43 protein-coding genes, 1 tRNA gene and 1 pseudogene (2 of these 45 cut by a window edge) are annotated in these 57,671 nt (G+C 41.4%); 28 read left to right on the top strand and 17 right to left on the bottom strand.

The features are described from left to right. The 10 genes from AACU32_RS04800 to AACU32_RS04755 all read right to left on the bottom strand — a co-directional run. A protein-coding gene (locus AACU32_RS04800; protein WP_096598332.1) for a Uma2 family endonuclease crosses the window boundary here: on the bottom strand, nt 1–216 show its 5' end (the start). It extends 489 nt beyond the left edge of the window; the window shows 216 of its 705 coding nt (coding positions 1–216); the start codon lies at nt 214–216; the stop codon falls past the left edge of the window. A gap of 121 nt (nt 217–337) precedes the next feature. Then, nucleotides 338–478: a hypothetical protein gene (locus AACU32_RS04795; protein WP_339377516.1), complete on the bottom strand. Its 141-nt coding sequence runs from the start codon at nt 476–478 to the stop codon at nt 338–340. Nucleotides 479–488: 10 nt separating this feature from the next. Then, a complete protein-coding gene (locus tag AACU32_RS04790) occupies nt 489–2,987 on the bottom strand; it encodes a CPBP family glutamic-type intramembrane protease (protein WP_096598330.1) in 2,499 nt (832 codons plus the stop codon). 256 nt (nt 2,988–3,243) lie between these two features. After that, nucleotides 3,244–3,891: a hypothetical protein gene (locus tag AACU32_RS04785; RefSeq protein WP_339377515.1), complete on the bottom strand. Its 648-nt coding sequence runs from the start codon at nt 3,889–3,891 to the stop codon at nt 3,244–3,246. 4 nt (nt 3,892–3,895) lie between these two features. Next, nucleotides 3,896–5,188: an AAA family ATPase gene (locus tag AACU32_RS04780; protein WP_096598326.1), complete on the bottom strand. Its 1,293-nt coding sequence runs from the start codon at nt 5,186–5,188 to the stop codon at nt 3,896–3,898. 281 nt (nt 5,189–5,469) lie between these two features. Continuing rightward, on the bottom strand, nt 5,470–6,411 hold the full coding sequence (locus tag AACU32_RS04775; protein WP_096598324.1) for a geranylgeranylglycerol-phosphate geranylgeranyltransferase: 942 nt from the start codon (nt 6,409–6,411) through the stop codon (nt 5,470–5,472). A gap of 273 nt (nt 6,412–6,684) precedes the next feature. Beyond that, complete coding sequence (locus tag AACU32_RS04770; protein ID WP_339377514.1) at nt 6,685–7,995, bottom strand: glycosyltransferase; 1,311 nt, start codon at nt 7,993–7,995, stop codon at nt 6,685–6,687. Nucleotides 7,996–8,003: 8 nt separating this feature from the next. Then, nucleotides 8,004–8,639: a YybH family protein gene (locus AACU32_RS04765; protein WP_096598322.1), complete on the bottom strand. Its 636-nt coding sequence runs from the start codon at nt 8,637–8,639 to the stop codon at nt 8,004–8,006. Nucleotides 8,640–9,754: 1,115 nt separating this feature from the next. Then, complete coding sequence (locus tag AACU32_RS04760; protein ID WP_096598318.1) at nt 9,755–12,796, bottom strand: SUMF1/EgtB/PvdO family nonheme iron enzyme; 3,042 nt, start codon at nt 12,794–12,796, stop codon at nt 9,755–9,757. Further along, nucleotides 12,778–13,122, bottom strand: coding sequence for a hypothetical protein (locus AACU32_RS04755; protein WP_096598316.1), 345 nt, complete (start codon nt 13,120–13,122; stop codon nt 12,778–12,780). Before AACU32_RS04755 ends, AACU32_RS04760 begins: the two co-directional genes overlap by 19 nt. Before the next feature lie 328 nt (nt 13,123–13,450). On the opposite strand from AACU32_RS04755, the gene AACU32_RS04750 reads away from it, so the two are divergent. The 3 genes from AACU32_RS04750 to msrA all read left to right on the top strand — a co-directional run bounded on the left by AACU32_RS04750 (nt 13,451) and on the right by msrA (nt 15,793). Further along, entirely contained in the window at nt 13,451–14,467 is a 1,017-nt protein-coding gene (locus AACU32_RS04750; RefSeq protein ID WP_096598314.1) for an alpha/beta hydrolase, read from the top strand. Nucleotides 14,468–14,580: 113 nt separating this feature from the next. Continuing rightward, entirely contained in the window at nt 14,581–15,081 is a 501-nt protein-coding gene (msrB, locus tag AACU32_RS04745; RefSeq protein ID WP_096598312.1) for a peptide-methionine (R)-S-oxide reductase MsrB, read from the top strand. 34 nt (nt 15,082–15,115) lie between these two features. Further along, nucleotides 15,116–15,793: a peptide-methionine (S)-S-oxide reductase MsrA gene (gene msrA / locus AACU32_RS04740; protein WP_096598310.1), complete on the top strand. Its 678-nt coding sequence runs from the start codon at nt 15,116–15,118 to the stop codon at nt 15,791–15,793. 59 nt (nt 15,794–15,852) lie between these two features. Here the strand turns inward: msrA and AACU32_RS04735 are convergent, their stop codons facing one another. Next, entirely contained in the window at nt 15,853–17,100 is a 1,248-nt protein-coding gene (locus AACU32_RS04735; protein ID WP_096598308.1) for a tetratricopeptide repeat protein, read from the bottom strand. Between the two features lie 194 nt (nt 17,101–17,294). Between AACU32_RS04735 and AACU32_RS04730 the strand changes: the two genes are divergently transcribed. Together AACU32_RS04730 and AACU32_RS04725 are read left to right on the top strand one after the other, a co-directional pair. Next, nucleotides 17,295–17,885 (top strand): CpcT/CpeT family chromophore lyase, encoded by a 591-nt coding sequence (locus AACU32_RS04730; protein ID WP_096607858.1) that lies wholly within the window; start codon nt 17,295–17,297, stop codon nt 17,883–17,885. Nucleotides 17,886–18,083: 198 nt separating this feature from the next. Beyond that, nucleotides 18,084–18,155, top strand: a tRNA-Cys gene (locus tag AACU32_RS04725). Nucleotides 18,156–19,337: 1,182 nt separating this feature from the next. Here the strand turns inward: AACU32_RS04725 and cas12k are convergent. Beyond that, a complete protein-coding gene (gene cas12k / locus AACU32_RS04720; protein ID WP_096598305.1) occupies nt 19,338–21,275 on the bottom strand; it encodes a type V CRISPR-associated protein Cas12k in 1,938 nt (645 codons plus the stop codon). Between the two features lie 69 nt (nt 21,276–21,344). Here cas12k and AACU32_RS04715 point away from each other — a divergent pair, with 69 nt between their 5' ends. The 5 genes from AACU32_RS04715 to AACU32_RS04695 all read left to right on the top strand — a co-directional run bounded on the left by AACU32_RS04715 (nt 21,345) and on the right by AACU32_RS04695 (nt 27,226). After that, the gene (locus tag AACU32_RS04715; protein WP_096598303.1) at nt 21,345–21,773 is read left to right on the top strand and encodes a MerR family transcriptional regulator; all 429 of its coding nucleotides are present in this window, start codon (nt 21,345–21,347) and stop codon (nt 21,771–21,773) included. A 191-nt stretch (nt 21,774–21,964) separates the two neighbouring features. Continuing rightward, nucleotides 21,965–22,207 (top strand): hypothetical protein, encoded by a 243-nt coding sequence (locus tag AACU32_RS04710; RefSeq protein WP_339377513.1) that lies wholly within the window; start codon nt 21,965–21,967, stop codon nt 22,205–22,207. A gap of 229 nt (nt 22,208–22,436) precedes the next feature. Beyond that, on the top strand, nt 22,437–24,944 hold the full coding sequence (locus AACU32_RS04705; RefSeq protein ID WP_096598300.1) for a dynamin family protein: 2,508 nt from the start codon (nt 22,437–22,439) through the stop codon (nt 24,942–24,944). A 72-nt stretch (nt 24,945–25,016) separates the two neighbouring features. Next, on the top strand, nt 25,017–25,922 hold the full coding sequence (locus AACU32_RS04700) for a hypothetical protein (RefSeq protein WP_096598298.1): 906 nt from the start codon (nt 25,017–25,019) through the stop codon (nt 25,920–25,922). 14 nt (nt 25,923–25,936) lie between these two features. After that, nucleotides 25,937–27,226: a hypothetical protein gene (locus tag AACU32_RS04695; RefSeq protein WP_096598296.1), complete on the top strand. Its 1,290-nt coding sequence runs from the start codon at nt 25,937–25,939 to the stop codon at nt 27,224–27,226. A gap of 180 nt (nt 27,227–27,406) precedes the next feature. Here the strand turns inward: AACU32_RS04695 and AACU32_RS04690 are convergent. Next, nucleotides 27,407–31,897: pseudogene (locus tag AACU32_RS04690) on the bottom strand (NACHT domain-containing protein). Nucleotides 31,898–32,197: 300 nt separating this feature from the next. Between AACU32_RS04690 and AACU32_RS04685 the strand changes: the two are divergent. From AACU32_RS04685 to AACU32_RS04670, 4 genes are all read left to right on the top strand, one after another. After that, nucleotides 32,198–33,676 carry a type I restriction-modification system subunit M gene (locus AACU32_RS04685; RefSeq protein ID WP_096598294.1) on the top strand — a complete coding sequence of 493 codons (1,479 nt, stop codon included), beginning with the start codon at nt 32,198–32,200 and terminating at the stop codon, nt 33,674–33,676. A 20-nt stretch (nt 33,677–33,696) separates the two neighbouring features. Continuing rightward, complete coding sequence (locus tag AACU32_RS04680; protein ID WP_339377512.1) at nt 33,697–33,819, top strand: hypothetical protein; 123 nt, start codon at nt 33,697–33,699, stop codon at nt 33,817–33,819. A 208-nt stretch (nt 33,820–34,027) separates the two neighbouring features. After that, nucleotides 34,028–37,210 (top strand): HsdM family class I SAM-dependent methyltransferase, encoded by a 3,183-nt coding sequence (locus AACU32_RS04675; protein ID WP_096598292.1) that lies wholly within the window; start codon nt 34,028–34,030, stop codon nt 37,208–37,210. After that, on the top strand, nt 37,203–37,898 hold the full coding sequence (locus tag AACU32_RS04670; RefSeq protein ID WP_096598290.1) for a hypothetical protein: 696 nt from the start codon (nt 37,203–37,205) through the stop codon (nt 37,896–37,898). The genes AACU32_RS04675 and AACU32_RS04670 overlap by 8 nt, the downstream gene beginning before the upstream one ends. Nucleotides 37,899–38,079: 181 nt before the next feature. On the opposite strand, the gene AACU32_RS04665 is transcribed toward AACU32_RS04670, so the two are convergent. After that, nucleotides 38,080–38,253 (bottom strand): ribbon-helix-helix domain-containing protein, encoded by a 174-nt coding sequence (locus tag AACU32_RS04665; RefSeq protein ID WP_071989489.1) that lies wholly within the window; start codon nt 38,251–38,253, stop codon nt 38,080–38,082. Nucleotides 38,254–38,424: 171 nt separating this feature from the next. Between AACU32_RS04665 and AACU32_RS04660 the strand changes: the two genes are divergently transcribed. From AACU32_RS04660 to AACU32_RS04650, 3 genes are all read left to right on the top strand, one after another. Continuing rightward, nucleotides 38,425–38,943, top strand: coding sequence for a hypothetical protein (locus AACU32_RS04660; protein ID WP_096598288.1), 519 nt, complete (start codon nt 38,425–38,427; stop codon nt 38,941–38,943). After that, nucleotides 38,940–39,245 carry a hypothetical protein gene (locus AACU32_RS04655; RefSeq protein WP_096598286.1) on the top strand — a complete coding sequence of 102 codons (306 nt, stop codon included), beginning with the start codon at nt 38,940–38,942 and terminating at the stop codon, nt 39,243–39,245. The genes AACU32_RS04660 and AACU32_RS04655 overlap by 4 nt, the downstream gene beginning before the upstream one ends. Nucleotides 39,246–39,403: 158 nt before the next feature. Beyond that, nucleotides 39,404–39,601 (top strand): hypothetical protein, encoded by a 198-nt coding sequence (locus tag AACU32_RS04650; RefSeq protein WP_096598284.1) that lies wholly within the window; start codon nt 39,404–39,406, stop codon nt 39,599–39,601. Between the two features lie 141 nt (nt 39,602–39,742). On the opposite strand, the gene AACU32_RS04645 is transcribed toward AACU32_RS04650, so the two are convergent. The 3 genes from AACU32_RS04645 to AACU32_RS04635 are packed head-to-tail and all read right to left on the bottom strand — an operon-like array spanning nt 39,743 to nt 42,774. After that, nucleotides 39,743–40,252, bottom strand: coding sequence for a TniQ family protein (locus tag AACU32_RS04645; RefSeq protein WP_096598282.1), 510 nt, complete (start codon nt 40,250–40,252; stop codon nt 39,743–39,745). Further along, entirely contained in the window at nt 40,252–41,088 is an 837-nt protein-coding gene (locus AACU32_RS04640; RefSeq protein ID WP_096598280.1) for a TniB family NTP-binding protein, read from the bottom strand. The genes AACU32_RS04645 and AACU32_RS04640 overlap by 1 nt, the downstream gene beginning before the upstream one ends. A 3-nt stretch (nt 41,089–41,091) precedes the next feature. Further along, complete coding sequence (locus tag AACU32_RS04635) at nt 41,092–42,774, bottom strand: Mu transposase C-terminal domain-containing protein (RefSeq protein ID WP_096598278.1); 1,683 nt, start codon at nt 42,772–42,774, stop codon at nt 41,092–41,094. Between the two features lie 275 nt (nt 42,775–43,049). On the opposite strand from AACU32_RS04635, the gene AACU32_RS04630 reads away from it, so the two are divergent. From AACU32_RS04630 to AACU32_RS04580, 11 genes are all read left to right on the top strand, one after another. Next, nucleotides 43,050–43,469, top strand: a complete 420-nt coding sequence (locus tag AACU32_RS04630; RefSeq protein WP_096598274.1) for a hypothetical protein — start codon at nt 43,050–43,052, stop codon at nt 43,467–43,469. 720 nt (nt 43,470–44,189) lie between these two features. Then, on the top strand, nt 44,190–50,168 hold the full coding sequence (locus AACU32_RS04625) for an AAA family ATPase (protein WP_096607857.1): 5,979 nt from the start codon (nt 44,190–44,192) through the stop codon (nt 50,166–50,168). Between the two features lie 7 nt (nt 50,169–50,175). Next, entirely contained in the window at nt 50,176–50,805 is a 630-nt protein-coding gene (locus AACU32_RS04620) for a response regulator (RefSeq protein ID WP_096598272.1), read from the top strand. Between the two features lie 206 nt (nt 50,806–51,011). After that, complete coding sequence (locus AACU32_RS04615) at nt 51,012–51,572, top strand: DsbA family protein (RefSeq protein WP_096598270.1); 561 nt, start codon at nt 51,012–51,014, stop codon at nt 51,570–51,572. Between the two features lie 143 nt (nt 51,573–51,715). After that, nucleotides 51,716–52,318, top strand: coding sequence for a cupin domain-containing protein (locus AACU32_RS04610; RefSeq protein ID WP_339377509.1), 603 nt, complete (start codon nt 51,716–51,718; stop codon nt 52,316–52,318). Nucleotides 52,319–52,475: 157 nt separating this feature from the next. Then, entirely contained in the window at nt 52,476–52,919 is a 444-nt protein-coding gene (locus AACU32_RS04605) for an alpha/beta fold hydrolase (protein ID WP_096598268.1), read from the top strand. Nucleotides 52,920–52,996: 77 nt separating this feature from the next. Continuing rightward, nucleotides 52,997–53,584 (top strand): Dps family protein, encoded by a 588-nt coding sequence (locus tag AACU32_RS04600; protein WP_096598266.1) that lies wholly within the window; start codon nt 52,997–52,999, stop codon nt 53,582–53,584. Nucleotides 53,585–53,660: 76 nt separating this feature from the next. Further along, a complete protein-coding gene (locus tag AACU32_RS04595; RefSeq protein WP_096598264.1) occupies nt 53,661–55,238 on the top strand; it encodes a GMC family oxidoreductase in 1,578 nt (525 codons plus the stop codon). 105 nt (nt 55,239–55,343) lie between these two features. After that, the gene (locus AACU32_RS04590) at nt 55,344–56,255 is read left to right on the top strand and encodes an SDR family NAD(P)-dependent oxidoreductase (protein WP_096598262.1); all 912 of its coding nucleotides are present in this window, start codon (nt 55,344–55,346) and stop codon (nt 56,253–56,255) included. A gap of 13 nt (nt 56,256–56,268) precedes the next feature. Next, nucleotides 56,269–56,691, top strand: a complete 423-nt coding sequence (locus tag AACU32_RS04585; protein ID WP_339377506.1) for an SDR family oxidoreductase — start codon at nt 56,269–56,271, stop codon at nt 56,689–56,691. 234 nt (nt 56,692–56,925) lie between these two features. Next, nucleotides 56,926–57,671, top strand: partial view of an alpha/beta fold hydrolase gene (locus AACU32_RS04580; protein WP_096598260.1) — the 5' portion only. 124 nt of this gene lie beyond the right edge of the window; only the first 746 of its 870 coding nucleotides appear in the window; it begins with the start codon at nt 56,926–56,928; the stop codon falls past the right edge of the window.

Raw genomic sequence — 57,671 nt, 5'->3', positions numbered from 1 at the left:
AAACCCATCGGGGACTATGGCAGGTTTTAATGGTGTATAGTAAATTCCCATGTTGATACCGAAAAACCAGTCATCACGGGTTTGCCAAATCGAGGCTAAGATGGCTAACAATAAATTAGGAATTAATATTTGTAGTTCGTTATCCACAGGGGTATCATCAGAATCTGGTAATTCCGCCGATGAAGGTAGGCAGTCTAAGGGATTGTAATTATACATAATACGTTGACGGTTGACGGTTGATGGTTGACAGTAGGCGGTTAACACTCATCAGTTAACCATCATCAAAACAAGCTCATTTGTACCCATTGATTTAAGGGTAACTTAATTTGCAGATAATTCACCTTCTCAAACCTCGGTGCGGTTGTGGTGACGGCTGCTGAGAAATAGACAACTTAGCTTGACGTTGTTGTTCTTTCAGTTCTATCTCATCAAAAATACTCGTTAATCGTAACTGAGGAGAGTTTAGTATTTCAGCCATAGTTTTCATTTCAATTCGGAATTTTTTGCTTATTATCTAATTTAGCCATTCCGCCAAAAACCATGAGCCAAATTACTACTACAACCCAGTGAATGCAGACTATGACTAACAAAGAGCCTGTGAGGTTATAAGCAACAGTACAGATAATTCCTAACAATGCGGTTAAAGCCAGATAATCACGATTAGTAAATGTGGGATATCCAGCTTTAAAAAAGGTTTTAGCATTGAATGGATGATACAAAATAAATAACGCTAAACTGACTATTGACCACAAACTCCATGCTAACCAATAGCTATTTTCGCTGGGATGTGGCAGCAAAAACACGCGAAAAAATATTTCTTCAAGCAATGCAGGTGCAAATAAACAACGTAATATTAACAAGCTTTTGTTAATTCTATTTGCTGACCAAACTTGTATTTGTAAAAATTCAGATTTCCAGCCATAAGGTAGAGCAATCAGGCTATAAATGATTAACATTAAAATAATCACTACCCAATCTTGGATTGTCGGCACTGATAATGATGCTAAAAAGCGAGTTAAAAGAATTGACAACGGTGCAATATCAGTAAAGGGAATCTTAATTTGTCCTAAAAATATTGTTGGTGCAATTGGTGTAATATCAGCTTGCCAACCACCGACTTGATTGGTGCGCAATACTTGCATTATCGCACCATGTTTTAAAAATATTGCGGCGAGGTCATCATGAGCAAATCTAGGCATTATTGTGCGCCATGTTGTTAAACCAGCCCAAATACTACTATCTTGAAATGGTTTCGTTGCCTTGCTTCTTCCCGTACCCGCTAGTATACCTGCTTGACTCTGCCAATCAGCACGAACTATCCCCAAGGGTGCTAATTGTTGATTCAAAGATTCGCCTAATTCAACTAGTTGCTGAAAACGGATTGCTTGGGGGTGATTGGAGTTTGCTTTTATCCAAGTTTGAATTGAATTATTTTGCGCAACTTGATTTTTAATTGCTAGTATCGCTGCAAACAGTGCTTGGCTGGAGTCTTGGATGCATGAAGTTGCAGGTGATACCATTGCGCCACCAGTACCATCACCTACCCGATAACGCGCCATTGTGACTTGTAATTGTCGCTGGAATTCCTCTAAAGGCGAAACTTTAATGCCATCAAAATTATAATCTTGGGTGACAGGATCGAATTTGATGAGAATATCTGATACTGGGCGTGTCGCTAACCAACCACGTTGTAAATTACCCATATAATCAGCCCATGTATGCTGTGCAGCAATAATTCCATCTGGGTTATGGGCATAAATTTGATAGTATTTAATGTCGAAGCGTAATTCTTTTGTAAATTCGTCGCGAATAACTTCTGCGATGCCAAAAGCAAAATGTCCGGTGATAGTATAAGGTATTGCTGATGTTTCCGCTTTACGTCCGCCAATTCCCCCAAATAGGTGCAGTGCGATCGCTTTATCGCCTGCTTGCCAGTTTAATCTAGATTGATTGGCTGAATCTCCAGGTTTTAAGAATACAGTATTAAATTTACCTTTCTTTTCTTCAGTATCTCCCCAATTTGCCGCTTTGATATAATTTATTGCTGATTGCTCATTAGTAATGATTTGCCGGGGTTTAATTTGCAACAGAGAACGAGGTGCGATCGCACTTACTGTAAATATACCTTTTGCATCTTTAGCGCCGTAAATATACCACCCATCTTTACCCGCTGGTGATTTTTCAATTTCCTGTACACTTGAAGGAGCAAAATCGCGCGAGTCAATTACTTGTTGGGGAATGCGAATAGTTTCTTGCAGTCCATCAAATTTATTAGAATTAGGGTTATAGTGTTGTACCAAAAAATAATCGTTTTTCTGGTTTTGTTGAGCAGCTATCGGGTTAATTATTTTTACTAACCCGTAAAACCTCCCAGTTACCACAACAGGTTCATGCTCAATTTGCAAAATATTTGTTTTACCACTTGTAGCAATATTTGTAGTTGCATCTAAAGCCACAATTGTCTGATCATCAGGATTTGCACCAGCTAAAGAACGTAAAACCCCTACCTTACCAACTCCATTTAGCCGAACAGGATGAACGATCCCTTTTTGTTGACTTTTGATTACTTCTGGAGTGAAATTTATCTCTTGCGTTACAGCTTGAACGTAATCCTGTAAATTTTTATTATTTTTCCACTGCAAACGCACAATATTTCCTAGCAAATTTTGTGCTGTGGGTGGTGCATATTGCACTTCCATCCATACCCAATCCACGCCATCTTGTAATTGTTGTTTTGTGGGTAAAATTAATCTTCCTACCCAATCAGCAATCGGTTTATAAACGTTGGTAGATGGAATTTGGGTAACAGGATAAAAACTAGATTGATTAAAATCTTGGCGAAGATGTACGGCGTAATGGCTTTCTTGTTTGACGATCTGAGGCTGTTTTGGTGAAAGTTGCGACAGAGCAATGACTACGATGAATACTAGCAGTACCAATATGGTAAATCTTACCCTAGTTTTTCGACTCAATCCACGCCAAATCATAGATTATCATCAATTTTGATTTACTGATAATCTTACTGTAAATCTGGCGTGAAATTAACTCGCTCAACAGGGTAATTACGGAGTCATTGATTCCAAATATAATCATCAGTCAATGATTTATTAGTTTTTCTTATTATTCAGGCACAACCGAATTGTTAAAAAACCTTATTGTGAATGCATCGGCTTGGTGGTGATTTAGAATAGCGATCGCTATCAGCAAATGCAGCATGATTCTTTAGTTTCTCTCTGAATCGCTCTACTGTCCACTCAAAAGTCGAAGTTTATCTCGAAAATAGCAGAAGCTTGGTGACTGATTCTTGTCAATGTCCATCAGGGGAGAGATTCTTTCTGCCCAAGTTGACTTTTCTTTACCAATTGCCTGATGACCAAGTTTAGACAACTTTTGGCAACCACCGGAATATACTGCGTCAGCTAACTTCTCCCATGTGCCACAGATATCATCATTGGTGTAGGAATTTAGGATTGCTTCTTTTGCACTCGGATAAGCTGCTTTCACTGCTGCTAAATCACCTAAGTACCATGCTTCTCCTTCTTCAATAGCGATACAAAATTGCGTTTTTGGTTTAGGATTACAAGAATTTACAATGTCAAGTAGTTCTTTGCGAAAACTACTCAAGCATCGCTCGTCAAGATCGCAAATGACAATGAGTACAGCAGGGAAATAAGACAATGTTTTACCATAACCTTGAATAAGTCGCGGCAACTGATCAAGCAGAATTCGTTTTTTGGGGTCAGAAGTAGATGTTAAATTTTTAGGAATATGCCCTATTCCTTTGTAAGCATGAATATTAAATGTGTGTTGTTCGGTGTTAATAATTTTTGGGACAAGAATTTCCAGAGATTTTTTGCCGGAAATATCTTCAACTAGGATCTCAAAGTGCATATAATCACCTTGCATCCAAGTAGTCACTATACCAAAGTCCGCCAAGGGGCAAGCCTTCAGCAACAAGGTTATTAATCAGCGGATCTTCACTAGCTCGCTTAATTTTAGCAAACCCATCCTCACCCTTTTCCAGAACCCAAACTTCTTCTGGTTCAAGGGCATCTACAAAATATGGTTGATGAGTTGTGACAAATACTTGCGATCCACCTTTCTGATTTGTAGCGTGTTCGCGGAATTCTCGTGCTAGGGTTTCTAAAAGTTTATGGTAAAGTCCATTTTCTGGTTCTTCAATGCACAAAAATGGTGGAGGTGAAGGGTCTTCTAACAACAGGAGATAGGCAAATAATTTAAGTGTTCCATCTGACATTTGTTGAGCATAAAATGGGTCTTGAAAACCCTTGTCATTAAATTGAAGCAGGAGTCTGCCATCTGGGCTTTTTTCGGTGCTAATCTTGTTTATACCGGGAATTTTACTAGATATTTTTTCCAAGATAGATTGAAACTTTTTGGGATGTTCTCTCTCCATAAACTGAACTACATTACCCAAATTATCTCCATGAATATTTAGATGCTTTTGCGGCCCAGCCAGCGGCAAACTTCGTGCAGCATCTGGAGTAAAATAGCTTAAATACCATCCTTCAATAAATCTCCTAAACATAGAAATTCTTGGGTGTTGTTTAAGTGACCCCAAAGTGGCGATTCCTAGTTTTCGCTTGTCGTCAAGTTCAACTATCTCAGTTCCTTTACTCTCCTCTTGGGCTTCACCTTTTTGGATTTTTTCGATGAATATTGACAAATTTAAATCACTTTCTTCTTCCTCAAATTGTTTGCCTTCTTGTTCACCTTTCCAGACAATTCCTCTACCTTCATTGAGAATGAGAAAAGAAAAAGGTTTTCCTTTATCTTGTCCTTTTCTTCGTTGTCTGAGTCTCTCTCTTTTTACATAAGGTCTTCCAGATGAGTCAATATCTATTGCTAACTCATAGGTAATTGGTCGAGCATTATGATTTTCTTTATAATAGATATCAAATTCAATACTTCCTTGTTGTCCTTGGGAACGAATTCTCTCAAATCCACCACGACCACGAGAATCACACGCTTCCTCTACGCCATTCTTTAAGCAATCTGCAAGAAAGCCAAAAGTGTCAAAAATTGTACTTTTACCCACGCCATTTTTACCGATGACAGCTGTCATTGGTGCTAGTGGCTTGGCATTCTGTGTGTTCCACAACTTCCCTAATGTAATATCACGAAGAACTCTGTAATTTCTCACCCTAAAGCCTTCTATTTGAGACATTTAATATCCCCTGCTCAACTAAGAATAATCTTATCGTGCCTTTACAGTTGTCTATTCAAATGCAAATTACTATATACGGCAGATGACTACTTGGTGATATCAATTCTATGTTAGGCTGCATATTAAAGCTGCAAGGCTAGAAGCCTGGGGCTACACAAACAAAGCCTGCCTTTGCAGGCTAATTATATGCATCTTCATATTAAATTGGTATGAGATCAAATTATCACAAGGGCACAACAATGTTGTGCCCCTACCTATGTAGGAAATATCATCCCAATAGTTTATAACAATGCTGGGGCTGTGCCTAACAAGCCTACTACTCCCAGTAACATCGCAATCCGTTCCCAGAAGACAAATCCTTCGTAAGCAGTCACACTACCTTGCTGTTGATAGCGTAGCAGTGCGATCGCCACACTCACCAACATGGCTGTGGAAAATACGAAAAACATGAGGGTATGTGCCATCGGTAATAATAGCAGGGCGATCGCAATTGAGATAATCAATGTGCCCATTAATCCCCAAGCAATCCCAAAAGCCGTTTCCTTTCCCCAGCTATTGGCAATTGTGACTATTCCCTGACTGCGATCGCCTGCTGTATCATGTAAATCCCAGATAATTTCCTTAGCTAAGGTATATAAAAATACGAAGCCAATTGGGTAAAGCATCGCAAAAGGTCGATCTCCAACCAAACTACCCAGCAAAATCACCGCAGATGCGATCGTGGCGACAATAAAATTAGCCAAAATCCCGCTTCGCAGTAGTATATGGGAGTAATTCCACAGCAAGATGGAACTGACAGTTACTAAAATCAAGCAAGAAATTCCTAGAGGAATAGCCGCTACCACCGCGCCGATAAACAAAATCAAAGCTGTCCACCAAACTTGTTGAGGTGAAATCCGACCAGATGGGAGTGGTCTTTGGGGGTGATCTATGCGGTCTTTATCCACATCCCAATAGTCATTAATTGCACAGGCCGCAGCGTGTGTCAAGATTAATATAATTGCTGTTAAGAGATATTGCTGTAATGAAGCTGCTGAATTGATTGCATAGATGGTAGCACAGCCTGTTAAAGCCGCAACAATAGCAACTGGTAATCGGAAAAGTTGGGCAAAATCACGAATCAATCTGATTGTGTGATTCTCTTGGGGAGAAGGAGAAGCATTTTGTCCTGATGCAGAAGTGAACGCATCAGCTTTTTTGTTAATATGCAATTGTTCTCTCATCACTCACCTCACATATTTTCATGTGGGTAATTAGAAATATCTTTGTATCTAGAAAGACGCGCAGCGTGTCACCTACTTACTTCAGTCTATCTCAGTTATATTTATCTAGGAATTTTGTCAAGGTGTTTGTTAAAAAAATCTACAATTGGCGCTCGCACTTGTTAGTTGAGAGATATAAAAGAACCCCACCCCCAACCCCCTCCCCGCAAGCGAGGAGGGGGCTATGATGTACCTTATTGATGATGCGTCGATAATTATCTAAGGTATCCATGCTCATTTACTGCCTGAATCACTGTAAATATTTTTACCGCGATGGGTGGTTTTAATCCAGCGCGATCGCTGTTTTTGCACACACATTCTTAATGTGACTACCATCATCACCGGCACCCAATGTACCATGTAGAGAGAACCTTGGATGGTTGCCCACAGCAAAGGCCAGCCGCGTAAATTTTGATATTGGTAAAGTCCGGCGATAAAAGCTACTGTTAAAATGATACTCAATATTGTCTGTAATGGCCACAGCACCGGGCGATCGCTATAAAATATTGTCCATAGTAAATCGGGAATCAGGGCAATTGGCAGGATAAATTGTAATAAAAAAAACAATAATAAATCCAGTTCTTTCTGCCAACCCAGAGTCAGGATTTGGGGAAAATAGTCGAGATAACGCTGATAGCCACCTTCGGCCCAGCGACAATGTTGATACCATAGTTGTTTCCAGGTTGTCACTGCTTCTTCTTGAATGGCTGGAAATGTGACAAACTCAATTTCCTTACCTAGCAAATAAAGTTTGAAGCACAGATCCAAATCATCGGTAACTGTGTCCTCATTCCAACCCTTGCACTTTTCTAGCAAATCCCGCCGCAGTAACATTCCATTCCCCCGCAACTCAGACATTCCGCCAATAGCAAGGCGATGGGTTTGCAGAAAACTATCACACATCATTTCCATCTGTTGACAACGGGTGAAGAAATTCGTGTCTGCATTGGCGATCGCTTTTCGGACTTGCACTGCACCAATACCTGGCTTTTCAAACAGCGGTACTGTTTGCTGGAGAATATTAGCAGGTAATTGAGCATCAGCATCGCAGATTAAGAGAATCTCGCCTTGGGTGAAGGGGAAAACTGCATTCAGCGCCCCAGATTTACCACCTTTTGATTCTCGGCGATGAACTTGTAACAGCGGAAATTGAGTTTGTAATTGGCTCAAAATTTCTGGGGTGTCATCGGTACTGCCGTCATCAACGATCCAAATATCTAGGCGATCGCTGTTATAATTCACCTGGAATATGCTGTGAACTAAATCTGCTAGGACTGCACTTTCATTTTTAGCGGGAACTATAATCGAGACTGGCGGTAAATCAGCATTGTTCTCAATTACCAATGTGGCTGGTTTTGCCATCAGCATTCGTAACATTTGCACAGTCAGCACCAAGGTTAACCCGACGATCATCCACTGGGTTTTGGGTTGCAAATGCCACAAACTTACAAGACACCATATCAGTATAACTACTAAAGTTGCCCGCAGACGGCGATCGCGATGAACGCTGATATTATTACTTGGCTGATTAATGTTTCTTGCCACTTTAGTTGCTACGCCCTCTCGGTTGTTTGCTGAGGCTGGCGAGGTAATAACAACATTGTCAATGCACCCAACAGAAAACCGCCCACCCCTGCGGCTATTCCCACAATCCACCTCAGTTTTTTGGCTGCATTTAATACGGGGTTATCGAGAAGATTAGAGGAGAAATGCAGCGATTGAATTGTCCATTTTTCCTGAAGTTTTTGCAGCACTGCTGTCCATCGCATCGCCATATCTGCGGTTTTACCATCTTTAAAAGAGAAAGATGCGATCGCATCTCCAGCGGAAACCACTGTCTCCGGCGAGAGAAAAGTTCTCACAGGCTCTCCCTGAATATTCATGTTGATATCTTTGATTGTATTATTAAACTGCTGATTCCAGTATTTCTCAAACTCAGGGACTTTGTGAAAAACCTGATTATCAACCGTTGTAATGGTGAAAGTTGGGTGTAAGTAAGGTGCGATTTGAGAAAAATTGCGATCGTTCAAAGCTTGTAAAGCAATTTCTCGCGTGCGAATAATCGCGCTAATCTCCTGGTTATTATCTGCTAGAGCCGATTGTGGTATATTCCAAATTACCAGCAGTAACAAAATACAGCAAAGTAGCTGCGTGTATTTATATCCGTTTGTCCATCTCTGTTTCAACATATAAAAAAGTCTATACATTTGGTTACAATTACGGATGCTATTTTTAATGCTATTAAACAGAATGAACTTTAACTGCTATCAAGTCAACTGAAGGCTGAAGTATGAAGTACAGGACTTACGCAACTAGCACATATATAGCGGTTCTCAGTTGGATGCAATACAAAATTATATCGTTGTGGGTAGGGGCACGGCACTGCCGTGCCCTCAAGAGTGTATTGGACTCAACCGAAAACCGTTATATATTCTGGTCTTGAGTCAATGGTCTTGAGTCAATGGTCAAGGTTTTTTGGACATTTGATATGATGTCCGGCAAATTACCCCTCGCTTATCCAACAGACCGCCGTCACCCTAGAAGGGTGCGGCTAATCGTACAAAGCCCACCTTCGTGGGCTAAGAAAATTTAGCCCACGAAGGTGGGCTTTGTAGCGTTAGCCCCAGGCTTCCAGCCTGCGGGCGGTATGTCGGGTAAGCGAGAGAACGGGGTCAAACCAACCATTCGCCAGCAGCATCCCTTAGGGAGAAGAGGTTAGGGGATGAGGGCGTGAGGTATTTATACAACGCCTGCCCTATATAGCTTTTAGCTTAAGTTGACACCAATGTGCTGCCCCCAACCCCCCTTGAAAAGCAACGCTGTTTCATTCCTTCCAAGACTCAAAAAAGACTTGTCTTGTTAAAGAAAGTTGTAACCTTGTTAAAGAAAGTTCTAACCTTGTTAAAGAAAGTTCTAACCTTGTTAAAGAAAGTTCTAACCTTGTTAAACAAAGTTCTAACTTTGTTAAAGAAAGTTCTAACCTTGTTAAAGAAAGTTCTAACCTTGTTAAACAAAGTTCTAACCTTGTTAAACAAAGTTCTAACCTTGTTAAACAAAGTCGTCACCTTGTTAAACAAAGGACTTGTGTTTACCGAAAAACTGGGTTGGCGACACATCAATATATTCTAGAGGGCACGGCAGTGCCGTGCCCCTACCGCGTGGTCTATTTACGTGAAAAGCGCTGTAATATTTCTGTTGACACTGAGCGTAGCCGAAGCGTCAACAAATTCGAGTCTCCTTAAGGCGACAAAGAAAGAGAAAAAAAGAACAAGTGTAAAGGGTAAAAAGACTAAAGTATAAAGGGCTACCGGATAATCCTCCCGAACGCGCAGACAACACGAAAACCAACATCAATGTTGAAGTAGTCGCGCTCCGCCCTATTGATGAGGTTGCGGGACGCGGAACGGCAGTTACTAGGAATGTTGCCCCAGGAACCGCCCCGCAGTACGGCTCTTCCTCGTTTTTTGTCAAAATTATTATCATCATCCAACCACGCACTACCATCTGTTGGCGCACCTTCATAGCTATGATGCCAATCGTCAAGACACCATTCCCATACATTCCCGTGCATATCGTATAACCCAAAAGCATTAGCTACTTTAAAGCTGCCTACTTCTGTTGTTTCTTGTCGATATCTTCCTTTTACCCCAGCAGCGTAACTTTCGGTAGCACGATAATTGGCTAACTCTGAAGTAATTGTCTCACCAAAATGGAATGGTGTTTTTGTCCCGGCTCTACAGGCATATTCCCATTCTGCTTCACTAGGAAGGCGGTAGCTTTTGCCTGTATATTGAGATAGGCGATCGCAAAACTCAACCGCTTCATACCAAGAGACATTCTCAACTGGTAGGTTATCACCTTTGAAATACGATGGGTGAGGTTTAAGTTGTCGGTTTACCTGCGGTAGAGAAGCTACTGCTTGCCATTGTCCCTGAGTTACGGGGTACTTACCAATGAAGAAGGGTGGAACAATTACTTCGTGCTGAGGGCTTTCACTTTTGTAACGTTGGGCTTCATCTTCCGGTGAACCCATGATAAAACTGCCTTCGGGGATGGATACCATTTCTAGGGTGACGTTGTTACCAAGTTTTTCGCTGTAGTGTTGAGCGAGTTTGGTGTCTTGCTTGATTATTTCGCCAATAAAGTTGACGGTAACAGTTTTAAACTCAAAGAATTTTAGCTCATCACTTTCTTGTCCCAAAGATTGAACATCTTTAAATACTTCTTGAGAAGAAAAAGCAGCTATAGCATTTTTAACTAAATCTTCTCCCACTCGATCCTGATTTCTTTGGGCTGCTGCTAAAGCCAAATCCAATCTCGCCAAAGGGTCTTGATTTGGTTCAATCCAACGCCAATAAGGACTTAATGAAGCTGTTATTCTGGCACTGCAACAGATTTGTTCTGAACTGAATTCCTGCTCATAACCCCATTCTAGAAACAAGATTAAATTTGAATTTTCTTGCAGAAGCAATTGCCGTCCTTTATTATCATCTCTATTGCTAAAAAGCTTGATAACTGTGTCACAGAAATTTTTATAATAAAAATCTAAAACTTGCGGAGCAATATCGTCAAGTCTTCTTCCTTTCTGCAATTTACTTTCTGCGTAAGTACGGGCAGGTTCGGGTAAAGTTACTCTCCAATCAGATGCAGTAGGAGACTTTTCTGCCATTGAAAACTTAAACAATTCCATCAAAGCTTGCTGACCACTTCTACCCTTAATCGCCCTAACTAAATCACGACTTAACCCACTCGGAAAAAAAGCCAATAAAGGAAATAAATCTTGAGCTTCTACCGATAACATCTCAAAGGAACGCTCTAAAGTTATCCGCAGACTTCTTTCTTTTCTTTCTTCAGGAGAATAAGAATCAAGAATTTCCAGTGGTTCAATTTGCAATTCTTCACAGAGCATCTTGATAGTAAATTGATTTTCTGCCATGTAAGATGCTGCTAGTTTAATGGGTAAAGGATAGCCATCCAGAAACTTTACTAAAAGATGAAAATTTTCTGCCAAATCATGATCATTTCCCCATTGTGCTTGTGATGGAGCATATTTTTTAAATATCTCTCTTGTTTCTGATGCTCCCATACTGCAAACTTCTTCTTGATGGCAATAAAGGATATCCCTGACTAGAGAATCACGGGAGGTTAACAAAATTCTTAAATTAGGACACTGTTCTAAAAGCGAGTTCAAAAGGTGAATGAGTTCATCGGCTTCTTTGGCAATTAATTTATCCAAATCATCGAGAATCAAAAACACTCGGCTATTTTTTAATTCTTTTTCTAAGGCAAAACTCTTTAATTCAAGACTCTGCTTGATTTTGGTAATTAGGGTTCCGACAGAATCAGTATCGCGCAAACTAATAAACCAAACTCCATCATGATAGCGATTACGCTCATGTAACCACTGACCAATGGCATAAGCTAAAGCAGTTTTACCTATTCCTCCCATACCATGAAGAGCAATACAACGCTTATCCGACTCTACCAGTGCTTGAATTACATGATGTATTTCTTGTCTGCGTCCGATAAAGTTGGGATCGTCGCGGGGAATATTAGTATTTGACCACTGGGGATAGATAACTTGGTGAGAATCGGCTGGTTCTATAATCAGCGATTGATTATGGGAAGTTTGGGGTAGTAATCGAAATTTGAAGGCTTCATCAAAATTAACTCCTTGCTGACCAGTCTGAGAGTTAAAGAGTTTTCTTAATTTATCATCAAGTTTAACTGCATTGCGACTGACTAAAAAAGCATCAGCGATCGCATCTTGATTGAATAATGCTTGATAAAGTCGTCGAGAAAAACATCTAGCTGCCACATCTAAAATTTTATCCTCAGCGTTAACCGCAATCACATGAGGCACTTTTGCCTTTACAAAAGCTTGAGCTAACTTTTCTGAATGACAGGCATTTAACAATGCTAATTGACAAGGTGCTTGCTGCTGATTTGATAAGGCGATCGCCAATTCTTCTTCACTAAAATAACGAGCAATTCCTACTTCATCTTCTAATACCAAGGCTGTAGTCTCAGTATCCCTCATTCCATGACCAATAAAATGAATAATCAGTGGTTTGACACGATGAGACAACACATCTTGTAGAGTCTGTGAAGTGGCTACTTTCACCACTATTTCCACTGCTATCGGATGAGATATAGCCTTTAATACTAAAGCGATCGCATTAATTTCTTCTTGGAGCGATAAATTCTCTATCGGTGATAAATTTTCATTGAGTAGAGGGGCTGAAAACAAAATCAGAATTTGATTACTAAACGAATTTTCTTGTTCAGTAACTTTTTCTATCCCTGGACTAAGGGGAACGTTTACATCTACTTTTGAGACAGCCATTCTTCTATTTCTTCATCAGTAGCGGTACTTAAGTCAAGAGGAGGGCGTTTTGGCTGTTCTAACTTGCCTTTTGGTTCTATCCCTTTTTCTCGCAATTTTCGCCGCCAATTATTAATTGCTTTAGCAGTTTTGATACTGTAATCCACTAATTGGGCTGTTGCTGCTACCCCGGAAATGACCAAAACAATATCATCTACTCCTATTACCCGATTTAGTGGCTTTTGTAACTTGATTGAACTCATTCCCAACAATGTTTCTAAATACTCTATTTCATCTGGTGGCAGTTGGGATGAAATAACTATTGAACAAAGTAGAATTTCACTCATGTATACCTCTAAAATTTTGATTTTTTTATCTGATTTAGGTAGGAATTTATTGCAGCTACTATCATATCGAGTTAAGAATATAATCAGCCCACACAAAGTCGAAGCTGCATGAAACTGCTTTTTGATTTTATTGACTCATGTACATAAAGCCTAGTCTACATAGTGTGTACAAATCTACTAATGCACAGAACTGCGTTGACACGCATAATAGCATTAATAGTGAATTTACGGTATATTCCCGTAAATTACGACATCAGTTAGATGTGGCTACTTCTGTTTTGGAGATACATTCCTCAAAGACATAGGCAGAAGTAAGGCAGGTGATGCAATGACAGTTAGCACTCAAACTACAGCACAAATTCTGGAGCAAGTTCAGCAATCGGAGTCTACACTAGGACTGAGGAACCAAGCCTGTCGTTCCAAATTCTTTGTTCATCCTCACACCACTTCAAAAGTTTGTCTGTTCTTGCATGGTTTTACAGCAGCACCTTACCAATTTGAACCGCTTGGCAAAGCTTTATTTAATAAAGGATACAATGTTTTAATTCCCTTACAACCCGATCATGGACTTGCAGGTAATTGGAATCGGCAAAATCCGCCACCACTGTCAACAGAAATTGAAACTTATCAACAATTTGTACTGGATTGGTTGCAGATTGCCAAAACTCTAGGTGAACAAGTGGTAGTTGGTGGATTATCTACAGGGGGAACCTTAGCCGGCTGGTTAGCTTTAGAATATCCCCAGGAGATTGATCGGGCGTTATTGTTTGCACCTTATTTAAGCAGTTATAATTTATTATTTGATGGACTGATAAAAATCTTGCCAATTTACTTTGAATGGTTTAACAAAGACGCATCTGGAAATTTTGGCTATAAAGGTTTTCGGATTCCCGCATTACGCATATTTCTGGAGTTAGGAGAAAAGCTATTAAAACAGGCGCAAAAAACTGAAGCTGCACCGATATTAATGGTTTCTAGTGAGAGCGATCGCGCTGTAAGCTTATCTAAACAGCAAGACTTTTTTAACATGGTACTCCAGCACCAACCAAAATCCTGGTATTACTGCTTCGATGATTCGCTGCACATTGAACACCGGATGATGACGAAAATCGAAGATAATGATTATGAGGAATTGGTGATTACCCTGGCTAAAGCATTTGTTGACAGTGATTTAACCTGGACACAGTTTCAGCAACTCGCAAAGCGGATAGTGCAGGGAGCAAGTTACGAGCAAATTAAGCAAGAGTTGAATTTGGATACTCAAGCTTCGCAACAGATGTCTGCAATGATGACTCAAAGTTTAGGTTGCGATCGCCTGAAGTGTATTAATCCATCTGAGATGTAAAAGAAAACAGGGAACCGCCATCATTCTTAGGAAATTTTAATGCTTTTATCAGGGCTAATTCAGGGCGAAGGCTCATACTAGTAATTCAGCTAGTGGTGAGTGGCAAATAAATTATGAAAAAACGATATTTTTTACAGGCTGGTGCGGCAATAGTCGGCACAGTCTGGTTATCGCGTTATTTAACAGGTCGGTCACCAGTAATGGCGATCGCCAAAAATCAATTTGAAATCACCAAAACTGACGAAGAATGGCGCAAGATTTTAACACCAGAACAGTTTAGTGTGCTGCGGAAACATGGAACTGAAAGTGCTGGTACTAGCCCACTCGATCACCAATATGCCAAAGGTACTTATGTCTGTGCTGCTTGCAGCTTACCATTGTTTACATCGGAAACCAAATTCAACAGTGGCACAGGCTGGCCTAGTTTTTACGCACCTATTGATAACGCAATCGGCATATCTGTCGATAACTCGTTTTTGATGACCAGAGTTGAAGTGCATTGCCGGCGCTGTGGTGGGCATTTGGGTCATGTATTTGATGATGGCCCTGCACCTACGGGCAAACGTTACTGTATGAATGGGGTGGCAATGAAGTTTATTGCCAGTCGAGGTTAGGTTAATTTTTACTAATTATGCGGTTTACAATCTCATGTCAATTCATAACTTTACTCTCTCGCGCCATTTAATACGCAACTTGTCTATTATTTCACTCACAGTTGTACTGTTATGCGGTGCATCTCTTGTGATACTTCGTACTCCCGCCACTGATATCTCAACTGTTGCACCCCAAGGAAAACAAGTAGCAGTGTTCGCTGGCGGGTGCTACTGGGGGATGGAAGCAGTTTTTGAGCATGTCAAAGGTGTTTCTGATGTCGTTTCTGGTTTTTCTGGAGGTAGTGCAAAAACCGCAAACTATGGGCTGGTCAGTGCGGGATTAACTAATCACGCAGAATCAGTGAAAATTACTTATGATCCTTCACTCATATCATATAGCCAGCTTCTCCATGTCTACTTTTTGGTGGCACATGACCCAACACAGTTGAATCGACAGGGACCTGACTCAGGTCAGCAATATCGTTCGGCGATCTTCTTTGCTAACGATCAGCAAAAACAGGTTGCACAAGAATATATCGCTCAACTCAACAAATCGCAAATCTTCCCTCAGCAGATTGTCACCCAATTAGCTCCCTTGCAAGGTTTTTATCAGGCTGCGGCATACCATCAGAATTACATAGCACGCCATCCAGGCAATCCCTATGTAGTAGTGAATGACTTGCCGAAGCTGGTTAAACTTCAAGCTCAGTTCCCTAACCTGTATAAAAATTGACCGAAAATAATGGAATACAAGCCCCGTCCTTCTATTGGGACTACCTTGTGTCTTGTGAATTACAAATTTCCTTTTGATATCTTTTCAATTTGTTGAGTAAAGTAAGTCTCATCATACTTGAGTTGTTGTGCCAATTCTAAACCCTTTTGAAAAGCAGCTAGTGCTTGGGGATATTGTTTTTGTTCTAGATAAATTTTCCCCATTTGGTCGTAGGCTTGCATCACTCCATAATAGTTAGCAGCTTGGGTTTGCGCTGCAATTAAAATTTGACTAGTTTGCAAAGCATCGTCTATTTGTCCTTGCCCACGGTACAGTGCAATTATCTGCTGTAAAGCTTCACCAGCATCAACATATTGCTGCAATTCCCAAGCGGTAGTATAAGCTGCTTGATAATTTTTAAATGCTGATGCTAGTAAACTAGGATTTTCCTTGGCTAATGCTTGATAATTTGCCGCGATCGCTAGTTTTAATTTTGGTAATTGAGTTGTATTATTTTCACTGGTGTAAATTTCTGCCAGCTTGCTCAATATATTTATCGATTGTTGCGGGTCTTTAGCCTGTTCGTAAATATAAGCTAGCTGTTGCAAGTATGCTACCTGGTTTAATTTATCACCACCGGCAGTAGCCAAACCCAACAATTCTTGATAAGTGGCTGCGGCTTGGGGATAATCAAACCAACCTAGATGTACTTCCCCAATGGTTTTGAGGGTATCAACAATAGCGGCGGTATTTTTTTGCTGTCGCACTGTTGCCAAAAGGCGATCGTAAACTTGTAGCGCCAGTTGCGGCGATCGCACTTTTTCATAACCTGCACCAAGCGATCGCAATAATTGTAAATCCAGGAGTGGTTGAGATAGTGCTTGCTGTTGAATAGCTTGCAAGCGTTGGGTAATATATTGTACCTCTTCGCGATTATTGCGAGTAAATGCGATCGCCCCCACCCGTGACAATGCTTGGACTTCAGTTAATGAACCATATAAGCGGCGTAAACGTAATTCTCGGTTCCAAATCTCAAACGCCGCTACCGAATCTCCAGCTGACAGCTTAGCCGCAGCTTCCTGATTTAACTGATCGATTTGCGGTTCTAGCTGTTGCAGTTGTGCAGGCGTTAACTTTTTCGGATCGCCCAAAGGTGATAGTAATGGATCGGGAATAATATTCTCTAGTGGGCTTGGCGGAAATTTATCGGGCGGTTTCGGCTTTTGGCTCTGTGCCAGCGTCAACGAGCTGCTAAACTGCCAGATTATAGCCGCAGTCATAATTACACTTAACAGACGTAATTGCTTGCTCTCGTTACATTCGCTCATTTGCTAATCTCCCTACCCCATAACCTAAGTTACCAATTTAAAGGACGCATAAAGCGATCGTTATTCTCCCCGATTACTGGAGATGAGGGAGTGTGGGGAATTTTCTTCCCAATGCCCAATGCCCAATGCCCAATACCCATCGCGAAGCATTAAAATACTTCAAGGATGATCCAGCAATTATTAAATTATTTGTAATGACTCACTCTACGGACATTGCTACCTTAGCTCGCTGGATGGCAGCTGACTTTAGCAATCAAGAACAAGCTTTTGAAAACCCGCCTTTTTATGCTCATATTCGCGTGTGTATGCGTCCCCTACCCCTAGAACTCTTATCAGGGGTGAGTTTGTTTTTAGAGCAAGCTTATGACTATGCACTCAATCAACCTTATCGGTTGCGAGTATTGAAGTTTGAGACTGTAGGCGATCGCATTAACCTGGAAAATTACACCGTTAAAGAAGAAGAAAAATTTTACGGTGCTTCTCGCAATCTAGAAAAACTCGCCACCTTAACTACTGATGACGTAGAAAAGATGTCAGGATGTGACATGATTGTAGAATGGACTGGCAACAGCTTTAAAGGTAGGATAGAACCTGGAAAAGGCTGTATCGTTGTTCGCAACGGGCAAAAAACCTATCTCGATAATGAATTTGAAATTAACGAAGACAGACTTCTCAGCCTTGACAGAGGACGAGATCTAGAAACTGATGAGCATCTGTGGGGATCTGTAGCTGGGCCATTTCACTTTGTCCGCTGGAATAGTTTCGCTGATGAAGTGAAAATCTAAAAAATCTGGGTAATGAGTTTTCACCCCTTACCCACTCTCCCAGATAAATGGCGGGGGATTGGGGGTGGAAACAGTAAGATGCGATCGCCTAAGTACAAAAACTTAATTTTCCCCTGATTTTGTAAAAACTCAGAAATTTCTCCCAACAGAGGATGTATTTTTGGCTATAATCTTGCTAATATAGTTAAGCGCGAGTGCGGCGGCATAGCCAAGTGGTAAGGCAGAGGTCTGCAAAACCTCCATCCCCCGGTTCAAATCCGGGTGCCGCCTTTAACAAATGTCGATTGTCAAATTATTTGTCCGCGTTGACAAATTAATGTCACTTTTGACTAATTACTGTCCGCGTTGACAGATTGATGTCCTTGATGTGCGTTTTAGACAACTTAATGTCGGTGTTGAAAAATTAATTTTCCCGTTGACAGGGAATAAATATCACCGCTAACACATTAAGCGTCATGACCAAGGACTAAACCCTTTATGTAAGGATTGCAGACCTCTGCCTTACCTTTCAACCCACCATTAAATCTACCAAGGTTTGAGCGTAATTGCTCAAACCTAATTATAAATATTCAATTTTTAACCTGTCCATTGCTACAAGCGCAGTTGAAATTAAGGTAATAGGCGAAGACGCGATCACCGCCCAAATTCTTGCACCATAAGCATCCTTTCAACCCGCCTCAAGCTGTGAAGGGTATTGAAACCATAACAACTAGCGAGTCGCGATTCCCTTCTGTAATCTTTCAACCCGCCTCAAGCTGTGAGGGGTATTGAAACTGAACGGCAGGGAATTGTTAAACACTGGCAATGGCGCTTTCAACCCGCCTCAAGCTGTGAGGGGTATTGAAACTTTGCGGCAAACTAGCGATCGCATTGGCTGAAATAGCCGCTTTCAACCCGCCTCAAGCTGTGAGGGGTATTGAAACTCTGGCTGCATGTGGATTTAAAGTTTCCCCTCTCTTTCAACCCGCCTCAAGCTGTGAGGGGTATTGAAACTCCAGCGCCTCAAATCCTTCACCAATAAAGACTTCTAGAAGCATTTTTGTCAGATCTGCCAAAATCGCCTGTCACTTAACACTTAAAAAAGTAAATTAACTGACACCATAAAAGCTACAAGCCTTAATCAATAAGCGATTTGAAGTTTTGGCAGATCCCCAGGGAAATTGACCCGCTTCGATTCGCCAAAAAATAATTAAGGTGGGTTCCTCCTTGGTCGGAGGTGATTCAGTAGCCACCACTGCGGTAAACCCGCACCTCTATTACTGGGGGCGCACCTTATTCCTATCCACAAGGGATAGCAGCATCAAGGTGGGCAGCTACCAGGGTCAGAAAGCAAGACTGTTTAACAGCAGTCAAACTAACCCACATTTACACAGCACAGCGGCTTTATACAAGCATGAACTGCGACGCTATTAATGATACTTATTCTATTTTCAAGGTTCGGTGTTTTGTCAATCAGGTTTTTTGGCGGGAATGGTAAGCGGCGATCGCTAATTCTTTCGCCTTCTCTTGCGGACTACCTCTAATCGGCTGTTTTGACTCCTCTATCACAATTCCAGTTTTAGCAGCTGAAGAGCGAATATTTTCAATCAATCTACCGTAGCTCCATTGATGGGTACTAACTCGGTATTGTTTGGCATATTTTTGTTGGACTTCTATTAAGTCTGATTTCTGTTCAGCTTTGGCTTGAATCTCGCTTTGAACTTGTTCTCGCATATCGCCCAATTTAGGGAGAACAATACTACCAGCTTTATATGTTTGGGCGATCGCAATAATCTCTTTTGCCAGTAATCTTTCTATATATTCCCCTAACTCCGATTCTCCCAACTCATTTGGTGCAGCAAGCATTTGAGCTATTTGGCGTTGGTGGGATAAAGTGTGCTTTTGCTGTCGCTGTCGATTTAGCAGTTTGTAGTTATCACCAAGTAGTTGTCTGATGCTGCGATAGGTAAGGACTTTACCTATAGTCCCGTCTACTACTGCTACTGTTGCAGGCTTCTCTAAACCAAGGCTAACTGCAACAAGAATATGAGATTGACCTTGATATAGGGGCTTGCTAGGACGGGGAAAGGAGTTATTAATTCTGGCTAGAGATGAGTTTTTCCGTTTTATATGAGCAAGTTGTTGATCGTTGAGTTCACCTTTAGCTTTTGTCTGGGTGATAGTTTTAGCAATTTCTTCTGCTTTCTCAACTCTTACAAGGTTTGTTCCTTCAGCAGTCCATAGGCGAGTATCTACAGAACAGTAAAAAATTAAGTGGTTAACTTTCCACTCTTCACCTTTACCTTCCCCTTCTTGCCAAGCAATACGCCCACTACGGAGAGTGAATAGGCTACTAGAGTGTTGGTTTTTGCTGTTCTGCTTAATTTGTTGGTCTTCTAAAAAGCGTTGAAACCAGTGGAGTTGGCGAGAATCGCAGTAGACTTGAAAGCTATGCTCACTCAAACCATTGAATTTTACACATATACGTCCACGCTCGTTCTTAAACCAAGTCATGTCTTCGTTAGTTTCATAAGCAATTGGGAAAGGTACTTTGCTAGATTTTTTTAAAAGGCTGTCTTGCCAAGATTTAGCCTCTGTTTCACTTTCAGGAACGTTATGAGTGGCAAGCAAAAGAGTTTCTAACCATTTGCCATTTGTTAAATCTCGACCTTTGGGAATTCGTGCCTCTAGCTGTTCTCTCAGGCGTTCAATCTGAATCTCAAGCTTACGGCGGCGTTTAGCAAACTTTTGAGTGTCTTCCTCTTTATCATTGATTTTGCAACCATTTTTGAGAAGATAGCTAATTGCACAATGAGTCAAAATATCTTCTGTGTCGCGGTAAGCCTCAAACAAAGTTTTAGAGATACTACGTTCGCGTAGCGTGCGCTCGGCGCAATCGCCTTCTGCAACTTTTGATTTTTTAGTCTTTTTACGTTTGTTTCCTTTCCCTGGTTGTGCTTCAACTGTATCGGACTGGGGAGTAAAATGAGCCAGGATTTCATCAGCTTTGCTACGAAGGCTTTCTAGGGTCACACCACTGACTTCTACTAATTCAGCATCGCTTTTAAGCATTTCCCACCAGCGAATTTTGCCTTCTAGTTGGGACTGCGATCGCTTCATTAACTTGAACCAAGATTTGTAGATGTAATTAACTGTGGCGATCGCACTCGTGTAAAACCGTCCAGGCTGACCGATGAAGGAAGGGTCAGTTTTCAAAGGTTGGCAGAGTTCTTTGACAATACTAGTGGGGTGTTTGCCCTTTTGTCGCCAAGTCTCAAACTCTGGGTGTTGATGTACCTGACGTAGTAGTTCATTAATCAGTGGCGTATTTAGCTCTGCCATCAACTTCCATAGCTGTTGGCGGGTAGATTCACTTGCTACTAAACGACACTGAATAGTAATTTGGCTCATACGTTTACCAACACATATGTCTAATAATACCACAAATGTTTAATTAACCGCTGCGCCTACAATGATTTCATGCAAGAAATGTTTTTTACGAGTAAACAAGCGGCTGACATCACAGGCTGCACCCTGCGTCAACTCCAGTACTGGCGGGAAAAGGGTGTGGTTGTTCCTGTTATTGGTGAGACGGGAACAGGACGTAGTATTTATTACTCAAAGCCAAATTTGATGGAACTGGCAGCAATGTTATATTTTTTGTCGATGGGATTGAGTTTTGATATTGCCAGTACTACGCTGAACACCCTCAAAGACAAAGAACCGGAGTTATTTGACTCTGGTAAAGGTAGTCGGTGGATGCTTCTTTGGCAGGGGCATAAGCGATCGCTAAATCTTGTAGTGTATGACCGAGAACAAGCGATCGCATCTCTAGATGAAGGTAAACCTGTGATTCCGGTGTGGTTAGATGTGATTTATCAGCAGTTGATAAATAAATTGGCGCAGTAGAACAAAACTGCTATTGCTGTACGTTAGATAAAAAGATAGTAATTTTACTTATATGAGTGTTACTTGCGCTTCTCCAAGAAAGGCATGAGAATTTGTGTAAGTGCATAGTAACCCAGTAATGAAACCGGAAGAACAGGCAAGGCAAAAGATAGACCAATTACTCACCACCGTTCTATGGGTTATCCAAGACTATGAGCAAGTTAACTTGGGTGCGGGTTTGGGAATATCCCTTGAAATCTGGTTTTGCTGATTACTTGCTCTTCATCAATCGCAAAGCTGTTGGAGTCATTGAAGCGAAACCTGCTGGATTTGCTTTAAGCGGTGTTGAAATACAATCCGACAAATATTCTTTTAACTTGCCCAAAAGTGTTCCCTGTCAACAAAAGCGCATTCAAATAAATTACACAAAATTCGACAACAGCAAAAATACTTAATTTATATATAAAGTGATTTCTGTATTTTTCCGAAATCTCACTCATTTAAATTAGATGGATCTGCGTCTAATTTGAAATAGAGTATCGTATTTTAGGGAAAATTTTTGAAAATTAAGCTACTAAGTGGTGTTGCAACTGCCGCTTCATTAGCATCATCATACTTGGTGCCATTTTCAAATTTATTAGTACAGCTATATTACTTAAAATTAGACATTAGAGAGAAACATAAATGGAAATTAATATCGTCTCTAAATTAGAAAATACCCGTAAACTACTACAAGAACTAGGTAACTCAGTCTCTATTTTAGTTAACTCATCTCCTGACATTTTTGATGATCCTGGTATTAAATCTTGTTTAGAGGGATTCTTGACTGTTTATAAAGAAGCAGTCCAACGATTAGAAAATCCTAGTTTTCGCATTGCAACTATTGGGACAACTTCTTCTGGAAAATCAACTATTGTTAATGCGCTAATTGGTCATAAAATTGCACCAATTGAAGCAGGTGAGATGAGTGGTGGAGTCCTCTCCCTTAAACATTCTCAGGAACGAAAATTATTCATTGCAGAAACAGAGGATGCTGCTTGGGAGACTGGTGAATGGACAAAGTTAAGCGATGAAGATTTATATCAACGTATTCGCACAGTAATGCACTCATATCACGATGCACGTAAAAAGCGAGAATATGTTGCACCACAAGTAACAGCTTATGTTCCTCTTTTACCTGCTTGTGATTCCTCCTTACTAGGCTTACCTGAAGAGATAGGGGTAGAACTGATTGATTTACCTGGGCTTAAATCAGTACAAGATAGAACTAATTTGGCAACTATTCAACAGCAAGTTAATAAAGCTTTCAGCCTAGTTGCTTTAGACTATATGCAAGTGGATGATGACCACAGAAAACGACTATTAGAAGAATTAAAAAAAGTTGTTGAATATTTGCAGGGACGCACAGATTCAATGATTTTTATCTTAAATCGAGTTGATCAACGAGGAGCAGATGATTTACCTCTAGAAGTGCGAATTAATAAGTTAAGAGAAGAAATTAAAGACGTTTTATCGCTTCCAGAACTTCCTGATGTTTTGCCTTTTAATGCTCGTCTTCTATATTACGCTCAGTGTGCTTGGGGGTCAGGAGCTTTTAACGAAGCATCAAAAGTTCCTCAACAGACACGGTTAAAATTTATCCAAGCAATGTTTCAAGATTGTGCTGGGGTAATTAAATTAAATACCAAAGAAAACAGAAATTTAAAAAATTGGTTTCGTGATATTGAAGATGATATAGAAGATAATAAGCCTATTGATGATGAGATCATGCGGCAAATTCTCCGCTATTGTCTAGAATGGAGCGGTGGTAGAGAACTTTGGAACCGCTTCCGTGTCCGAGTTCAAGAATCATTTGCAGAACTGGTTATACTTCCAGCTTTAGTGGATGTATTTGATAACTACTCGACTTTATCGCAATTTCTAGATGTTGTGATTCAAACAAGACAAATTTATAACCAAAAGCAAGTTGAAGAAGAAAGAGAAAGATTAGATAAAATTAAGCATATTTTACATAAAAATATTAATAAAATTGGCAGAGAATTTAAATCTGAGATTGAAGATTTCATAGGAGGATTAAAAACTGATAATCCTCAAACTAGGCTTAAGATTAAGAAAAATGCTGAAAAAAAAGGGCGTAATGGGTTTTCTTTAATTTTTGATGCTGTCAGCGAGGTAGAAGGAGACTTAACGGATGTTTTAATTGTTCCAGTTCGTGATGCTCTTAAAAATAATCAAGGCGCTTTTGAATTAAGAGATAAGCTACGGGAAGTTATATCACCTTCCTTAGCTGATGACATCGCTAAAACCTATGATAATGTTAGCCGAAGAATCAGCCAATTTTCTCACGAGTCAGAGTATTTAGTTAAGCGTGTACGTGCTGATAATGAGAAAGGTCAGAAAGAACTTGAGCATGATGAACGTCATGTTCGTCTCTTGTACCACACTATGAGGACAGCTATATCAACTAGAGCAGAGTTCTTCCTCCAAGGAAAAGCAAAACAATTTGAACAAGCTTTAGAATCATTAGTTGATGAACAAATCGAGAGATTGAAAATTTGTTTATCTGAGGATAGCTTTAATTCTTCAATTGATTTTGAAAAAGCAGCAATAAGTGATTTACGCACCAAGTTAGCTCAAAATCTGCCAACTTTACCTGATAAATTTTTTGAAATTTCAGATAATATTAAGCAAAATCGTTCTAAAAAGACAGAAGTAGTTGGGCAGAAAACCGAAAACGTAACACGTACAAAAACAGAACAAGAAAGCTATACAGAATATTATCAAAGTGGTTCGTGTTTTCAAAATACAAAAAGTAGAACTAAAACAAGACCTGTAACACGTAGTTATACCGAGTCAGTAACTCGTGATATTAAGGCAGATGTAGAGTATATTGAACTTTTCCTTCCATCCCCAGATTTAATGGCAAAACAATGGTTAAGTGGAATTGAGAAAGGAAAAGGAAGTTTATGGGATATTTTACTAGACTGGATTCTCAAACGCTTAGATTATGTCAGTTCTATCTTTGAAGATTCTGTTAATGACCTCACTAATATAGCTGAACGTGCTTTAGAAAAGCAATTAAGCATCATAGAGGATAATTTTGAACAGGAAAAACAGTTTTGGAAGGATTTTGAATCCAACAAAACTAATACTACAGCTATTTGCTACATGTTGGAAGAAGAATTCCGCTAAACCTAAATTTACTTAAATTATGGTTATTATACCTAATTTGAAATAAAAAAATTATTAAATGATCAAAATATCATGAGTTTTGTTGAAATTGTAGAAAGAATTTCTAACCAAGTTGGCTATGAACTGGAAAGGAGATATGCTCGTCCATCTGTAAAAATTCCTTTTCCTATCAAGCTAAGTTACGCTATCGAATTGTGGTGTAATGAACTGGAGATTTCTAACCATATAAGCAGCTATATCCTTCAAGGATGTCAACTACCTGCTGTAAAAGAATGGACAGAATTTATCTGGCAAGAGGCTATACAAGACAAAAAAACTTGGAAGATACCAATACTAGGTGCTGAATTACCAACATTAATTCAAACTGAAAATCAATTTTATTGTCAGATAAATTTATTTTTACAACGAATGAATATAAGGATTGGACATATGAAAGTTATAGCATTGATTGCCTTTGGTATGACAGCAGTTGGTTATTGGCTCTATAAAACTAATTACCAAAAACAAGTTCAACAAATAAAACAACCTACTTTTAGACAAGAATCTAGACAAAATGAATACGTTTCCAGTTATCCACAGCCTATAGCCCACACAATTACTAAACAGTTTTTAGTTTTAGTAATTTCTGCCTCACAAGCAGATTTTCTTGAATCATTGGAAGCTAAGAGAGCCATTGATATTAATGATGCAGAAAGACTTTATAAATTTACAAAATATTTATGGATAGGTTCTGAAAGTGAATTTAATCAAAAACAAGCTAATCTCAAAAATTATTCAGTGACAGCAGAAAAATCGGAATACGACATTAACTTAGTCTGTCTTGATCTAAAACAAAGTGAAGAAGGGTTTAAACCTAGTATTAATCAACTGGATAGATATGATGCTTTCCGAAAATTACCGGATTTAGTTGTTAATTTCACTATATCCGATAGGCTACAAATGGAAGCATACGAAAATTTTGAAGTTTATAATCGCTAGAAGTAAGAATAAAAATGTTAATAGATACCACTCTTTTAGTTAATAATTCCTGGATTATTAAAGGTTTATTAGATGGCTCGATGAAACGCTATGGTAGCGTTATTCGCTGGGCTGCTGGTACAGAAAATGCAGGTCAAATTATCCGCCATCTAGTAGAAGCACCAGGAGTGACTGATAAAGTAATTAGCGGAGCTAAAGTTATTGGAGAAGGTGTTAATTATTATAAATTGCTAGGTATTGAACAAAGTTTATCCTCAGTAATGGGTTTAAGTCAAATAGCTGCTGGAGCAAGTGTTTTAAATCTTGGTGTTAGTATTCTTGGTTTCGCCTACATGGGCTATAAATTACACCAAATTCAAAAGCAATTAGGTCATCTTCAACAATCTATGGAAGAAGGTTTTGACCGAATTGAAGCAAGCTTATATCGTATTGAGGGTGGTATACAAGAAGGTTTTAGGCAAGTTGGAGCTAGTTTAAATCGTGTTGAGCAACGTTTAGATATTATCTCTGGGCAACTTGGATATCTTTTTTTATTAGTAGAAGATAACCGAAAACAACAACAAAGCCTTGCTAAAGCTATCTCTCATCTTCATCAAGCAATGTTAATTAAAGAGATTGCTGCTTTAAATGCCGAACTTGATGATCGCAAGCGTTTTCCGAATGAATCATCTAGAGAATCTTTAAAAGTCGCCTCTAGAGTACGTTTATTTTTAGCTAACCAAGCTCTACAAGCTACTCCAGAATTAGATGCTGAATTAATGCTCAACACTGATATATCTATTCAAGGATGTGCTGTAGCCACAGCAACGGAAGCGCAGCTTCTTTTAGAAATTGGTCAACATCAAGAAGCTAGAGAATTACTAGCTGTAGAAGTACCAAAATTTCAACAAGTAGCCCAAAGATGGGGTAATGAATTAATTAGTGATGAAAACCCTTATTTATCTACAACTTATCGCTTTAATCATCCTCGGTTTCAAGAGTATATTACTCCTCAAAGAGTTGAAAGAATTATAGAAATTTCTCCCAGCGATCGCATACTATCTCCTGAGGATATTCGCAGTAAAAAGATTCATATTGATGTAGAGTTTGAAATGTCCCATAGCTCGCAGTGGGATGAAGCATGGTTACATCGTCAAATTGCAATAGCTGAATATTTAGATACTCTTAGCGAACTTTCAGCAAGATTAGACGGTTTACAATCTTTTGCTGCCTTATGTGAAAGTAGAAATGTTAGCAGTAGCCGAGATCTCCTACCAGGCTCTAATGCTGCAACAGGGTTGTATGTCTTACCACCTAATGATTAAGCAATTGCAGTTATATCAGTCGGAGTGATATCGGCGATCGCCTCACGAGTTGGCAGTATTTGCTTTTATCGCACATTCAAGACCTGTCAGAATTGGGGAAGCGATCGCTCTTACTGTATGAGTGTAAATGGATGGGTGGTGCGATCGCTCCTCAACATCACTTGCATATATTTTCCTGATTTATTCTGCATCTTCAACTGCACCTAATGCTTTAAGGGTAGCTTTTTCAGCTTCGGTTAAGCCTTTAATACCCGTGATGTTCATGCGTTCATAGGGGCGATCTCTAAGGGTTTTGACACAATCGCCTGTCTTGATATCCCAAAACTTGATTGTGCCATCTCCACTGTTACTAGCAAGAGTTTTACGATCTGGACTAAAAGTAACTGAAGTGATCCAGTTTGTATGCCCCTATAAAATTTTCAGACATTTACCAGTGGGGATATTCCACAGTCTTATAGTGTGGTCAAAGCTACCGCTAGCAAGAGTCTCACCATTATAACTCAACGCAATTGAGTGTACCCCTATACTCTCATGTTGCAAAGTTTTTAAGCATTTCCCACTATTAATATCCCATAACCTTATCATAGGCTCATCACCACTACTGGCGAGAAACTGACCATCTGCGCTGAAGGCAACTGAACGTACCAAATTTGTATGTCCTTTGAAGGTTATTTGGCATGAGCCAGTGTGAATATGCCATAACTTTACTAATTGATCGAAGCCACAACTGGCAAGGAATTGACCGTTTGGACTAAAGGCAATTGATAAGCTCCCACCGTTATTTGCTTGAAAGGTTTTTAAACACTCACCCGTGAAAGTGTTCCAGAGCTTCACAGTGCTGTCACCACTACAACTGGCAAGAAGTTGACCATCTGGACTGAAAGCTACTGAACGTACCCAGTCACTATGCCCCTGCATGATTTTTAGACATTCACCCCTACTAGCGTTCCATAACCTTATTGTTCTATCATTGCCAGCACTAGCAATAGTTTTTCCATCTGAACTAAAAGCTACTGAACGTATCAAGTCAGTTTTTTCTTGCATCACTTTCAAGCATTTACTGGTCTTGATATCCCACAGTTTTACTACTCGATCATTGCCACCGCTAACAAGACTCTGACCATCTGGACTAAAAGCTATTGAACGTACAGCATTGTTATATCCCTGAAAGATTCTAAAACATTCTCCAGTGTTCACATTCCAAAACCTAAGTGTTTGGTCTCTACTACCGCTAGCAAGAGTCTTGCCATCTGAACTAAAAGCTACTGACCAAACCGAACTTGTATGTCCTAGCAATGTTTTAAGGCATTCTCCTGTGTTGATATTCCATAACTTCACCTTTTGATCTCCACCACAACTAGCAAGAGTCTGACCATCTGGACTAAAAGCTACTGAGTTTATCCAAATATTATGCGCGTGTAAAGTTTTAAGGCATTCTCCTGTGTTGATATTCCATAATCTGATTGTTTGATCGCCGCTACCACTAGCAAGTATCTGATTGTCTAGGCTAAAAGCCACTGACTCTACATAACTATTATGCTGAGATAAAATTTTCAGACATTCCCCTGTATGAATATTCCATAATCTGATGGTGTGATCGCCACTGCCACTGGCAAGGGTCTGATTATCTGGACTAAAGGCAACAGAAAGAACAACTTTTGTATGTCCTGTCAGAGTTCTCAAACATTCTCCTGTATGTATATCCCATAGTCTTACTGTTGTGTCAGCACTGCCACTAGCAAGAATTTTGCCATTTGGGCTAAAAGCAACTGAACGTAACCAACTGTTATTTCCCGTGAGAGTCTTTGAGCATTCACCTTTGTGAAAATTCCACAGCTTTATAGTTTGATCGTAACTACCACTAGCAAGAAGTTTGCCATCTGGGCTAAAAGCAACTGACCACACTGCCGTTTGATGTCCTTTAAGAGTTAAAACCTCTTTTCCTGTTGAAACATCCCATAAGTGAACTGTGCCATCTGATTCATGGCCTGTAGCTAGAAGGTTTGAATTTGGGTTAAATGTAACAGATAAAATAGAATCAAATGTTTCAGCAAATACGGAATCTCTTAAACTAGCCTGTGCGAAATTAACATCATGTAGGCTAGCGTAAGTAAAATCAGCACCTTTAATTACCACACGGTTGAAATCTCCCCCTTCTAACGCTACTTTATCAACCTTAATCACTAAAGTCACCGCATTTCCCCCTACATAACCAACTTCATCCTCAGTTTTATTTCGCGTCGCCTCTATAACACCAATAAGAGACTTCTTGTCACCTAACATCGGTAAAAGCAGATCCATCACAGCTTTTGTAAGTGGTGCTTTGCCAAAAGTCTCTCTCAACTTATCCAAAGGCTCACTTCTAAATTCTCTAAGGGGTGCATTCCGCAAAGAGGTTGCCGCAGGCGGTATCGCCCCACTACTTCCATAACGAGAAAAATAACCAGACCAAGTATAATCAATAGCAACTGTACTGCTATCCAAATCTGACTGTGCTTGAGCTAATTCCGTAAAGTCGCTAGCTAATGCCCCCAACTCTGCGGCAAATTTATACGCTACAAAAAATTCTAACAGCGACCTATGCGCGGGAGTATAATCACCATCAGCATTGCGGACAAGCATTGTCTGCGCCATCATGTCATAATGCCAATGGTCTAAATCCTTCTCTTCTTGAACACTAGAACCAAATAAGCGGCGGATACGTTCTGGGAAAAGGCGATAATTCAGGCTCATTTGGTCAGTAGACAGCATTTCCCAGGAGAGTTCGCATAAAAAGTACAGTTTATCTGCCAAGGAAGTAAAAGTACGTTCTGCTTTGATGTCCCGTTCCATCTTGCGCCGTACTGCGTAGAGATAAACCCGTGACATATCCACAGGTTTACCCGCCTCAATATCTGGCAATGCTTCCAAGATTAAATCTGTCATCACTGGACGACGGGCTAAGTCTAATAATTGCGGATTACTCAAGACTTGTTCAACTGTCGGAGCTTCAGCTTGGTATGACAACACCTGCCGAATTTGCTCATCGTTGAATTTCTCCAATTCCAAGACTTCAAATTGTGGTGTTTCGCCAGTTAATTTTTTAGTAGATGCTTGCAATTCTGCATTGAGTAAAGCGCGTCCTTCCTTCGCCTCTGGGAAATGCTCAGTCCGACAAGTAAGGATAACTTTAGCACCGGGAACTACCACCTTTGCCAGTTCCCAAAAGTTATTAATCATTTGTTGACGGTCAACTTTTGCTGCCATTTCGTCAAAGCCATCGAAAATTAGCAGCAACTTACCCATGCGGTTGAGTTGGTCAAAAACTTCGCTGTTGATGCGGATATTATGTTGGGTAAAAAAGAATCCTGCCAAAACATTTTCTACATTTAAGGCTTTGGCAAAGTCACGCAAGGTAATTACTAAAGGCAGACGGGGACGTTCAACGCCTCGTTTTTGAGCATCGCGGTAACGTTGCAGTGCAGTCCAAGCATAGTGAAAGACAAACCAAGTTTTACCTGTGCCAAATTCTCCCAAAATGGAAATATGCTCTTTTGCAGGGTCATCAAGCCACAAGTCAATATATCCATCAATCCAGCCGTCTTCTTCTTCATATCGACTCACCCCAATTTGCCGCTTGGTCACCGGGTCAATTTCTTCTTTTGTACAAGCAAGGGGTACATACTTGGTATCAATTTTTCGGCGTTTGATTTCCGCTTCTAGCCAGTCGAGATAGGCATTAAAGTCAGCATCCAAGTCAATTAGTTCGTCAAAAGTGAAACAATCAAGATGACGATTTGCTTCCTTTTTGACTTCATCCCTGGCGGCGCGGGAAATGCGGCGGGTTGTTACTAACCATCCTTCATCAGTTTTTTGCGCCTCAACTGAAGAACGCAATGCCATGACATCACTCAGTCCAATTTCCCCAGCAACACCACGGATAAGAATGCGGTCATAACTGCGACGTACTGGGATGTGAATTATCCATTCAAAATATTCTTCCGCCCAGATTTCATATTTTTCAAAGTCATAGCCCAAGGTTTCAAACCATCCTCGCATCTGCTGGGCAAGTGCGTAGATGCGAAGCAGCTTGTCGTTAGACATCGCTCTACATTGGTTTTCGGTTACACTTGGGGGTAGTGCAGGATAATTATCTACTGCCAACCTTGCTATTTCTGTGCGAATTCCCTCCAGCGTCGGCAATCTTTCCAGTTGTTCTTGGATACTTGCAATCCTTTTATGTAGAGAACCTATTTTCTGGTTCAGCAACACATCCGCAGGTGTGCGAGTGCGTTTAGCAACTTCGATAAATACTGTCGCAAATTCAGCTACTTCTCGCCTGATATCAAGTTCCAAACTTCTGATGTCATCACCCAAGGTATAGGTATCTAGAAAAACATCAACTTCAGAAAGGAGAATTGAGGGATTATTGTGGTTTAACGCTGTGCGAAAGGCTTGTTTAATTGCTTCTTGTCGGAATAATTCCAGCAGTGGTTTTGGTTTGCCTACGCCGTATTCTACTAACGCATAGGCGTAAACACCACTAAAATCAGCAGGTGGATGCTCTGGGTCAAGATTAAATTGCTGGAGTAACTTAATTACTGTCTCACTACGCAGAATTTTTTCTTTAATTAAAGGATTGGCGATGCTAGTAATGGCGTTAAAGACCAGATCCAGATTAATCAAATTCATTAGGATACTCCGAAAGCACAGAGCTATCTTGCTAACTAAGGGTTACTTACTATTAGAAATGATATACCGCCAAAAAAAGTTTTATTTTATACTTTCTCAATCATTCTCGAAAAAATACACCTAATCACTGTAATATACTCAAGCTTTGGGATTTTTTGCAGCCATGCATTCATCAGGTAGACAATCGGTGAGGCTGGAAGTGAGCAACCGAATATTAATTTGAGCCTGTCTTCACTGCGATCGCTATCTCAAAAATATATAATGCTTCGTTACTAGTAAAACTCCCTGTAGCATCAGTCAATGGCTAACGAATCCTCAACCATCGTTCAAAAACTCTGGAATTACTGCAACGTCCTCCGCGATGACGGCGTTAGCTACAGTGACTATGTGGAACAGCTTACCTATCTGCTGTTCCTGAAGATGGTCGAAGAACAAAACCAACTTCCCCCACCTTTGGGCAAACGTTCCACCATTCCTACAGAATACAGTTGGGAGGCACTGCGATCGCAAGATGGTGATGCTTTAGAAACCCAGTACCGCCACACCTTAGAAAATCTGGGTAAAGAAAAAGGACTATTGGGCGTTATCTTCCGCAAATCGCAAAACAAAATTCAAGACCCAGCCAAACTCAAGCGACTGGTAGAACTCATCAACTCAGAAACTTGGATTGGTTTAGATATCGATGTCAAAGGGGAAATTTACGAAGGATTGCTGCAAAAGAACGCCGAAGATGTCAAAGGCGGTGCAGGACAGTATTTTACACCGAGGGCATTAATTAAAGCTATTGTCGAAGTCATGCAACCCCAACCAGGACAGCGCATCTGCGATCCTGCTTGCGGTACAGGTGGTTTTTTCTTAGTTGCTAATGACACCATCACCAAAAATTACAAACTCGATAAAGCCCAAAAGCAATTCCTGAAAAATCAAACCTTTAAAGGATTTGATGTTGCTGATGGGGTAGTGCGCCTCTGTGCGATGAATCTGTATTTACACGGCATTGCAGGTGATGAAAGTCCAGTGGAAGCCAAAGATAGCTTGATGGCAGATCCAGGCGATCGCTTTGAATTAGTATTAACAAATCCACCCTTTGGCAAAAAAAGCAGCATCACCGTTTTCAACGACGATGGCAAAGCAGACAAAGAAAAGGTCGTTTATCGCCGTGATGACTTTTGGGCTACCACATCTAACAAACAGCTAAACTTCCTCCAGCACGTCAAAACCCTACTGCAAATCAACGGAAAAGCTGCGGTTGTTGTTCCTGATAACGTCCTGTTTGAAGGTGGTGCTGGTGAAACCATCCGCAAGAAATTACTGCACGAATGCGACGTACATACCTTGCTAAGACTACCAACAGGTATATTCTACGCTCAAGGTGTCAAAGCTAACGTGTTATTCTTTGACCGCAAACCCGCCAGCGCCGATCCCTGGACTAAGAAACTCTGGATTTACGATTTTAGAACCAACCAGCACTTTACTTTGAAGACCAATTCTCTGCGCTACGAAAATTTGCAAGACTTTGTCCAATGCTTTAATGCTCAAAATCGCCAGGAACGCCAGGAAACAGAAAGGTTTCGAGCCTTTAGCTATGAAGAACTGATGCAAAGGGATAAAGTCAGTCTGGATATTTTCTGGCTGAGGGATGAAAGTTTAGAAGACTCTGATAACCTCCCTGCACCGGATGTTTTAGCTTTAGAGATTGCTGAAGATTTAGAAGCAGCCCTGGAACTCTTCCAAAGTATCACCGAGAACTTAGAAGCGAAAACTGTCAGTGAAGTGTAAGTGGATTGGGTGCGGGGGTGATGCTTGAATTTGTAGAGTTTGAGTTAGGAGGTGCGATCGCATCTTTAAATGAAGGTAAACCTGTGATTTCGCGCTGCTTGGACGTGATTTATCAGCAGTTGACTATTAAATTGGCTGATTAAAACTTAAGTCACAAGATATTATGTTGTATGTTATCAGCATCGCTTGCGTCTAATGAAATTGGGTTCGCATTCAAAAAGATTTTGTCAACTCCAGTTAAGTATTATTGCCGGATGCAATAATACTAATGTACTGTTGAATAATGTCAATCAATTCATGACAATGTGATGGTTGAAATGTGAAATCATATAATGCAGCTTAAAGAACTACATGCCACAGTCTGGACTACTTGAACTAGCACATGAAAAGCTTCACTGGCCGACTCCACAACAGATTTTGGAGCCATCGGGTGCTGGGCCTAGTGTTTATGCACAAATCGCTAGGGAAAAATTAGGCAGGACTATCAGCAAGCTTTCAGATGGTCATGGTGTGCAAATAGGAGTGCTGGCTGCAAATCCTCAAGGTGACTCAACAGAAGCACCTATTGCTCTGGTGTGCGACTTTCAAAACGAAGTATCAGAAGACACATTAAGAAAAACCTATAGACTTGCTTGGAGTTTTTCTCGTACACCATCATTAATTACAGCAGAACCTAACCGATTAAGAATTTGGACGTGCTACGAAGAACCACCAACAGCAGAAGATATTATCCATCCAGTAATTGAAGTTTCTAGACAAGAACTTCAATTATTCAATCAGCCTTCTCTTTCAGTACAAGCCGCTGAAACGCTGCGCCTACACTGGGCTGATTTGGTATCAGGTCAATTTTTCCAAGAACATAGCCAGCGATTTCAACGAAGCCAAGCCGCTGACCAGATGCTATTGAGAAACCTGAAAAGTGTTCGGCAGAAACTTCAACAAAATGAACTTGATGATAATACAATTCATGATTTATTAGCAAGAATTATTTTTATTCAATTCCTTTTTGATCGCCAAGATTCTGAAGGAAATCCTGGTCTAAATACAAACTTACTTGATCATTTATATAGGATTGGAGAATTATCAGCTAGATACTCTAATTTGCCTGAGATATTAAGAAATAATAGAGATATTTATAAATTTTTCCGTTGGCTCAATGGTAAGTTCAATGGTGATTTATTCCCAGGTAAAGGAGCTACCGAAGAAGAACGTGAAGCGGAATGGCAAACAGAAGAAGACAAAGTAAAAGATAATCATCTCAATATACTTGCTGATTTCGTCAGTGGTGATGTAGATATGGAAAGTGGACAAATAAGCCTTTGGCCATATTACCACTTTGACGTTATACCTTTAGATTTTATTAGCAGTATATATGAAGAATTTGTAAGTAAGGAATCTGGTACAGGAATTCATTACACACCAGAACACATAGTTGATTTTGTACTAGATGGTGTTTTACCTTGGGATAGTCAGGAATGGGATATCAAGATTCTTGATCCTGCTTGTGGTTCAGGAATTTTTCTCGTAAAAGCATTCCAGCGGTTAATTTATAGATGGGAACAAGCTCATGCAAAAACAATTAAGCCGAGCGATTTAAAATATTTACTAGAAAATAATTTATTTGGTGTTGATGTAGATACTCAAGCAGTAAGAGTAGCTTCTTTTAGTCTCTATCTAACTATGCTTGATAAAGTTCAGCCTCAAGATTATTGGGAGAATGAGTTTCGCTTTCCCCGATTGCGTGAACGTCAATTAGTAGCTGCTGATTTTTTTCATGAAGATAAAGAAGGTTTTCGTTCGATTCAAGATGCAAATAAATATGATTTAGTTGTTGGTAATGCACCTTGGGGTGAAAAAAGTATGACCCCATTAGCGAAGTTATGGGCTGAAAAAAATAAGTGGAAAAGTTCTTATACAAATATTGGCCCATTATTTTTACCAAAAGCCGCTGCTTTAACCAAAGCAGGTGGACAAGTAGCAATGATTCAGCCTGCACTTGCTTTAATCTTTAATCAGGTTAGCACTGCTCAAGAATTCCGAGCTAGGCTTTTTTCAGAGTTCAAAATTAATGAGATTGTTAACCTATCTACATTGCGTTTTGGACTTTTCAAAGATGCTATTTCTCCAGCTTGTATCATTACCATTTCAGTAATACCTCCTGATGGTGAGCCTTTGACATACATTTGTCCTAAGCCAGTTATGACTAATGAGGATGACTATCATATAGTCATAGAGCCACATGATATTAATTATATTTACCCACAAGAAGCATTAGCAGATCCTTTAGTTTGGACAGCATTAATGTGGGGAAGCAGACGTGATTTATCTTTAGTTCGTAGATTAAGTAACTACCAAAGCCTTGCAAAACTTGAAGGGCTAAATATTGTTATATCATCCCAAGGAATTATCAGAGGTAGTCGTCAAAAACGTCATACTGCAATTTTAGGAAGACGTATTTTAGAGGCTAAACCATTTACTAAACTATTTCCTGAAGGAACTTGTACTCACTTTGTAGCAAACCAACTACCTATTAATGAAGATCCATATACACACCGTTTAACTAATTTGGCTGCATTTGATTTACCACAATTAATAATTAAACTTAGTTGGTCGAAAAAATCAAGTCGTTTCCAGGTTGCTATCACTGAATCAGAACCACTAAATAATCAAGGTATTATATGTTCTGGTAGCTACATCAGTGTACATACTTCTGAAGAAAACAATTTCATCTTAGAAGCAGCTTGTCTTAGCTATAAAAGTAAGCTAGCTGTGTATTATCTGTTTCTTTCAAATGGCCGTTTTGCGTCATATATTCCTGAGGTAAAACCAAGTGATTTATTACGTATGCCAATACCTGAAGCTCAGGTAGGAGTATTGGAGAACATAAAAACAATTGATGATATAGATGAGCGTATACGCCAAGCTTTTGAATTCAAAGATAGTGAATGGGTGCTAATTAATGATCTATTTAATTACACCTTACCCGACTTTAAAGGAGATACTGCTTCTCCAGGAAGACAAAGAACTCTTCGTAGAGATAATAGTCAATCTCAGAATAATAATGAACCTGTACTTACAGCATACTGCGAGTATTTCTTGCGAGTTCTTCAAGCAGGATTTGGACAAGATAAACAAGTTTGCACCACCATTTTTCAGGAAATAACTAACAATTCTCTCCCTGTTCGCTTAGTCGCAATCTATCTAAATAGACCTGATTGTCATGGTGTACATATTGAACCTATTGACTCTCCTGACTTAATGGAACGCTTGGAGAATTTAAATAAGTTGTATATGAAGAGAGGAAGTATAGAAGATGGTGGCATCTTTTATCAACGTGTTGCGAGGATTTATGATTCTGTTCAATTAAATGGGGTGAATATTCCTACTATTTATTTAATCAAACCTGACAAAATTCGTTACTGGACTCGCTCAATGGCTTTAAGAGATGCTGATGAAGTAGCCGCAGATATCATGATGTCTGCCACATCATTTGATAAAGAATCAGCAGTTATAGGGGATTCATATAGTGGCTAGAAGAGGAAATATTTTTCAAAAGAGGTATCCGAATACAGATGATTTTGTGAAATTAGCAAAAGCATGGAATCCTGATGCTATATCAATTTTGATAAAACTTGTTTGGGAAGGCTATGATAGGCTGACTACTGAGTTTTTATCACAAATTAATTTTGATGGCACAGAGGAGCAGTTAGAAAGGAGTATTACTCAAGCTCTTGGGTGGAGGATTCGTAGGGGTATGACTGGGGACGAACCTTTTGAAGTTCAGCAAGAAGTGTATGAATTTGAAACCAGCAAATCAGCACAAGCTCAACCTCCGCAGTATGATATTGCATTTATTCTCATAGCTAATGACAGAATTATTTGGCCTTTGGAAGCTAAGGTTTTGAAACCAGATCTAGATGTAACTGAATATGTAAAAGAAATAAATAACAATTTTAGGACTTGTAGATATGCTCCATTCTCTAGTGAGGGAGGAATGCTGGGTTATCTTTTTTCTGGTGATTCAAACAAGGCTTTTACCAATATTGCAACCAAAGTACCATGCCCATTAAGCGATCATCCAGATTTTCCAAGTCGGGATCACAAAACCTCAGATCACCAACGGGTAGTTCCATCAGGCAAATCATATCCTGTTGAATTTCGTTGTCACCATTTACTATTAAAAATGATTGCTTCAGTCCCTACTAATACATCTTCAGTATAAAGTCAAAACTCGCTACTGATTAGTTAGTAAACGTAGTAGAACCTTTTCCTCAGCAAGGATTTTCTCACCACAAACTGAATCTTTAGTCATCATTTCTTGAGTACAACATTAATTTACAGTCCCAAGCTCTTCATTAAAGGGACAGCCTAACTATCTTCTACAAACAGAATAACCGATCGCCTCACTTCCCCTTACCAGGCGGTGAAATCGTTCCATCTGCCTGCGCTTGTCTAATCGCTCGTTTGAGAATTAACACCGCCATTTGCGACAAAGAACGCTCCTCTGCATCCGCCAGTTGTTGCAGAGCTTCTTTGTCTTCTTCTTCCATGTAAATACTTAGTGTTACTTTCCCCATGTGGCTATCATCAGCTTTTCTATGTATTTTTATATTAAATCACTAAAAACAAATAAATTTAAATAGAAGTACATAAAATCTATGTATAATTACTGATAAGTCAAAAGCCAGCGCACAACTTTCTCAGGGATGACGCTGGCTTCTGGCTCCCTTTCACAGGAGACATATTCCATGTTAAGACCTGTTTGCCACAAAACGGATCAATACAGAGGTTATCAACAAGCTTTAGATGACTTTGGTATTGCTGAATTATTGGCGAAACTCAGCAATTATTGTGAACAGCAAGAACAAGAAAGTTTAGCAGCATTGTTGATTTCTCAATTAACCCAGAGTATCGATGCTGAAGTGATTGCTAATTATTTGAGTGCAATGGCGCTCAATCGCCAGGATTTACTCCCAAGATTAATTAACCAGAAATTTTCTCCGAGTTCTGTTGATTTACCCGAAGACTTTCCGAATGCAGCAAAGACACCCCGCTTTTTGTACGGCGATAAATTGCGTTGGATTGGTTCTGACACCGATTGGGGAATTGCGATCGGCAGATTTTACAGCTTTGCTCCCCATCTTTGCTGCTGGACTTGGTGCTACCTAATTTGGTTGAGCAAAGATAGCCCCAGTGCCGCTTGGATATCTACCGATATTGCCTGGGAAGAAGATTTAGAACCGCAGGAAGCGGAACCAATGCTATGACTAATCCGCGTCCTTTACAGATACGAGAGCAAAATTTGATTGATCTATATAGCCATTGTCAACTAGGAATGACACCCAAGAATTTTTATGCTAAATGGGATGTCAATCATGAAGCGATCGCTCGGATATGCTCTCGCTCAGTATCAACTGTCCGGCGTTGGTTTTCCAAAGGTCGCAATTATCGCCATCCCATGTCTAGCGATTTACGCCATCTTGCCCTCATGGACTTTCTGCTAGAACACTTTGAGGAGATTCCCGAAGAATTGCTGAAGATACTCTGTTCTCTCAAACGTCATAACTAGGAATCGCAAAGTCAACAAATTTCAATATCATTCTGACATTTTTTTACCAGCCACTCTCAAAGTAGGGTGGCTTTAGTTTTGAGAATGTTTAAGCAACCTTTGTCTATTAATCAACTGCAATTCACCAGCTAAATCATAAGTATTATCAGGAGGGTTTTGTGACCTACATTGAAAAGCTCAATCCTTGGTGTATAGTCCGCCATTTTCCTAGTATGCAACACCAGATAGTTGCTCGTTTTCGCCGTCGGAGTGATGCGGAAGCTCATTCACAAGCTCTACACCAACTGATACCAAATGCAACTTTCTCAATTATTTTCAATCCGGCAGTCGAGCAACCAGAGCAAATTACTCCATAATTCGATTATTCTGGGAGTCAATTTAATTTGTAGCGAATTCTGTTATTTGTTGAAACATAAAATATCCCCCCATGTTACCTTTTTCGAGTAAAGCAGGGGGGATTATTAGTGGCTAAAATTTGAATACTATATTGCACAAACTTAGTAATCAATAGACTTTTGATGCTTGACCATATCGGCAAAAGTCAGAAAACATCGCTGACACCAACCATCCACCCACACTGCTGGAACCTTAAATCTTGCACCACAGTTTGGACATTCTGACAACAAGGATAAATTGTGCCTCGCACATCCTTGTGTCACCTTCAACTGCCATTCAATTTTGTGACAAGGTGATTCAACATAACAAGCAGCACAGAGCCGAATTGGCTCCATTTTCATTCCCACCCCAGCAGGTGGTAACATCTGCGCTAGCCTATCAGCATTAACCCCCACAACCTTAGCCAATGCCTCTAACTGCTGGCGAGAAGGAGGGGGATTAAACCGAAATTTCTCCCAACGTGCGATCACGCCTCCAAGTCCAGCTGCTTTGCCTAATCCAGTAGCAGTTAAATCGTTTGTCCGTCGAAAGCGTCCTAAAAAGTGGCTCAGACTTTCTCCCTCTAAAGGTTCGACTTGAAACAGCCAAGATTGAATCTCTGGGACTTCCATTATTTATACTCTGCTGCTACTTCCTTCAAGGTTTCCAAATCAATCTTTGCTAATCCTTTCTTTAATGCCCGGATTGCTGACTCCCTCAGAATCATATCCAGCAACCCAATGTAACCTCCTGTTGTCTCACCCAAAGTCTTCAGCATCGTCTTACTGGAAAGATTAGAAGCAACTGGCAGTTTTAAAACTTGTTTTTCCCAAATCTCCACAGTTCGCTGAAAATCTTCCCCAGAAAACTTACCAAACCGATGACAGGAACGAAAACGGTTATAAACTTGCTCATCTCGCTTGATTACAGCGTCTAATCTGTCAGTACCCACCAAAATCACTGCAATTTCCAACTTGTCAAAAATATCCCGCACTTCAGCAAAAGTCTTGGGTTTAAAGCGATCAGCTTCATCAATAATCAGCATTTCCACTCCACATCCTTTAAGAACCCGCAGCGTTCTCTCTCTAATCTCTGCTACTGTTCCTTTTGTCATTTGATATTTCAAATGCTCAATAATTGCAGCAAATAACTCCTTCGCACTACACTCTTGAGGTATTTGGATATAAGCAACAGGCACAGTAGGGGGTTTTCCTGGTTCTTGTTTAGGTTTATGCCGGAGTCTGTAGGCATCACAACCCATTGTTTTACCTGTTCTTGACTCTCCCAAAACCCTACCAGATTGGCGTGATTGCCGCTTTCCATCCAACCAGTCATGGAGCATTTTTACTTGTTCTAGAGGGATAAAACTCTTCCGATTCAATCGTTGAATTTCTGCTTGTAGTTTTTCATCATTTACTGGAATATCACCTAATTGTTGGGCAATTGCTTGAGCTTGTTTTGAAGTCATTTTCTACCACCCGTACTCTTCACGCATTTCTTCGTAATCAAACACCTCTGGCATCTGGTATTTTGACTCACTATCAACAGATGCCACTTCAATTTCTTTCTCTGGTTCAAGAGGCACAGGTTTTTTAGCCTTTTCAACTACAGCTTGTTCTGCTTTTTGGCGTTCCTTTTTAGTTTTCTTTTGGGTAACGAATGTTTCGCGATCGCGTACCTCTGCCAACATTGAGCGATTGCTAATCATCTTCCCTGCTTGGCGAATCTTGCGACTACTAGCTTTCGCCTCATCCAAAGATAATTGCTCGGTTTCTAAATCCTGAGCAAATGCTCTAGCTAAAAACTCTTCTTTATTACCCGAATGGCGATAAACCAACAAAGTTGTAATGTCTTTGGGGTCATAGCGCAGTACAACGCTTTCACCTGCATAACCTGCCAAATTTTCTCCCCGATACGTCAGATTTTCAAATTGCAGATATCCACCTCTATAAATAGAGCGTCGAGTTTGCTTCATCAGGCAAATACGTAATTCCTCTTCTGAAATTACATTAGGAGAAGCAATTAATCCTGCTTCCCAACGTTGATAACGGGTTTGATCGCCCAGACGAGCATCAGGACGTTGGTTATATTTGTCCACGATGTAGCGCACAAACCTATGTTCCAACTCCCGTAAAGTCAGACAAGCCTCTTTCTCAGCTTGCTCTGGGCGTTCCTGCACATTTGATCCTGTGTATCCCGGCAAAGTAGAAAAGAAGTCGGTGTTAAAAGTCCCAAAGGGACGCTCAACAATGCCACCTTCACTGGGGCGATCGCGTAAATGACAAACAAACCCTAATTGCACACCTATCTGTTGCAAATGGTTTGAGCGAAAATCTTTACCACCATCGGTATAAAAATGTTCTGGTTTTCCGTAGGTTCCCCATTCTTCATGGAGTCCATATTCTGACCCATACTGCTTTGGCAAAATTGCATGACGCACTGCTAATGCTACTACCTGAGAACTCGGAGCATCAAAGCCTAAGTTTATCCCCATGATGCAACGGGAGTAAGTATCAACAACTGTTGTCAGCCAAGGACGACCCAAAAGTTCACCATGCTGATCTACCAGCAATAGGTCTACACGAGTATGGTCACACTGCCAAACATGGTTGCTATATTCTACTGATAAGTCTTTGCCATCGCGGGTTTTAACTGATAATCGAGAACCATGCCAACCTCGACTTCTAACACCTGCTTTTTGTTCTTGCTGCTCAATAATCGGTTGTAGAACTCGATACACAGTCCTATAGCTGGGATATTTTTTTTGTCCTAATTCAGCCGCCCTTGCTTGTACTCTGATTGCCACTTGTTGGGGAGTAATTCGCTTACTACCTTTATTGCCTTCCTTATAAGTTTTGATGATGAACTGTTGCCAATCAGTGTCTATTCGATGTTTGCCTTTGTCAGCCCGTGCCGTAGTTTGAAGTGCAGCTAAACCTTCCTCTTCCCATTTTTTTACTAGTCGCCGTACCGTTCGCACAGACTTGCCTAGTTTGGCTGCAACCTCCCTTTGTCTTTCTCCATAGGTGATGCGATCGCATGGTTCTAGCAATTGCTGAATCATTTCCAGCAAATGCCTATTATCTGCTGATAGTTCAGTCACAATCTCATCGTTTTCTGGCTCTTGATCGCCATTGGAATGTTCGTCCAGCATATTTACATATATGTGCTATACAAACGTAGTTGTATTGTACTATATAAAGGACATTTATTTTGTCAATTTTGGTAAAAATTCTGGTTCAGGGCGTTTTTCAAGAGGGGACAGATATTTTGGCAAAATTACAAAAGAGGACAGGTATTTTGGCAATAAATTTCTAGTAGGCTATTTTGAGGCTAAAATAGTAAAACCCTTACTGAGTAAGGGTTTTAAGGTAAATATTTTTAAGGACATTATTTTGTCAAGTGGTCATTTAATTTGGCAATCGACATATTCAGGGAAAGTTTGCGCTTAAGAATGATGAATATCGTGAAGTACGTTCTTTGCGACTGACTGATGATACCTCGAAGAGCTTAGGGATAGCCTCTGAATGTTTGGGTTTAACTCCTGCTGACTATTTAGAACACATTGTTAGACATAACGCTCTACCAAGTATTACACGGGAAGACTCAGAAATTTTAGCTCCCCATCAGGAAGAAAACGAACCTCAACCGAGTATTACACGGCAGAGGGAGTTTCATCAGACATCTGATAAGGCAGCAAAACAATCTGTTGGGTTGGCGATAGAGGAACTTGAAATTTTACGCGATCGCATTTTGTCCCAACTGAAGTTAGGTAAGCAAGCTACTGGGTATAAAACTGCTCAGAAGGTTCTCAATCGTTTCATTGCTGAACTACTCGGTTCAGTTTAGCTGTTTGGGGAATTCGCCAACGGTATCACTGGGGTTCGCACCCCCAGTTACCCCAGGGCCGATTCATTCCCTTTCAAACAGGATTTGTCAAGATGGTTAGCGATAAAAATCATAAGTATGAGTAACGACGAAACAGACTTTTAAGCACATAAATAACAGTGCAATTGTCTATTTTCTCGATACGTACGTAGCAAAATCATCAATTTTATTTTGCTAGAACCCTTGATTTTTCAAGCTTATTAGGGAATGAATCAGCCCTACCAGTTACCCCACTTTCTTCTTCACTCAGTTTTGGAGAAAGAAAAAACTAAGAAACACTTACTCGATGAAATCTATGTTCTGCTTACAGCAAGGGTTTGTCGTAGGTAATGCTGCGCAACACTTTTGCGTAGTCGTGGCTTAATGTCATCTTGAGGTTGATCTGAGGTACAGCCGTGTGCGATTTGTCCTGAAGAAATCCGTATTCTAAGGGGATTTAAAACTGTGATGAGGTTTTCCATTGAGCAAATGTTATTTAGAACAACATTATAAGGAAAGTCTAATCGGCGATCGCCCTTGAGCAGCACTTTTCGGTCTACTGAAAATACTTTCCCCTGCCTCTTTAGGTCGTATTAATCATGTTTTTACAGGCTTTGAACCCTCGTAAATTGTCAACGGTATTGTAATGAGAATTGCTGTATAGTTTGAGGTATGCCAGATAATACTCTCAAGCGTTGCTTTATGATTTCTCTACCTGGTATCGCCATCCAAGACAAGATATACGAAAGTTCTAATTCTCTAGTGTATCGAGGCATGAGAGACGATGGGGTAGGGATCATCGTTAAAATGCTAAAGCTTGATTATCCCACTTTCCAAGAACTGACTCGCTACAGACAGGAATATAAAATTACCCGTTCCCTCAATCTGGAAGGAGTTATCAAGGCATACAACCAGCAGGATTATCAACGCACTCTGGTGATTCTCTTAGAAGATTTTGGAGGAAAGTCCTTAGAGCAATGGATGCACAAGCGTCCAGATATTTTCTGCCCGATGCCTTTATCCCAATTTTTAAGTCTTGTGATCGCCCTCACCGATATTCTAGGCAGAATCCACGCAGCCAATGTCATTCATAAAGATATCAACCCTGGAAACATAGTTCTCAATCTGGATACTGGTGTTGTCAAAATTATTGACTTTGGAATTGCCACCCAATTTAACCGCACGAATCCGACTTTCAAAAGTCCTCATGTTTTAGAAGGGACACTCGCATACCTATCTCCAGAGCAAACCGGGCGGATGAACCGTTTACTCGATTACCGCACCGATTTTTACTCCCTTGGTGTGACATTTTACGAACTGCTCACTGGACAACTCCCATTTCCCACCACAGATGTGCTGGAGCTAGTCCATTGTCATATTGCCAAACATCCAATTGCGCCTAATGAAATAAATACAACTATTCCCAAGCCAGTTTCAGATATCATTCTCAAACTGATGGCGAAAAATGCTGAAAATCGCTATCAAAGTGCTTGGGGTATCAAAGCGGATTTAGAAATCTGTGCTGAACAATTAGCACAAATCGGTCAAATCTCTAGCATTCAACTTGGGTTTCAAGACGTTTGCGATCGCTTTCAAATTCCCCAAAAACTTTATGGACGGGAAAAGGAAGTTGCAATGTTACTGGCGGCGTTTGATCGTGTAGCGTGTCCAGAGTCAAATCCCGTTGCTGCTTTACCAAATAATTCAGAAACAACTTCACAAACCCAACAAACGGGCAAGCCAAAATTCCAAGTTGAAATGATGTTGGTATCTGGCTATGCTGGCATTGGCAAATCAGCGTTAGTACAGGAAATTTATAAACCAATCACCCAAAAGCGTGGCTATTTTATCTCTGGTAAATTCGATCAATTTCAGCGCAATATTCCCTACAGCGCGATCGCATCTGCCCTGCAAAAATTGGTACGGCAATTGCTCAGTGAACCAGACTACCAAGTGCAAAAGTGGCGATCGCTCTTACTTACAGCTTTGGGAAGCAACGGACAAATCATCATTGATATCATCCCGGAAGTTGAATTAATTATCGGCAAGCAGTCGCCCGTACCATCCGTTGGAGCAACTGAAGCTCAAAATCGCTTTCATCGAATCTTTGGGCAGTTTGTGCGGGTGTTTTGTTCAAAAAAACATCCCCTGGCGATATTCTTAGATGATTTGCAATGGATAGACTCAGCAACGCTGAATTTAATTGAGTTGATGCTGCTGGATGAGCAAGCCCAATCACTATTTTTGATTGGGGCTTATCGAGATAATGAAGTAAAGCCAACGCATCCATTAGCATTAATGCTAGAGAGACTGCGAAAACAAGGGGTAGTACTTCAGGAAATTATTTTAGCACCCTTAACGCTCTTGCCGTTGAATCAGTTGATTACCGAGACGCTGCATCGGAATGCAGACATCGTTCGTCCTTTAGCTGAGTTAGTTTTGCGTAAAACTGAGGGCAATCCGTTCTTTGTCAATGAATTTTTGAGAATGTTGTATAGCGAAAATCTGCTGACATTTGATGCTGAACATTTATGCTGGCAATGGAACATAGCTGATATTCAAGCCCAGGATATTACCGATAATGTGGTGGAGTTGCTACTGATCCAGTTAAATAAATTACCAGAAAACACACAGCAAATTCTCCAATTAGCAGCTTGTATCGGTGCTGAATTTAATTTAGATACTTTATCTATTGTTTGTGATAAACCACCTGAAACAGTTTTTCAAGATTTACTAGCAGCCATACAAGTTGGATTAATTCAACCACTATCTGAATTAGATGAAAACTTGTTAATTCAAGAGTATAAGTTCTTGCACGATCGCGTCCAGCAAGCTGCTTATGCCCTAATCGATGAATCGCACAAACAGGTGGTTCATCTGCAAATCGGTCGCAATCTCCTCGAAAAAACTTTGCCAGAGGAGTTATCAGAGCGGCTGTTTGAAATTGTCGATCATCTCAATTTAGCGATCGCTCTCGTCTTTGGGCAGGAACGAAACAGCATTGCCAGACTCAACTTAATGGCAGCCCAAAAAGCCAAAGCGGCTACTGCCTATAGTGCGGCTTTGAAGTATGCGATCGCAGGCATCGAGTTACTCGCAACCGATAGTTGGCAACAGCAGTATGACCTCAGTTTGATTCTCCATGAAGAAGCCGCAGAAACTGCCTATCTATCCGGTGACTTTCTGGCGATGGAGCAATGGGTTGCTATTGTTCTGCAAGAAGCCAGAACCATTTTAGATCAAGTGAAAGTTTATGAGGTCACAATCAAAACTTATGTAGCACAAACTCACAAGTTAGACGCGATTAAAGTCGGGTTGCAAGTGTTGGCAAAACTAGGGCTGAACCTGCCAGAATCACCTACAGAATTGCAGATCCAACAAGCATTAAAAGAAACAGAAGAAGTTCTGCAAGGAAGGAATATTCAAGATTTGGTGCATTTACCTTTAATGACAGATGCCAGTAGATTGGCAGCCATGCGGATTATTTCAAATATCGCTTCTCCTGCCTTTCAGGCTGCACCTGCACTGTTTTGGCTGATGGCATGTGAGCAAGTCAAGTTATCGATTCAATATGGCAATGCACCCACTTCTGCGGTTGCCTATTCTTGTTATGGAGTCGTGATCACCGCAGCAACTCAGGATGTAGAGAAAGCTAATCAGTTAGGTCAACTCGCCCTCAACCTTGTGAAACGGCTGAATGCCCAAGAACTTAAATGCAAAACTTTTCTAATTGTTGCGGAAGGCATCAGCTTTGGCAAGTCTCATTTTAGGGAGATTGTATCCTTATTGCAGGAAAGTTACTCCAGCGGAGTAGAAACCGGAGATTTCGGATTTGCAGGTTTAGCGGCTTACCAAAAATGTGAGTATTTATATTTCAGTGGATTAGAACTGACAGAATTAGAACAGGAGATGGAGAATTACAGCCATGCGATCGCCCAATTGAAGCAGGAAACTTGCTTAAATTACCATCAAATCTTTTGGCAGGCAGTGCTTAACTTACAAGGACAGGTTAATAACCCCTGCTGTTTACAAGGCGTTGCTTACAATGAGCAACAGGGATTGAACCGCTATTTAGCAAACAATGATTCTCTGGGATTTCAATATTTCTATATCAACAAGCTGATCCTCTGCTATCTATTTGGGCAGTTTACTCAAGCGTTAAAGAATGCAAATGCGGCCCAAGGGTATCTCAAAGGTGCGCCAGGGCAAGTAACGATGCCACTGTTCTGCTTTTACGACTCTTTGGTACGACTAGCAATTTATTCATCTGTTCCTGATTCAGAAAAAAAAGCATTGCTCGTTAACGTGAGTAGCAACCAGGAAAAAATGCACAAATGGGCGCGTTATGCGCCGATGAATTTTCTACATAAATATCATTTAGTCGAGGCAGAAAAAGCGCGAGTTTTAGGTCAGTTGATTGAGGCAGAAAAATTATACGAACAAGCGATCGCAGGAGCTAGAGAAAACGGATATATTCAGGAAGAAGCCTTAGCTTACGAATTAGCTGCTAAACATTATCTGGCGCGAGGGTTGGAAAAATTTGCCCAGATATATCTGAAGGAAGCTCACTACTGCTATGAACGGTGGGGCGCAACGGCAAAGGTTAAAGATTTAGAGACTCGTTATCCTCAACTGTTTCCTCAGCCATCCAACGCAGTTTCTACATCAGTTCACAGCACAACGGGAACCACCTCAAATACCTCACATACTGCTCTCGATTTAGCGACAGTGATGAAAGCAGCTCAAGCAATTTCCAGTAAGATTGAACTGGAGCAGTTGCTCAGTTCGTTAATGCAGATCCTCATTGAAAATGCTGGAGCGCAAACCGGATGTCTGCTTTTAGAAAACGCAGGAGAATGGATGATCGAAGCGACCTGTGAAATCACTGAGGGTGTACAAGTCTGTGCAACCCAAGTGCTGCAATCGACTTTGATCGCAAATCGTTTACCTGAATCGATCATTCATTATGTGATTCGGACTCATGAGTCGGTCATTCTCAATGATGCTACTCGTGAAGGTAATTTTATCAATGATTCCTATATTCAACACCACCAGACTCAATCAGTCTTTTGTTTACCGCTGCTCAATAAAAGCAAGCTCATCGGTGTTTTGTATTTAGAAAATCAGTTAGCAACTGGGGCATTTACACCGGAGCGAACGCAAGTTTTGAATCTTCTATCTACTCAGGCAGCGATCGCGATCGAAAATGCCAAACTCTATGCAAAGCTTCGGGCAAGCGAAAGCAGGATGACTCAATTTCTAGAAGCAGTTCCGGTAGGAATTGGCATCATTGATGCAACTGGTCGTTCTTACTATGCCAATCAGCGGGGCATTCAACTCATGGGCAAGGGGATTGATCCTGCCGTGCCGCCGGAGCAAATCTCAGAGGCTTATCAATTTTATGTGACGGGAACAGATCGAATCTATCCCACTGAAAAACTGCCAGCCATCCGGGCATTGGGCGGCGAACGCACCACCGTTGATGACATGGAAATTCGCCAAAATAGCGCCACCATTCCCATTGAGGTATGGGGCACTCCAATCTTTGACGAACAGGGCAAGGTAGCTTATGCGATTGTAGCCTTTCAAGATATCACTGAGCGCAAACAAGCAGAGAAACTTCTAGCCGACTACAACCGCACATTAGAGCAACAGGTAGCCCAACGAACGACGGCTTTACAGAAAAGCGAAGCAGCAGTGCGCGAGCGAGAACAGGAATTACGACTGATTGCCGACGCTCTACCAGTTCTCATCAGCTATGTAGATGGTAATCGGTGTTATCAATTCATCAACCGTACCTATGAGGTTTGGTTTAACCGTAGCTGCAATGAAATTCTGGGCAACCCTGTTCGCCAACTTCTCGGTGAGGCGGTTTATCAACGAGTTGAACCGTATATTAATCAGGTGTTTGAAGGGCAAACTGTATCCCTGGAGGCAGAAATCCCTTTTCCGCTTGGTAAGCGGTGCATCAGCGCGACCTTGATCCCTGATTTCGATGACAATGCTCAAGTGAGAGGCTTCTACAATCTCATCACAGACATTAGCGATCGCAAACGAGCCGAACACGCCTCAATTCTGGAAGAACGCAACCGGATGGCGCGAGAAATTCATGATACACTAGCTCAATCTTTTACAGGTATTCTGCTTCAAGTTGGAGCAGTAACACAAGTGCTGGCGGATGACCCACAAGCAACCCAAGTACATCTGGAAATGATTGAGGAACTAGCACGCGCTGGGCTGGCAGGGGCACGGCGATCCGTATCAGCACTCCGTCCGCAGCTATTAGAAGAAGGTAATTTAGAGAGTGCCCTGCATCGGATTGTGGCTCAAATGCGATCGACGACTGACACAGATCTGATTTGCCAAACTCAGGGTACAGCATATTCCTTACCAACCGAAGTGGAGAATAACTTACTCAGAATTGGGCAGGAAGCATTAACCAATGCGATTAAATACGCAAATGCTGGCGAAATTTTGGTTGAGTTAGTGTACAGCGAGACACAGTGTACCTTACGGGTTAAAGACGATGGCAGGGGCTTTGGAGTAGGTAGCATTCCTTTGAGCGGTGGGTTTGGCTTATTAGGAATGAGCGAACGAGCAGAGCGCATTGGCGCACAACTAATAATTCAAAGCCAACCAGGTCAAGGAACAGAAATTATTGTCACTATCAATCGAGAGTGAGGTTACGATGAGCCAATCCACTACGATTCGGGTGCTGATTGTTGATGACCATGCCATAGTCAGAAAGGGTCTAGCAACCATCATTAACCGCGATCCAGAGATGACGGTGATTGCTCAAGCAGAAGATGGGCAGCAGGCGATCGCCGCGTTTCGAGAACACCAACCTGATGTCACACTAATGGATTTACGAATGCCCCAAATGGAAGGTGTTGAAGCCATTATGGCGATTTGTGCTGAATTTAAGCAGGCTCGGATCGCCGTACTCACAACCTACGATGGCGATGAAGATATCTATCGCGGCTTGCAGGCGGGCGCTCAAGGCTATCTGCTTAAGGATGCTAAAGTTGGCGAGCTTTTGAATGCGATTCGCGCCATTCATAATGGTCAGAAATACATTCCGCCAGAAGTGGGCGCAAAATTATTGCAGCGAATGAGCAATCCAGAACTCAGTGAACGAGAGTTGGAAGTGCTGCATTTGATGGCACAAGGAATGGGTAATCAAGAAATTGGTACTGCTTTGATTATTGGTGAAAGTACCGTCAAATCGCATATAAATCGGATTTTGAGCAAATTGGGCGTGAGGGATCGCACACAAGCCGTGATTACTGCTGTTAAGCGTGGGATTGTCAATTTATAAGCTGTACTGAAGTTGGTATCCAAATTCCAACTTTAGTTGGAGACAACCTTCCACTGCGAGATGGACAGGTTCATCCATCACTCGATTGTACAAAAATGTCAACCCAGAGTGGACGACAACAAAGGGCCAATTGTCTATATTAAATCCATAGCAACGTTAGCGCAGTTGGGTTGTAAGGCTGAAGTTTGCTTAATACAAACCGAAACATGACTTACGACCGTGATAATTATATTTCCTTATTCGTTCCGCCTTCAACCCAGGATCACATCCAAGGTGTACTGAATGCTGCTGTAGTCTTCGTCATGTATGGAGATTATGAATGTTTTCAAAGTGCCAACGTCTATCGATTGATTAAAGTTGCCGGGCAGCAATTGCAGGTTTCGTTTGGAGAAAACAATTTAGGTTTTATCTTCCGTCATTTTCCTCAGATACAGATTCATCTACATGCTAAACGGGCAGCGGAAGCTGCGGAAGCCGCTGCGGCTCAAGGGCAGTTTTGGCAAATGCATGAGATGCTGTTTATCCATCAACAGGAATTGGGAAATGGCTATCTAGTGGAGTACGCCAATCGTTTAGGACTTGATATTTCTCAATTTTTACAGGATTTATCCAGAGGTGTGCATGTCGATCGCATCAATGCGGATATCGAAGGTGGACTGCGAAGTGGAGTTGAGGTTGCACCCGCTTTGTTTATTAATGGAATTCGCTATCTTGAGCGCTGGACTGTTGAGCAGATAATGGCAGCCGTTGTTGCTGCAAATGATTAAAATAATTCGTAATTCGTAATTCGTAATTAAGGTTTTGATGCTTATCCCAACAAGTATTTCAGCGGGGAGTATTTCATAACTTCTATACCGACAACAACAACCAAAGATTTCAGCAATTTAGAAAGAATACAGAGGCGATCGCAATGATAGTTTTTACATGGAAAAAAGTTCAAAGATTGTTACTGTGGTTACTTGCATTAAGTGCTGTCGTTGGGATATTAATGCATCCAACATCAGCTACCGCCAAGGAATTACCTCAAGCCTCCAACTCTAAAAGAGCGCTCGTTATCGGTCATGGGGCTTTTGCTGACGGTACATCAAAATCATTTTGGCTTCTTAATAACTACCTTACCATCGTCGCCGATCACACCACAACTGATGGTAAATATGACCTGGTTGAGGGCTATTTCCCTCCTGGTGCCCAGACTCCACCCCATCGCCATACACGCTATTCAGAACAACTTTATGTGTTGGAAGGAGAGTTCACTGTCTGGGTTGGTAAGAATAAAGTTGTGCTAGGCGCAGGTGAAAGTGCCTTCATTCCGATGGGCACACCCCATGTTGTCGCTGCACTCAGTGACCAGCCAGCTCGCGGGTTAGTCGTTGCTTCGCCCAGTGCCTTTGCTCACTTTATTGAAGCAACAGGGACGCAAAACCAGAATGAGGCACCTGACATGGAATTGTTGAATCGCATCTCTAGCGAAATTGGCGACGAAATTCTGGGTGCGCCCGGAGATCTCCCTTAGAGAAGACGTTTTTCTTTCTTCTTCCACTCTTTGTAATAATTAAGCTTTTTGATGCTTATCTTAAGAAGTATTTCAGCGGGGAGTATTTCATAACTTCTATACGGACAACAAGAACCAGAGATTTCAGCAATTTAGCAAGAATACAGAGGCGATCGCCATGATGGTTTTTACAGGGAAAAAAGTTCAAAAATTGTTGCTATGGTTATTTGCATTAAGTGTTGTCGTTGGCATATCAATGCATCCAACATCAGCCACCTCCAAGGAATTACCTCAAGCGTCTAACTCTAAACCTGCGATCGTTCTCGTTCATGGGGCTTATGCTGACGGTACATCATGGCAACACGTTATTCCATTGTTAGAGCAGGATGGCTATAGAGTGACTGCTGTGCAGATTCCCCTCACCTCGCTTGCTGATGATGTGGCAACAACGAAGCGGGTGATTAATAATCAAAAAGGTTCCGTTGTTGTAGTCGGAGATTCCTATGGTGGAAATGTGATTACGGGTGCGGCTGCTGGCAATCCACAGGTGAAAGCTCTGGTTTATGTTAATGCTTTTGCACCAGATGTCGTGATTGAAGCAGCAAGCACATCTGTGAAGTAATCCCAATTTTAAGAGAAACAGTTTCTCGGTACATACAAATAGAACAGACTTAATTATTGATTCTAGGAGATCCGATCATGCCGACTCAAAATACAGGCATCACTAAAGTCGATGGCAGTCAACCCTTACTGCATCAACATGGATATGAAATTCAGCAGTATGGTACTCTTCGTGATTTGCCAATTGTTCTCAACCCCAGTGCCCGCAGCGAAAGTTGTGTTTTAGTCAATCAAATTTTGGCAGATACGATTATTCTCTATCACCTTTACAAGAAACATCACTGGTTGATGCGCGGACATACGTTTTATCAACTGCATCTGTTACTCGACAAACACGCCAGCGAACAAATTGGGTTAATTGATGCACTAGGTGAACGGGTACAAACACTGGGAGGTGTGGCGATTGCTGACCCGCGTCATGTGGCAGAAGTTACTAAGATTAAGCGTCCGCCCAACGGCGTTGAGGAAGTACCTGTAATGTTGTCGCGGTTACTAGAAGCCCACGAGTTAATAATTGGAGAATTGAGAGTGGCGATCGATAAAACAGCAGCAAATCAAGATAGTGGTACTAACGATTTGTTAGTGAGCCAAGTGCTACGAACCAATGAGACGCAAGTTTGGTTTCTGGCAGAACATTTGGTGGATACACCATTGGTACGCAGTTAAATTCAGCGATCGCTCTTTAAATCAGTTCATTCTTGACTCCATTTATCAATTGTAGATAACAGAGAAAGAGAACTTTATGACTAATTATGACTACATTGTAATCGGTGCAGGGTCAGCAGGTTGTGTGGTTGCCAATCGTCTAACCGAAGACAATGACACAACTGTGTTACTCCTGGAAGCGGGTAACCCAGATACGAAACCAGAGATTTTCATCCCAGCACAGTGCGTCAATCTACTAGGCTCAGAGGTGGACTGGAGCTATTTCTCTGAACCAGAACCCTTCTTGAATAATCGCAAAATGTTTTGTTCCCGTGGCAAAGTCTTGGGAGGCAGCAGTTCGATTAATTTCATGATGTATGTCCGAGGCAATCATCACGATTATGATCACTGGCAGGAGTTGGGAAATCCCGGTTGGTCGTACCTTGATGTCTTGCCTTATTTCAAGAAATCTGAACACTCCTCACGCGGTGGCTCCGCCTACCACGGAATTGATGGGGAGTTGAGCGTTACCGATCTCATTGCGCCTACTGCAATTTCTCAACGATTTGTAAAGGCATGTGTGGAAATGGGATTTGACTACAATCCTGATTTCAACGGTACGCAGCAGGAAGGAGCCGGACTCTATCAGCAGACTATTAAGGAGGGTAAACGGCACAGTGCTGCTGCTGCATTCCTTGTTCCCATTCTCCAGCGTCGCAATTTGACCATAACGACTGGGGCATTGGTGACTCGATTGTTGTTTGAGGGAACCCGCACCGTTGGGGTGGAATATCTGCACGAGGGAATGCTGCACCAAGTCAGGGTTGAGCGGGAAGTGATTTTAAGTGCGGGCGCGTTCGATTCGCCCAAACTGCTAATGCTTTCCGGCATTGGGGATGGAGCACACTTACAAACATTAGGGATTTCTGTTGTTGTCGATCTGCCAGGTGTTGGTCAAAACCTGCAAGACCACATTTTCTCTCCTGTGGTATACCAGGCAACTCAGGATTTACACTTTGCCAGCACCAGTAGTATCGGAGAAGCTGGATTATTTTTGCATAGCAAGTGGAATTCAGCGGTTGCACCCGATTTACAGTTTCTATTCGGTTCCATTCAGCTCTTACCCCCTGGTTATGCTCCAGCGGCATTTGGATTTACGGGTGCAGTCGCTTTGACCCATCTGCAAAATATTGGCAGTGTCGGTTTGCGATCGCCTGAACCTAAAGACACACCGATGCTTCAGATGAACTACCTACAAAGTGAAGCTGATGTGCAAAAGCTGGTTGAAGGAATTAAGTTAATCCGCCAAGTGTTTCAGTCCAGCGTTTTTGATGAGTTTCGTGGTGCAGAAATTGCTCCGGGTGCTGAGGTTCAGAGTGATGAAGCACTCGTTGCTTATATCCGCAACAATAGCAGTACTGTGTGGCATCCGGTTGGCACCTGCAAAATGGGCATTGACTCAATGGCAGTGGTAGATCCTGAACTACGAGTACATGGAATTGAAGGGTTACGGGTTGTAGATGCCTCCATCATGCCCACCATCACGACCGGAAATACGAACGCACCCACCATCATGATTGGTGAGAAGGCAGCGGATTTAATTAAAGCAGGTCGCACAGCAGGAACGGTTCTCAGCAAATCTAACGTCCAAAATTCGGCGTATTCATCTATTTAGAAACGGGCGATCGTCTTTGATCAATCTCAGATTATCATACCTGTTGAGTGTTTATCGGTCGATGTTAGGCAAACAAAACACTCGACCTCTGTAAAGGAATACACAATGGCACTGATTACAACACCATTCGGACGACATTCCACCGCCGCCGAGGTCGTAGAAGGAATTGATCTTTCCGGCAAGCGGGCGATTGTTACGGGAGCCGCATCGGGCATCGGCACAGAAACGGCGCGGGCACTGGCTCAAACTGGAGCGATCGTCACACTAGCTGTGCGTAATACCGATGCTGGAGCGCAAGTCGCGGCTGACATTATGGCTACTACTGGGAACCGGAATATTCATGTTGCTTTGCTTGATTTAAGCGATCGCAACTCAATTGCCAAGTTCATTGCTGCCTGGCGTGAGCCTCTGCACATCCTCGTTAATAATGCAGGGGTAATGGCACTGCCCGAACAGCGCACACCCGAAGACTGGGAGATGCAATTTGCCACTAACTATCTCGGACCCTTTGCCCTAGCGCTCGGACTACACGACGCTCTCGCAGCAGAGGGTGCCGCCCGTATCGTGTTGGTTAGTTCTAGCGGGCACTTGATGTCGCCCATTGTGTTCGATGATATTCACTTCATGTTCCGTCCTTATGATCCGTGGTTGGCGTATGGACAGTCCAAGACTGCAAGCATCCTCTTTGCTGTGGGAGCTACTGCACGCTGGTTCAAGGATGGCATTACCGCTAATGCCCTGATGCCCGGGGCGATCGCAACCAACCTCCAGCGTCATACGGGCGGTCTTAGAACCCCACCTGAGCAGCAGAAGACAATAGCGCAGGGTGCGGCAACTTCCGTTCTGTTAGCAACCTCTGGGCTACTAAAGGGCGTTGGCGGACGCTATTTCGAGGACTGCAATGAAGCCACTCTCGTCACCAACGGGAACGGCTATATGAGCGGAGTTGCCCCCTACGCCCTCAACCCAGACAATGCCGATCGGCTCTGGAATGAATCGTTGCGCCTGCTCGCTTGACCTGGCAGTAACAGTGAGCGTCAAAGGTTTGCTGTTCACCGTACAAAAGGCACTGCCACTGTTGCCAGAGGGCGCTTCTATTATCCTGAATGCTTCGACTGCTTCCATAAAAGGTACACCAGCTTTCAGTGTTTACAGCGCCACCAAAGCCGCTGTGAGATCGTTTGCTCGGAATTGGACACTCGACCTTAGAGAACGCAAGATCCGAGTGAATGCCATTAGCCCTGGTGTGGTTCCGACTCCTGGTTACGATCATCTGGGATTGAATGACCAGCAGTTGCAAGAATTTGTAGACAGCCAAGCCAGCGCCATCCCACTGGGACGAGTCGGCAAACCCGATGAGATTGCCAAAGCGGTTGTTTTTCTGGCTTCAGATGATAGCAGCTTTGTGAACGGCATTGAGTTGTTTGTTGATGGTGGTATGGCACAGATTTGAAGTCCAAAAGAAGTTAAAGCTGGCGGGACTACTTTCAGGAGCAGATAGATCGACCTAAGTAGAACGGTGCAAATAAACCGAAGTATGTAACGAAAAGTAAAGTTGCCTAAAACTCTCTTCCCTTCTGCCATCTGCCCTCTGCCTCCTGCTTTGTCATAACGACAATTTTTAACATCGACCTACTTATCGTAAAACGCCATCATGTCACTTTTATCACTTACAAGGAGTAATCCCATGACTGCATATCGCACAGTTTCCATCGATGGTTTAGATATCTTCTACCGTGAAGCGGGTTCTCGTGATAATCCAACGATTCTGTTATTGCACGGCTTTCCAACTTCCTCTCACATGTTCCGCAATCTCATACCTGCCCTCGCTGATAAATTCCATCTCGTTGCACCTGATTATCCTGGCTACGGCAACAGTTCAATGCCAACTGTAAATGAATTTGATTACACGTTTGATAATTTGGCTGAGATTGTAGAAAAATTCATTGCTGCGATCGCTCTCAAAAAGTACAGCCTTTATGTGATGGATTATGGCGCACCGATAGGCTATCGGATTGCCGCTAAATATCCAGAACGCGTGCAATCTCTGATTGTTCAAAATGGCAATGCTTACGAAGAAGGTCTACGCGAATTCTGGGAACTAATTAAGGCATACTGGCAAGAGCGATCGCCTGAGAATGCCCAAAAGCTCAAATATCTTGTCACCCTGGAAGCGACGAAGTGGCAATATACCAACGGTGTTCGCAATCTAGAAGCAATCAGCCCCGATACCTGGACTATCGATCAACATTTCCTTGATCGCCCAGGCAACGATGAGATTCAACTGGCGCTGCTGTATAGCTATGGCACGAATCCACCACTATATCCGCAATGGCAGGAGTATTTTCGCAAATATCAGCCACCAACCCTGATTGTTTGGGGTAAGAATGACTACATCTTCCCCCCAGAAGGCGCTCATCCCTACAAGCGCGA

Source organism: Calothrix sp. NIES-2100, from assembly GCF_963875285.1.
Taxonomy (GTDB): Bacteria; Cyanobacteriota; Cyanobacteriia; order Cyanobacteriales; family Nostocaceae; genus Aulosira.
The sequence above is the reverse complement of the archived record's forward strand: the minus strand, read 5'-3'. Positions and strand labels throughout refer to the sequence as shown.

What these genes read in the sequence shown, in the direction of transcription:
- AACU32_RS04795 (WP_339377516.1), bottom strand. Translation starts at nt 478, where the DNA reads ATGGCTGAAATACTAAACTCTCCTCAGTTACGATTAACGAGTATTTTT.
- AACU32_RS04790 (WP_096598330.1), bottom strand. Translation starts at nt 2,987, where the DNA reads ATGATTTGGCGTGGATTGAGTCGAAAAACTAGGGTAAGATTTACCATA.
- AACU32_RS04785 (WP_339377515.1), bottom strand. Translation starts at nt 3,891, where the DNA reads ATGCACTTTGAGATCCTAGTTGAAGATATTTCCGGCAAAAAATCTCTG.
- AACU32_RS04780 (WP_096598326.1), bottom strand. Translation starts at nt 5,188, where the DNA reads ATGTCTCAAATAGAAGGCTTTAGGGTGAGAAATTACAGAGTTCTTCGT.
- AACU32_RS04775 (WP_096598324.1), bottom strand. Translation starts at nt 6,411, where the DNA reads ATGAGAGAACAATTGCATATTAACAAAAAAGCTGATGCGTTCACTTCT.
- AACU32_RS04765 (WP_096598322.1), bottom strand. Translation starts at nt 8,639, where the DNA reads ATGTTGAAACAGAGATGGACAAACGGATATAAATACACGCAGCTACTT.
- AACU32_RS04760 (WP_096598318.1), bottom strand. Translation starts at nt 12,796, where the DNA reads ATGGCTGTCTCAAAAGTAGATGTAAACGTTCCCCTTAGTCCAGGGATA.
- AACU32_RS04755 (WP_096598316.1), bottom strand. Translation starts at nt 13,122, where the DNA reads ATGAGTGAAATTCTACTTTGTTCAATAGTTATTTCATCCCAACTGCCA.
- AACU32_RS04750 (WP_096598314.1), top strand. Translation starts at nt 13,451, where the DNA reads ATGACAGTTAGCACTCAAACTACAGCACAAATTCTGGAGCAAGTTCAG.
- msrB (WP_096598312.1), top strand. Translation starts at nt 14,581, where the DNA reads ATGAAAAAACGATATTTTTTACAGGCTGGTGCGGCAATAGTCGGCACA.
- msrA (WP_096598310.1), top strand. Translation starts at nt 15,116, where the DNA reads ATGTCAATTCATAACTTTACTCTCTCGCGCCATTTAATACGCAACTTG.
- AACU32_RS04735 (WP_096598308.1), bottom strand. Translation starts at nt 17,100, where the DNA reads ATGAGCGAATGTAACGAGAGCAAGCAATTACGTCTGTTAAGTGTAATT.
- AACU32_RS04730 (WP_096607858.1), top strand. Translation starts at nt 17,295, where the DNA reads ATGACTCACTCTACGGACATTGCTACCTTAGCTCGCTGGATGGCAGCT.
- cas12k (WP_096598305.1), bottom strand. Translation starts at nt 21,275, where the DNA reads ATGAGCCAAATTACTATTCAGTGTCGTTTAGTAGCAAGTGAATCTACC.
- AACU32_RS04715 (WP_096598303.1), top strand. Translation starts at nt 21,345, where the DNA reads ATGCAAGAAATGTTTTTTACGAGTAAACAAGCGGCTGACATCACAGGC.
- AACU32_RS04710 (WP_339377513.1), top strand. Translation starts at nt 21,965, where the DNA reads ATGAGCAAGTTAACTTGGGTGCGGGTTTGGGAATATCCCTTGAAATCT.
- AACU32_RS04705 (WP_096598300.1), top strand. Translation starts at nt 22,437, where the DNA reads ATGGAAATTAATATCGTCTCTAAATTAGAAAATACCCGTAAACTACTA.
- AACU32_RS04700 (WP_096598298.1), top strand. Translation starts at nt 25,017, where the DNA reads ATGAGTTTTGTTGAAATTGTAGAAAGAATTTCTAACCAAGTTGGCTAT.
- AACU32_RS04695 (WP_096598296.1), top strand. Translation starts at nt 25,937, where the DNA reads ATGTTAATAGATACCACTCTTTTAGTTAATAATTCCTGGATTATTAAA.
- AACU32_RS04685 (WP_096598294.1), top strand. Translation starts at nt 32,198, where the DNA reads ATGGCTAACGAATCCTCAACCATCGTTCAAAAACTCTGGAATTACTGC.
- AACU32_RS04680 (WP_339377512.1), top strand. Translation starts at nt 33,697, where the DNA reads ATGCTTGAATTTGTAGAGTTTGAGTTAGGAGGTGCGATCGCATCTTTA.
- AACU32_RS04675 (WP_096598292.1), top strand. Translation starts at nt 34,028, where the DNA reads ATGCCACAGTCTGGACTACTTGAACTAGCACATGAAAAGCTTCACTGG.
- AACU32_RS04665 (WP_071989489.1), bottom strand. Translation starts at nt 38,253, where the DNA reads ATGGGGAAAGTAACACTAAGTATTTACATGGAAGAAGAAGACAAAGAA.
- AACU32_RS04660 (WP_096598288.1), top strand. Translation starts at nt 38,425, where the DNA reads ATGTTAAGACCTGTTTGCCACAAAACGGATCAATACAGAGGTTATCAA.
- AACU32_RS04655 (WP_096598286.1), top strand. Translation starts at nt 38,940, where the DNA reads ATGACTAATCCGCGTCCTTTACAGATACGAGAGCAAAATTTGATTGAT.
- AACU32_RS04645 (WP_096598282.1), bottom strand. Translation starts at nt 40,252, where the DNA reads ATGGAAGTCCCAGAGATTCAATCTTGGCTGTTTCAAGTCGAACCTTTA.
- AACU32_RS04640 (WP_096598280.1), bottom strand. Translation starts at nt 41,088, where the DNA reads ATGACTTCAAAACAAGCTCAAGCAATTGCCCAACAATTAGGTGATATT.
- AACU32_RS04635 (WP_096598278.1), bottom strand. Translation starts at nt 42,774, where the DNA reads ATGCTGGACGAACATTCCAATGGCGATCAAGAGCCAGAAAACGATGAG.
- AACU32_RS04625 (WP_096607857.1), top strand. Translation starts at nt 44,190, where the DNA reads ATGATTTCTCTACCTGGTATCGCCATCCAAGACAAGATATACGAAAGT.
- AACU32_RS04620 (WP_096598272.1), top strand. Translation starts at nt 50,176, where the DNA reads ATGAGCCAATCCACTACGATTCGGGTGCTGATTGTTGATGACCATGCC.
- AACU32_RS04615 (WP_096598270.1), top strand. Translation starts at nt 51,012, where the DNA reads ATGACTTACGACCGTGATAATTATATTTCCTTATTCGTTCCGCCTTCA.
- AACU32_RS04610 (WP_339377509.1), top strand. Translation starts at nt 51,716, where the DNA reads ATGATAGTTTTTACATGGAAAAAAGTTCAAAGATTGTTACTGTGGTTA.
- AACU32_RS04605 (WP_096598268.1), top strand. Translation starts at nt 52,476, where the DNA reads ATGATGGTTTTTACAGGGAAAAAAGTTCAAAAATTGTTGCTATGGTTA.
- AACU32_RS04600 (WP_096598266.1), top strand. Translation starts at nt 52,997, where the DNA reads ATGCCGACTCAAAATACAGGCATCACTAAAGTCGATGGCAGTCAACCC.
- AACU32_RS04595 (WP_096598264.1), top strand. Translation starts at nt 53,661, where the DNA reads ATGACTAATTATGACTACATTGTAATCGGTGCAGGGTCAGCAGGTTGT.
- AACU32_RS04590 (WP_096598262.1), top strand. Translation starts at nt 55,344, where the DNA reads ATGGCACTGATTACAACACCATTCGGACGACATTCCACCGCCGCCGAG.